55 protein-coding genes and 3 tRNA genes (2 of these 58 only partly in view) are annotated in these 54800 nt (G+C 69.7%); 19 read left to right on the top strand and 39 right to left on the bottom strand.

Features of this window, described 5'->3' with window-relative positions:
* The 6 genes from F9B98_RS13095 to F9B98_RS13070 form a co-directional block, all read right to left on the bottom strand.
* Positions 1-1073: the 5' portion of an MFS transporter gene (locus tag F9B98_RS13095; protein ID WP_150958174.1), read on the bottom strand. 181 nt of this gene lie to the left of the window's left edge; only the first 1073 of its 1254 coding nucleotides appear in the window; it begins with the start codon at positions 1071-1073; the stop codon falls past the left edge of the window.
* Positions 1074-1134: 61 nt separating this feature from the next.
* Positions 1135-1521, bottom strand: a complete 387-nt coding sequence (locus F9B98_RS13090; protein ID WP_150958171.1) for a DUF6379 domain-containing protein — start codon at positions 1519-1521, stop codon at positions 1135-1137.
* Positions 1521-2531 (bottom strand): sugar phosphate isomerase/epimerase family protein, encoded by a 1011-nt coding sequence (locus tag F9B98_RS13085; protein WP_150958169.1) that lies wholly within the window; start codon positions 2529-2531, stop codon positions 1521-1523. The genes F9B98_RS13090 and F9B98_RS13085 overlap by 1 nt, the downstream gene beginning before the upstream one ends.
* Positions 2532-2566: 35 nt before the next feature.
* Positions 2567-3406: a carbohydrate ABC transporter permease gene (locus F9B98_RS13080; protein WP_150958167.1), complete on the bottom strand. Its 840-nt coding sequence runs from the start codon at positions 3404-3406 to the stop codon at positions 2567-2569.
* Complete coding sequence (locus F9B98_RS13075) at positions 3406-4389, bottom strand: carbohydrate ABC transporter permease (protein WP_225310343.1); 984 nt, start codon at positions 4387-4389, stop codon at positions 3406-3408. Before F9B98_RS13075 ends, F9B98_RS13080 begins: the two co-directional genes overlap by 1 nt.
* 22 nt (positions 4390-4411) lie before the next feature.
* On the bottom strand, positions 4412-5587 hold the full coding sequence (locus tag F9B98_RS13070) for an extracellular solute-binding protein (RefSeq protein WP_191966842.1): 1176 nt from the start codon (positions 5585-5587) through the stop codon (positions 4412-4414).
* A 645-nt stretch (positions 5588-6232) separates the two neighbouring features.
* Between F9B98_RS13070 and F9B98_RS13060 the strand changes: the two genes are divergently transcribed.
* Positions 6233-7234, top strand: coding sequence for a hypothetical protein (locus F9B98_RS13060; RefSeq protein ID WP_150958162.1), 1002 nt, complete (start codon positions 6233-6235; stop codon positions 7232-7234).
* 577 nt (positions 7235-7811) lie between these two features.
* Entirely contained in the window at positions 7812-8165 is a 354-nt protein-coding gene (locus F9B98_RS13055; RefSeq protein WP_150958160.1) for a hypothetical protein, read from the top strand.
* 363 nt (positions 8166-8528) lie between these two features.
* Here F9B98_RS13055 and F9B98_RS13050 read toward each other — a convergent pair.
* The 4 genes from F9B98_RS13050 to F9B98_RS13035 form a co-directional block, all read right to left on the bottom strand.
* A tRNA-Met gene (locus tag F9B98_RS13050) sits at positions 8529-8602 on the bottom strand.
* A gap of 31 nt (positions 8603-8633) precedes the next feature.
* Positions 8634-8708 (bottom strand) — tRNA-Thr (locus F9B98_RS13045).
* A 67-nt stretch (positions 8709-8775) separates the two neighbouring features.
* A complete protein-coding gene (locus F9B98_RS15985; RefSeq protein WP_191966840.1) occupies positions 8776-10248 on the bottom strand; it encodes a M23 family metallopeptidase in 1473 nt (490 codons plus the stop codon).
* Positions 10249-10501: 253 nt separating this feature from the next.
* Entirely contained in the window at positions 10502-11299 is a 798-nt protein-coding gene (locus F9B98_RS13035) for an inositol monophosphatase family protein (protein ID WP_150958158.1), read from the bottom strand.
* Between the two features lie 62 nt (positions 11300-11361).
* On the opposite strand from F9B98_RS13035, the gene F9B98_RS13030 reads away from it, so the two are divergent.
* Positions 11362-12945 (top strand): phytoene desaturase family protein, encoded by a 1584-nt coding sequence (locus tag F9B98_RS13030; RefSeq protein WP_150958156.1) that lies wholly within the window; start codon positions 11362-11364, stop codon positions 12943-12945.
* 48 nt (positions 12946-12993) lie between these two features.
* Here the strand turns inward: F9B98_RS13030 and F9B98_RS13025 are convergent, their stop codons facing one another.
* Both F9B98_RS13025 and F9B98_RS13020 read right to left on the bottom strand, forming a co-directional pair.
* A complete protein-coding gene (locus F9B98_RS13025) occupies positions 12994-13797 on the bottom strand; it encodes a MerR family transcriptional regulator (protein ID WP_150958154.1) in 804 nt (267 codons plus the stop codon).
* A 17-nt stretch (positions 13798-13814) separates the two neighbouring features.
* A complete protein-coding gene (locus tag F9B98_RS13020; protein WP_150958152.1) occupies positions 13815-15254 on the bottom strand; it encodes a PLP-dependent aminotransferase family protein in 1440 nt (479 codons plus the stop codon).
* A gap of 82 nt (positions 15255-15336) precedes the next feature.
* Between F9B98_RS13020 and F9B98_RS13015 the strand changes: the two genes are divergently transcribed.
* Positions 15337-16011, top strand: coding sequence for a pyridoxamine 5'-phosphate oxidase family protein (locus F9B98_RS13015; protein ID WP_150958150.1), 675 nt, complete (start codon positions 15337-15339; stop codon positions 16009-16011).
* A 284-nt stretch (positions 16012-16295) separates the two neighbouring features.
* On the opposite strand, the gene F9B98_RS13010 is transcribed toward F9B98_RS13015, so the two are convergent.
* Positions 16296-19751 (bottom strand): bifunctional proline dehydrogenase/L-glutamate gamma-semialdehyde dehydrogenase, encoded by a 3456-nt coding sequence (locus tag F9B98_RS13010; RefSeq protein ID WP_150958148.1) that lies wholly within the window; start codon positions 19749-19751, stop codon positions 16296-16298.
* A gap of 99 nt (positions 19752-19850) precedes the next feature.
* Here F9B98_RS13010 and F9B98_RS13005 point away from each other — a divergent pair, with 99 nt between their 5' ends.
* On the top strand, positions 19851-20738 hold the full coding sequence (locus F9B98_RS13005; protein WP_150958146.1) for a LysR family transcriptional regulator: 888 nt from the start codon (positions 19851-19853) through the stop codon (positions 20736-20738).
* Between the two features lie 73 nt (positions 20739-20811).
* Here the strand turns inward: F9B98_RS13005 and aztD are convergent, their stop codons facing one another.
* The 4 genes from aztD to aztB are packed head-to-tail and all read right to left on the bottom strand — an operon-like array spanning position 20812 to position 25091.
* On the bottom strand, positions 20812-22014 hold the full coding sequence (gene aztD, locus F9B98_RS13000) for a zinc metallochaperone AztD (RefSeq protein ID WP_150958144.1): 1203 nt from the start codon (positions 22012-22014) through the stop codon (positions 20812-20814).
* Positions 22015-22046: 32 nt separating this feature from the next.
* Positions 22047-22946, bottom strand: coding sequence for a zinc ABC transporter substrate-binding protein AztC (aztC, locus tag F9B98_RS12995; protein WP_150958141.1), 900 nt, complete (start codon positions 22944-22946; stop codon positions 22047-22049).
* A gap of 1 nt (position 22947) precedes the next feature.
* Positions 22948-24204: an ABC transporter gene (locus F9B98_RS12990; RefSeq protein WP_150958139.1), complete on the bottom strand. Its 1257-nt coding sequence runs from the start codon at positions 24202-24204 to the stop codon at positions 22948-22950.
* A 32-nt stretch (positions 24205-24236) separates the two neighbouring features.
* Complete coding sequence (aztB, locus tag F9B98_RS12985; RefSeq protein WP_150958137.1) at positions 24237-25091, bottom strand: zinc ABC transporter permease AztB; 855 nt, start codon at positions 25089-25091, stop codon at positions 24237-24239.
* A gap of 47 nt (positions 25092-25138) precedes the next feature.
* Here aztB and aztA point away from each other — a divergent pair, with 47 nt between their 5' ends.
* Positions 25139-25813: a zinc ABC transporter ATP-binding protein AztA gene (gene aztA, locus F9B98_RS12980; RefSeq protein ID WP_191966838.1), complete on the top strand. Its 675-nt coding sequence runs from the start codon at positions 25139-25141 to the stop codon at positions 25811-25813.
* On the opposite strand, the gene F9B98_RS12975 is transcribed toward aztA, so the two are convergent.
* Positions 25785-26213, bottom strand: coding sequence for a MarR family winged helix-turn-helix transcriptional regulator (locus F9B98_RS12975; protein WP_191966836.1), 429 nt, complete (start codon positions 26211-26213; stop codon positions 25785-25787). The genes aztA and F9B98_RS12975 overlap by 29 nt on opposite strands.
* A gap of 141 nt (positions 26214-26354) precedes the next feature.
* On the opposite strand from F9B98_RS12975, the gene F9B98_RS12970 reads away from it, so the two are divergent.
* On the top strand, positions 26355-26723 hold the full coding sequence (locus F9B98_RS12970) for a hypothetical protein (protein ID WP_150958131.1): 369 nt from the start codon (positions 26355-26357) through the stop codon (positions 26721-26723).
* A gap of 88 nt (positions 26724-26811) precedes the next feature.
* Positions 26812-27159 carry a hypothetical protein gene (locus tag F9B98_RS12965; protein WP_150958129.1) on the top strand — a complete coding sequence of 116 codons (348 nt, stop codon included), beginning with the start codon at positions 26812-26814 and terminating at the stop codon, positions 27157-27159.
* 56 nt (positions 27160-27215) lie between these two features.
* On the opposite strand, the gene F9B98_RS12960 is transcribed toward F9B98_RS12965, so the two are convergent.
* The 3 genes from F9B98_RS12960 to F9B98_RS12950 form a co-directional block, all read right to left on the bottom strand.
* Positions 27216-27300, bottom strand: a tRNA-Tyr gene (locus tag F9B98_RS12960).
* An 88-nt stretch (positions 27301-27388) separates the two neighbouring features.
* Positions 27389-28270 carry a PfkB family carbohydrate kinase gene (locus F9B98_RS12955; protein WP_150958127.1) on the bottom strand — a complete coding sequence of 294 codons (882 nt, stop codon included), beginning with the start codon at positions 28268-28270 and terminating at the stop codon, positions 27389-27391.
* Positions 28267-28767 (bottom strand): FBP domain-containing protein, encoded by a 501-nt coding sequence (locus F9B98_RS12950; RefSeq protein WP_150958125.1) that lies wholly within the window; start codon positions 28765-28767, stop codon positions 28267-28269. The genes F9B98_RS12955 and F9B98_RS12950 overlap by 4 nt, the downstream gene beginning before the upstream one ends.
* A gap of 88 nt (positions 28768-28855) precedes the next feature.
* Between F9B98_RS12950 and F9B98_RS12945 the strand changes: the two genes are divergently transcribed.
* The 3 genes from F9B98_RS12945 to F9B98_RS15980 are packed head-to-tail and all read left to right on the top strand — an operon-like array spanning position 28856 to position 30151.
* Positions 28856-29344 (top strand): YajQ family cyclic di-GMP-binding protein, encoded by a 489-nt coding sequence (locus F9B98_RS12945; RefSeq protein WP_150958123.1) that lies wholly within the window; start codon positions 28856-28858, stop codon positions 29342-29344.
* Between the two features lie 22 nt (positions 29345-29366).
* The gene (locus tag F9B98_RS12940; RefSeq protein ID WP_150958121.1) at positions 29367-30008 is read left to right on the top strand and encodes a dihydrofolate reductase family protein; all 642 of its coding nucleotides are present in this window, start codon (positions 29367-29369) and stop codon (positions 30006-30008) included.
* Positions 30005-30151, top strand: coding sequence for a hypothetical protein (locus tag F9B98_RS15980; protein ID WP_191966898.1), 147 nt, complete (start codon positions 30005-30007; stop codon positions 30149-30151). Before F9B98_RS12940 ends, F9B98_RS15980 begins: the two co-directional genes overlap by 4 nt.
* A 15-nt stretch (positions 30152-30166) precedes the next feature.
* On the opposite strand, the gene F9B98_RS15975 is transcribed toward F9B98_RS15980, so the two are convergent.
* Both F9B98_RS15975 and F9B98_RS12935 read right to left on the bottom strand, forming a co-directional pair.
* On the bottom strand, positions 30167-30307 hold the full coding sequence (locus tag F9B98_RS15975) for a hypothetical protein (protein ID WP_191966835.1): 141 nt from the start codon (positions 30305-30307) through the stop codon (positions 30167-30169).
* Positions 30308-30354: 47 nt separating this feature from the next.
* The gene (locus F9B98_RS12935; protein WP_150958119.1) at positions 30355-32058 is read right to left on the bottom strand and encodes an AMP-binding protein; all 1704 of its coding nucleotides are present in this window, start codon (positions 32056-32058) and stop codon (positions 30355-30357) included.
* A gap of 130 nt (positions 32059-32188) precedes the next feature.
* Here F9B98_RS12935 and F9B98_RS12930 point away from each other — a divergent pair, with 130 nt between their 5' ends.
* Positions 32189-32812 (top strand): DUF6518 family protein, encoded by a 624-nt coding sequence (locus F9B98_RS12930; RefSeq protein WP_150958117.1) that lies wholly within the window; start codon positions 32189-32191, stop codon positions 32810-32812.
* A gap of 32 nt (positions 32813-32844) precedes the next feature.
* Here F9B98_RS12930 and F9B98_RS12925 read toward each other — a convergent pair whose 3' ends face one another.
* The 8 genes from F9B98_RS12925 to F9B98_RS12890 all read right to left on the bottom strand — a co-directional run bounded on the left by F9B98_RS12925 (position 32845) and on the right by F9B98_RS12890 (position 41224).
* Entirely contained in the window at positions 32845-34113 is a 1269-nt protein-coding gene (locus F9B98_RS12925) for an ABC transporter ATP-binding protein (RefSeq protein ID WP_150958115.1), read from the bottom strand.
* Between the two features lie 12 nt (positions 34114-34125).
* Complete coding sequence (locus F9B98_RS12920) at positions 34126-34974, bottom strand: carbohydrate ABC transporter permease (RefSeq protein ID WP_150958113.1); 849 nt, start codon at positions 34972-34974, stop codon at positions 34126-34128.
* On the bottom strand, positions 34974-35942 hold the full coding sequence (locus tag F9B98_RS12915; RefSeq protein ID WP_150959062.1) for a carbohydrate ABC transporter permease: 969 nt from the start codon (positions 35940-35942) through the stop codon (positions 34974-34976). Before F9B98_RS12915 ends, F9B98_RS12920 begins: the two co-directional genes overlap by 1 nt.
* A gap of 8 nt (positions 35943-35950) precedes the next feature.
* On the bottom strand, positions 35951-37216 hold the full coding sequence (locus F9B98_RS12910) for an extracellular solute-binding protein (protein WP_150958111.1): 1266 nt from the start codon (positions 37214-37216) through the stop codon (positions 35951-35953).
* A gap of 175 nt (positions 37217-37391) precedes the next feature.
* Positions 37392-38765 (bottom strand): FAD-dependent oxidoreductase, encoded by a 1374-nt coding sequence (locus F9B98_RS12905; protein WP_150958109.1) that lies wholly within the window; start codon positions 38763-38765, stop codon positions 37392-37394.
* Positions 38766-38808: 43 nt separating this feature from the next.
* On the bottom strand, positions 38809-39825 hold the full coding sequence (locus F9B98_RS12900; protein WP_150959060.1) for a polyprenyl synthetase family protein: 1017 nt from the start codon (positions 39823-39825) through the stop codon (positions 38809-38811).
* A 106-nt stretch (positions 39826-39931) separates the two neighbouring features.
* Positions 39932-40651 carry a demethylmenaquinone methyltransferase gene (locus F9B98_RS12895; RefSeq protein ID WP_150958107.1) on the bottom strand — a complete coding sequence of 240 codons (720 nt, stop codon included), beginning with the start codon at positions 40649-40651 and terminating at the stop codon, positions 39932-39934.
* 9 nt (positions 40652-40660) lie between these two features.
* Positions 40661-41224, bottom strand: coding sequence for a DUF402 domain-containing protein (locus tag F9B98_RS12890; RefSeq protein WP_150958105.1), 564 nt, complete (start codon positions 41222-41224; stop codon positions 40661-40663).
* A 273-nt stretch (positions 41225-41497) separates the two neighbouring features.
* Here F9B98_RS12890 and F9B98_RS12885 point away from each other — a divergent pair, with 273 nt between their 5' ends.
* Positions 41498-42712 (top strand): isochorismate synthase MenF, encoded by a 1215-nt coding sequence (locus F9B98_RS12885; protein ID WP_150959057.1) that lies wholly within the window; start codon positions 41498-41500, stop codon positions 42710-42712.
* Between the two features lies 1 nt (position 42713).
* On the opposite strand, the gene F9B98_RS12880 is transcribed toward F9B98_RS12885, so the two are convergent.
* Genes F9B98_RS12880 through F9B98_RS12870 form a run of 3 tightly spaced genes read right to left on the bottom strand, consistent with a single transcriptional unit; the run spans position 42714 to position 45820 of the window.
* Positions 42714-43571, bottom strand: a complete 858-nt coding sequence (locus F9B98_RS12880) for a polyphosphate kinase 2 family protein (RefSeq protein WP_150958103.1) — start codon at positions 43569-43571, stop codon at positions 42714-42716.
* 54 nt (positions 43572-43625) lie between these two features.
* Positions 43626-45401 (bottom strand): 2-succinyl-5-enolpyruvyl-6-hydroxy-3-cyclohexene-1-carboxylic-acid synthase, encoded by a 1776-nt coding sequence (gene menD / locus F9B98_RS12875; RefSeq protein ID WP_150958101.1) that lies wholly within the window; start codon positions 45399-45401, stop codon positions 43626-43628.
* A 2-nt stretch (positions 45402-45403) separates the two neighbouring features.
* Positions 45404-45820 (bottom strand): PLD nuclease N-terminal domain-containing protein, encoded by a 417-nt coding sequence (locus F9B98_RS12870; RefSeq protein ID WP_150958099.1) that lies wholly within the window; start codon positions 45818-45820, stop codon positions 45404-45406.
* A 109-nt stretch (positions 45821-45929) separates the two neighbouring features.
* Between F9B98_RS12870 and F9B98_RS12865 the strand changes: the two genes are divergently transcribed.
* The gene (locus F9B98_RS12865; RefSeq protein ID WP_150958096.1) at positions 45930-46265 is read left to right on the top strand and encodes a DUF4229 domain-containing protein; all 336 of its coding nucleotides are present in this window, start codon (positions 45930-45932) and stop codon (positions 46263-46265) included.
* A gap of 187 nt (positions 46266-46452) precedes the next feature.
* Complete coding sequence (locus F9B98_RS12860) at positions 46453-47976, top strand: Ig-like domain-containing protein (protein ID WP_150958094.1); 1524 nt, start codon at positions 46453-46455, stop codon at positions 47974-47976.
* A gap of 23 nt (positions 47977-47999) precedes the next feature.
* On the opposite strand, the gene F9B98_RS12855 is transcribed toward F9B98_RS12860, so the two are convergent.
* From F9B98_RS12855 to F9B98_RS12845, 3 genes are read right to left on the bottom strand one after another with little or no spacing between them, the layout of a single operon-like run.
* Positions 48000-48971, bottom strand: coding sequence for a 1,4-dihydroxy-2-naphthoate polyprenyltransferase (locus F9B98_RS12855; protein WP_150958092.1), 972 nt, complete (start codon positions 48969-48971; stop codon positions 48000-48002).
* Positions 48972-48982: 11 nt separating this feature from the next.
* The gene (locus F9B98_RS12850) at positions 48983-50140 is read right to left on the bottom strand and encodes an AMP-binding protein (RefSeq protein ID WP_150958089.1); all 1158 of its coding nucleotides are present in this window, start codon (positions 50138-50140) and stop codon (positions 48983-48985) included.
* Between the two features lie 16 nt (positions 50141-50156).
* Positions 50157-51059: a 1,4-dihydroxy-2-naphthoyl-CoA synthase gene (locus F9B98_RS12845; RefSeq protein WP_150958087.1), complete on the bottom strand. Its 903-nt coding sequence runs from the start codon at positions 51057-51059 to the stop codon at positions 50157-50159.
* A gap of 34 nt (positions 51060-51093) precedes the next feature.
* Here F9B98_RS12845 and F9B98_RS12840 point away from each other — a divergent pair, with 34 nt between their 5' ends.
* Complete coding sequence (locus F9B98_RS12840) at positions 51094-51342, top strand: hypothetical protein (protein ID WP_150958085.1); 249 nt, start codon at positions 51094-51096, stop codon at positions 51340-51342.
* Between the two features lie 40 nt (positions 51343-51382).
* Here F9B98_RS12840 and F9B98_RS12835 read toward each other — a convergent pair whose 3' ends face one another.
* Positions 51383-52180, bottom strand: a complete 798-nt coding sequence (locus F9B98_RS12835) for an LLM class F420-dependent oxidoreductase (protein WP_150958083.1) — start codon at positions 52178-52180, stop codon at positions 51383-51385.
* A gap of 95 nt (positions 52181-52275) precedes the next feature.
* Between F9B98_RS12835 and F9B98_RS12830 the strand changes: the two genes are divergently transcribed.
* Positions 52276-52458, top strand: coding sequence for a hypothetical protein (locus F9B98_RS12830; RefSeq protein ID WP_150958080.1), 183 nt, complete (start codon positions 52276-52278; stop codon positions 52456-52458).
* 16 nt (positions 52459-52474) lie between these two features.
* On the top strand, positions 52475-53470 hold the full coding sequence (locus F9B98_RS12825; RefSeq protein WP_150958078.1) for an o-succinylbenzoate synthase: 996 nt from the start codon (positions 52475-52477) through the stop codon (positions 53468-53470).
* Here F9B98_RS12825 and F9B98_RS12820 read toward each other — a convergent pair.
* Positions 53457-54083, bottom strand: coding sequence for a TetR/AcrR family transcriptional regulator (locus F9B98_RS12820; RefSeq protein ID WP_150958076.1), 627 nt, complete (start codon positions 54081-54083; stop codon positions 53457-53459). The two genes, F9B98_RS12825 and F9B98_RS12820, sit on opposite strands and share 14 nt — an antisense overlap.
* Before the next feature lie 116 nt (positions 54084-54199).
* On the opposite strand from F9B98_RS12820, the gene F9B98_RS12815 reads away from it, so the two are divergent.
* Positions 54200-54800, top strand: partial view of an MMPL family transporter gene (locus F9B98_RS12815; RefSeq protein ID WP_150958074.1) — the start only. Its footprint extends 2300 nt past the window's final position; only the first 601 of its 2901 coding nucleotides appear in the window; its start codon is at positions 54200-54202; its stop codon lies beyond the right edge, outside the window.

Here is a 54800-nt window from a genome sequence, read left to right as displayed (position 1 = left end):
GCACCGCCCATCCACGCGAGCATGTAGACGCCGATGACCCGGCCACGCATGCCGGGCGGGGTCCACGTCTGCACCAGCGCATTGACCGTGGCCATCGCTGCCATCAGAAAGAATCCGACGAGGGGCATCGAGATCGCGAACGCCTCCGCCGTCGGCATGACGGCGGCGAGCAGGAGCGCGACACCGAACCCGAGAGCGGCAGCGAGCAGCACGCGCGGACGCGGTGATCGGCGAGCCGCCGCGAACAGTGCACCGACGATCGACCCCGCCGCGATGCACGACGTCAGCAGGCCGAAGCCGGCCGCTCCGAGATCGAACTCCTTCGTCGCCGCCGTGATGATGAGAAGGGTGATGGAGTTGCCCACGAAGCCCACGACGAGGAACACCATCACGATCAGCGCGAGCACGCGACGATCGCGCAAGACGTATCGGATCCCACCCAGCCACCGCCCGGATCGCCCATCGTCGCGCTGCACCGGGTGGAACTCGTGCGCACGCATGAGACCGAGACCGGCGAGCATCGCCACGAAGGTCACCGCGTTGGCGATGAAGATCCAGCCCGGACCCACCACACCGATCAGAAGACCAGCGATGGCCGGGCCGACGAGGCGGGCGAGATTGAACGTCGCACCGCCGAGCGCGATCGCGTTGGGGAGCACCCCGGGATGGACCAACTCGTTGCCGAAGGTGTTGCGCGCCGGAGAGTCGAAGGCCTGAACCGCGCCGGTGACGGCGGCGAGGACGCACACGTGCCAGTACTCGGCGACGCCGCCGAGGAGAAGGCATCCGAGCGTGACGGCGAGCAGTCCCATCGCGATCTGCGTCCCGATGAGGAGTCGCCTCCGGGGAATCCGGTCGGACACGTATCCCGAGATCGGCAGCAGGATCAGCTGGGGAGCCGTCTGCAACGCGATCACGACCGACAGTGCTCCGGCATCCTGATCGGTGAGCACCGTCAGAACCGTCCAGTCCTGCGCGGTCATCTGCATCCACGTGCCGATGCCGGAGATGAACAGTCCGGCGATCCACAGCCGGTAGTTCCGGTGCGCGAGCGCGCGGAACATCACTCTCATGCCCCCGTCCCCCTGACCGCTCCCGGGTCCGGAGGTCGAGGCCCGGACCGGGAGCGGCAGCTCATGCCAGCGCCAGTCGCCGCGAGACCCGGTTCACACTGGGCACGGCGAGGTACGAGATGCGCAGACTCTGCTCGAAGGCGATCTCATGTTCCCCCGGCGCCAACCCCCCGTGCTGCTCAACGAAGAGAATGACGGTTTCGGAGAATCCCCAGCGATCGTCGAGGACGTCCTCGATCTCGGTGAGGCGGTAGTCGGCGCCGTGGAGCTGTAGGCGGATGCTCTCCGGCGGGACCGGCGAACCGTCGACGGCGAGCGAGAGCTCGATCATCGATAGGCCCAGCCCTCGGTAGTAGCCGATCCGGGCGCCGATCTTCCAGCCGACGACCTGGCCGTCGACCTCGACATTGGCGAAGGTGTCGTCCTCCAGCAGGTATCTGTCGAACATCAGCGGCTCCCTCCGGTGGTGGTTTCCTCGCCGAGCAGACGTGCGAGCATGCGCTGCTGGTGGGCGACTTCCTGCACGCTGTCGACCGGCCGTACATCCTGGATGTGGCGATTGCCCTCGTACTCGCTCGACAGGTATCCGTCGTATCCGCCGGCGATGAGCACCGGCACGATCTCGTCGTAAGGGATGGAGTACTCGCGCTCGTCCCCGACCATCTCGTAGAACTTCGCATGGATGTGGACGATGTAGGGCACGTGCGGGGCCATGGTCTCGGGCGCCACGTAGTTGTAGCCGACGACGTTGTTCGCGAACGCCACGTCGATCGCCGTGCCCCCGCGCCACGCGAGCTCGCGGGTCAGAGTCTCCATGTCATCCGGGTGGTCGTTGTACACCTTCACCGCGTGGTCGACGAGGTCGGGGCGAGCGCCATCGCGCTTGAAGCGTTCGGCGACCACCCGCGGGAACTCCCGAACGAAGATGCCCATGTCGGGCACGATGCCGAGGTAGTGACTGTCGACGCGATGCACGATGTCGAGGAACTGCTGGATCCACCGGTGGTCGAAGCGCATCGGCGCGTGAATCTCGACTCCGAGCCGGACGTCGTACTCCTCGGCGTAGGGTGCCGCCGCCTCGAACACCTCGGGCGGGGTGTTCACGATGACGCGCATCGAGGTGCAGCCGAGCTTGTTGGCCAGCTTGATGTCGCGGACGATCGATTCCACGCCTTCCTCGAACGTCATGACCCGGTCTTTCCGACGCTTCAAGTCGATGAACATGTCGTACGCGGTGGGCGTCGTGCCGTACTTCGCGTGCAGCTCGTGCCACCCAGCGATCTCGGCGTCGGTGAGGTTCGGGAAGCTGTCGAACGACTGCTCCGGAATCACCTCGATCCCGCGGGCCCCCATCTCGGCGCACACGCGGACCGCGTCGTCGAGGGTCAGCTTTCGCAGGAAGACCTCTTCCTGAAAGCTGTAGAGGCTCACGCCCCGCTTGATGTCGTGGACCGCCATGCGGTCTCCTTTCGTGAGAGGTGCCGGAGCGGCGTTCAGCCCTTCATGCCCCCGGCAAAGCCCTGGATGAACTTTTTCTGGGCGAAGAGATAGAAGGTGAGAATCGGAATCATCGAGAGGATCACGACGGCGAAGATGACGTTCCACTGCGTCGCGTTCTCGCCGACGAAGCTGTACATCATGACCGGCAGAGTGGTTGCCTTCGAGCCGCTCAAGAAGATGAGCGGAGTGAAGAAGTCGTTCCAGACAATGAGCCCGGTCATGATGGCCACCGTGCCCGTCGCGGGTGCGAGGAGAGGGAAGACGATGTTCACGAAGATGCGGAACTTGCTCGCCCCGTCTATGGACGCTGCTTCCTCATAGTCAGCAGGGACCACGCGGGCGAATCCCGTGTAGAGGAAGACGGCGAGGGGCATGAGCAGTCCGGTATAGAGAAGGATCATGCCGACGTGGGAGCCCAACAGACCGATCGAGCGCAGGGCCACGTAGGTCGGCAACATCGCGAGTTGGAAGGGCAGGATGATGCCCACGACGAAACCGATGTAGGCCGCATTGCCCAAGCGACCGGGACGCCGCGCGATCGTGTAGGCGGCGATAGAACCGATGAGGATGAGGAGGATGACGCTTCCGGCCGTGATGACGGTGCTATTGAGCATTGCCACGAGCACATTACGGTTGCCGGAACCGGAGACGGCCTGGACGAATCCGCTCGCGTCAAAAACCATCGGAGGTGCGACAGCCGACGACGAGGCGGCCTCCAGGGGGCTTTTGAAGGCTGTCACGAGCAGGATCCAGAACGGGATCAGGACGGCGATGCCGATCAGGACGAGGATGATCTCGCGGATCAGCGTGGACAGACGGTACTTGGTCAGCATCAGCGAGCCTCTCCCCGGCCTCGGACGAGCGCGAGCTGTACGAGTGAGATCACCAGAATCAGAACGGTCAGGACAAGGGACAGGGCGGCTCCATAGCCGAACTGCCCATAAGCGAAGGTCTGCTTGTAGACCTGAGTGGCGAGCGTCTCCGTCGCGTTGAAAGGTCCTCCGCCTGTGAGCGCCATCACCTGATCGAAAACGCGCAGCCCCTGGATGACCATGAGCGTCGACGCGATCACGACCGACGGACGGATGCTGGGGAGGGTGACGTACCGGAAGCGCTGCCACACACTCGCCCCGTCGATGAGCGACGCTTCCTCGATCTCCTGGGGGACGCCCGCCAGACCTGCCAGATAGATGACCATGACCATTCCGGTGCTCTGCCAGACCATTACGACGAGGATGGTCCACACGGCCGCCTGGGGATCCGCCAGCCACGTGCGCTGGAGGGATTCCAAGCCTAGATTTCCGAGGAAGCCATTCAGCGCCCCGTCGGGCTGATAGATGAAGCGCCATATGTAGCTGACGGCGAGAGGACTCAGCACCGTCGGCATGAAGATGACGACCCGCAACACATACCGGAGCTTCACGCCGCGATTCAGTCCGAGCGCAAGCAGCAGTCCGAATATGTTCGTCCCGACGACGAACCCGAAGGCCAGCAGAAGCGTGTTCCACACCGACCTCTGCCCGAGTTCTCCGGAGAAGATCTGGATGAAGTTCTCCAGGCCGACCCAGTTCCAGGCGCCGATCCCCCTCCAGTCGGTGAAGGCGTAGAGCCCACCGACGGCGACGGCCAGGTAGTGGACGACGAACGCGACGACCAGGGCGGGTATCGCCCACCACCACGACGCGAAGAGCGCGCGGCGCACGCGTCGCGGCCGAGGTGGTTCGTCCACCTCGGTGGGAACGGGCGTTGGCACAGGGGCAACAGTGACCATGACCTTCTCTTCCGGTTTGGGGGTGCCGACGAGATCGACGATCAACGCCGGCACCCTCCGTCTCACGTCAGCTCGCGGCGTCCCAGGCGGCGTCCATAGACGCAAGGACGTCATCGATCGTCGTCTGCCCGGTCAGCAGACCCTGAACACCCGTGCCGAGCGTGTTGTACACCTCGGGCGACGGCCAGCCCAGGTTGGCGAGCGGCTGGTAGTTGTTCTGCTCGAAGTAGGTCGCAATGGACGAGTACTGCTCGGGCAACGCAGACCCGGCGCCAGCGCGAATGCTGAGGTTTCCGCTCGTCTCGGCCAGCGCATCGGCGTTTTCCGGTTCCGCGAGCCAAGCGAGGAACCCCTTGGCGGCAGCTTTCTCGTTCGCCCCCGATTTCGCATTGATGCCCAGCATGTTGCTCGGGGAAGCGAACATGTACTCCTCGCCGGCGTCCCCGGGGAACGCCGTCGAGATGAAAGAGGCGTCCGGATTGATCCGTCGCATGTCGCCCACGGCGCCGCCGGGCGCGAATGCACCGATCGCGTTGCCGGCCGCCACATTCGGCACGTTGTCGGCGATAACACCCGCCTCCACACCGTTCTGGAAGCACCCGGCGTCTCGGAGGTCGAGGATCAGTTGGAGCGACTCCTTCCACCCCGCGGTGTCAGCGAAGGTCACCTCTCCGTTCGTACGCTTGGCGTTCCAATCCGGCTCGTCTGCGAAGACACGTGTGGCGGCGAACTGCAGAGTTGTCAAACCGTTGTTCGGAACCGTCGACCCGGCGAGCCGCAGCAGCGTCTTACCGCCAGCCTGCGCTGTCTTGCAGGCCGCTTTCACCTCCGCCACCGTTCGGAAGGGGGGCTTGATGCCCAATTCTTCCGCCGCCGTAATGTTGTAGTTGTTGGTAATGGGCACGAAGTCAACAGGCTGCGTCCAGAGCTGGTCGTTCCACTCGCTGAGGTAACGCGTTTGATCGTTGTAGAGCTCCGCGGCACTGGTGTCGGTGAGCGGCTCAAGATATCCCGCTTCCGCTAGGGGAAGTGCCGAGTGCGGGTTGCCGTTACCGCCAGTGACATAGAAGACGTCCGAGGCGTTGCCGCCCTGCAGCTGCGTGCGCAGCACCTCTCCGTACTGCTCATTAGGCACCTCCTCCACGTCGAAGGTGACATTGGGGTTTTCTTCGGAGTACTTATCCGCCATCACGGCAATCGGCGCCCGTACCGCACCAGCTTCGACGGACAGGCGCAGAGTCACTGGAGCGTTCGGATCTGCCTCTCCCCCGCCGTTCGACGCGCATGACGCGAGGGAGAGGACGGAGGCACCGAGCAGCGCCAGCGGCACGACGACAGAGCGCCGAGATACGAGGTGATTCTTGGGCATCATTGACCTTTCATCGGGTTGTGCTGTGGGTGTGAAGTAGTACGGAAAGCCGATCAACCCCGCTTAAGGGAGTCGATGGACGAGGCGACATTGACAAGCCGTTCGGCCGCGAACTCGACAGGGAGAGGGCTGCCGTCAGCCTGAAGCGGGCCGGGAATGCGCAGACTCATCCGCGCGCGAACAACTGCGGGAGTTCCCACTTGCAGCCAGGGAGCGGGCGCAAATACGAGCTGCGCCCATCTCTGAATCGACCAGTAGTCACCCCTGAGGCTTAAACGAGACGCGTCGCGTCCATCAATCTGGTGAACCGGACCGAGGTCACGCCCATCCACTTCGATAGCCAACGCCGCGACACCCGCCCACGGAATCGCTCGATACCAAGGCAGGCCGATCGTGACCCGGACGGAGGCGTCATCTATTGACACCGCGTCCCTATGCAGCAGCTTCGTCGCCATCGTCACGGTGAAACAGTAAGAGTATTACCTACCCAAGTCAAGAGCATGTGCCTATGCTGCCAGCATGCGAATTTCCGACGCTGGCACCTCACCCGACATGACGTGGGCGGTCACGATGTTCTCTTTCACTAACGAACTGCAGGAGCGCGAGCGAACCGCCGATGAGCTCCTCCGAGGCGTGGCCGAGGCCGCGGTTGCTGACGCCGTTGAGATCGATGCCGCACAGCATTTCGACTCTTTCCCCGCTTTCGCGCGCACCGAGATCGACGCGTTCCGGCGCAGCATCGACGCTACCGGCCTGACGCCGACGATGATGGGTGTCTACCTCGATCAGCGCATCGACGCGCGGGGCCCGCGCTCCATGACCGACGACCTCGAGATACTTGCCCGGCAAGCCCATGCAGCATCGGCCATGGGATTCTTTGGTATCCGGATTGGGCTCGGAAGCGTCGACGCAGACCTCCGCAAGCGAATTCTGCCTGACCTCGAGAAATGGGGGGTGAAGCTCTTGTTCGAGGTTCAAGCCGGCGCTCGACCTGACTCCCCCGCAATCGACGAAATCCGTCGACAGCGGGACGAGCTTGATACCGATCACTTGGGGTTCGTCTTTGACACCAGCCTCGTCATGCCCGACTTCCCCCCAACCTGGCGAGACGCTCTCCTCGCCGACGGAGTTCCTGACACACTCATCGCCGAGGTTGAGGGCCTCTGGCGGAGCCGCGCTAGTGACGGATGGCATCGGACGCAGGCCGCGATCAGAAAAATCGGCCTCCCCCCGGCAGCGGTCCGGCGCCTAGAGATGCCGTTTCGCCGATTCGGGTGCTCGGCCATGACCGACTGGGAAGATTTCCTCGACGACGTCACGGCAGTACACATGAAGTACTGGGATCTCGACGAACGTGGAGGTGCAGTCGATCAGACCCGAGATGTCAAGGACGCCCTTCGGCGACACGGATATAGCGGCTCTGTCTGCAGCGAGTGGGGCGGGCATGATTGGCTGGATTCTCAATCGCACTCCGCTGTCGAAATGACCCGGCGTCATCGCAAAATCTTCGACCAGGCGTGAGGTAGCTGTCTCCTGTCTCAATGTTGCGCCGCACATCGGCGAACCAGCTCGGAGTGACCGGCTCGTCGGGGCGTCTTGCGCGTCGCCAGTTCGCCACGACGCAGGCGACTGAGGTGACCAAATTGAGCCCTGTGGGTGAATCTCTTCCAGTCCGCATCGTTGGGGGCTTGCGTGTCCGAAGCTTCAATCATGCTCGCGAAGTGCTGCTCAAGTGGCTGCTGAGTCAGTCGGACGAGATGGCATCGGTGGCGGGCTCTATGAACGGAGCTAGCCGGACGTTCTTCACGTCGGCCGCACGCTCCAGAAGCACCATGCCCCACACCATCGCTCCCAGACGTCGTCGTGCCGAACGTCACTCTGACGCCACCGGGCATCAGATTCGGTTAGGTACTCGACGCGCCAGCGCCGCGCGGGTGTTGTCAACTCAATGATTGCCTCCGGCACGTCTGTGCTGTCGCCCCGTCGATCCGGTATCCCGACGATCACCGCGTCACCAGCGTCAGCCGCGCCATCGTGACCACGAGCAAGGGCAAGATCCGAACATTCTGGGTTCGTGAAGCCCGGCACGGTCGGATCTATGCTCACCAACCCGGCGATGCTCGCCGGAGCCGCAGGCATCATGGTCCAGCTCGCCATGCAGCATACGATGCAGGAGATCACGAATTACCTCGCCGTCATCGACGAGAGGGTCGACGACGTCCTTCGGGCAAAGAAGGACAGTGCGCTCGCCCGCATGATCGGGGTCGGCCTGGTCATCGACGACGCCATGCTCAAGCGCGAGCACGTCGGCCGCGTCTCCGAGGTGACGTGGTCGAGCCTGCACGGCGCAGCGCAGACTATCGCCGAGACGAAGTCCTATGCGCTCCGCCGTCTCGATGGCCTCGCCGAGAAGCTGGGAAGAAGTCGCGGGTCGGCGGCCTGGCGAAGATAGCGAAGGACGCGGAAGCGGAGGTAGATGTGTTGCTGGCGGTGGTTGCTCGCTGCTTTCAGCTCCAGGACGGCCCAGCGGTCTTGGAGCTCGGCCGCGTTCTCGACTCCTCCGCCGGGGACTTGGATCGACACCGCGAAGCCACCCAGGCCGGGCGCGCAAAGCGCCGCGTCCGACGCACCCATGACTCGTTTATCGGTTCCAGCCCGCGGCAATCGGGAACACCCGCGCCAATATCTTCTGGCCACCGCTCGTACAGGCATAAATGGCCAATAAGTGGCCACAGCGATGAGCACAAATGCAATCGGTTATACGGCGTCCGCAACGTTTTGCCGCGTAATCTCGCTGTGTACCGTCAGGAATCGGTAGCGGGAGCGGGGCTTGAACCCGCGACCTCACGATTATGAGTCGTGCGCTCTCACCAACTGAGCTACCCCGCCGCACAGCATCCTGAATTCGAATGAGGATGCCTGGAGCCCCGAGTCAGGATTGAACTGACGACCCCTTCCTTACCATGGAAGTGCTCTGCCACTGAGCTATCGGGGCGTACCCGGATCGCTCCGGGCAACTAGAAGAGAATATCAGAAAGCGACACTCTCACACGAATCGAGGGTCACCCTCCGGCGTGCTGACGCAGCCACGCGATCGGATCGATCGGGGTGGTGCCGTTCTGGAGGATCTCGACGTGGGTGTGCGCGCCGAAGGAACGGCCGGTGTTACCGGTGCGTCCGAGGAACTGACCCACGTGCACCTTCTCGCCGGGGGTCACCTGGAGCGAGCCGTACTGCATGTGGCCGTACCGGCTCGAGACGAGCTGACCGTCGATGACGTGGTCGATGAGCACGGTCACGCCGAAGGCGCCACCCTGCTCGGTCGCGATGCGCACGGTTCCGTCGGCGATCGCCTGCACGGGTGCACCCTCGCCGGGCACGAAGTCGGCACCCTCGTGGAACCCGCCGTCACGCATGCCGAAACCGTACGAGATCGACACACCGACGGCGAAGGGCCACTGGATGGCCGCGGTCGGGTCGTTCACGTAGAAGTTCGAGGGGTACTTGATGCCCGAGTCGACGGCCATCTTGGCGTAGGTGGTGGCGCTGTAGCCGTCGGCGCGGTCGACGATCGCCGACTGCGACTGGGCCGGCGAAACGTAGGCCTGGATCGCCCCGTCGGCCGAGGCGACGTCGCCGCCGACGGCGAGACGCGTGGTCGCGGTGTCGGACGCGGGGGCGGTGATGCTGTCGGTGCCGCTCGCCGAGGCGATCGCGCTGACGGGCATCGTCATGCCGACGGTGAGGAGTCCGACGACTCCCATGACGCCGATCGAGAACGAGGTCGCGGCGACCCGACGGACGTTGCGGCGCGCGCGGGGAGCGGCCGCCGAGGGGAGACCCTCGGAGACGGGCTCGGGAGCGGGCTCGACGGGTGCCGCCTGCTGCGTCGGCGTCTCGCCGGTGAAGGCGAACAGGCGGGCAGCGGTCTCGAACTCGTCAGCAGCGGTGTCGGTCGCGGAGGCTTCGATGGCGGGCTGCTCCGTGGCGGCCTGCTCGCTGACGGGCTTCGAGGCTCGCCCAGCGGACGACTTCGCTCGACGCTCGGCCCCGGGAGAGACGGCGGGCGCGATGGTCTCGGCGACCGGCTCGACCGAGGTCGAGGTCTCGTCCACCGTCGAGTCGAGGATGACCGAGGCCGGGGGGCGGCGGCGCGAACGACGGCTCGCGGGAAGAGTGATGGGCGAGGTCGGCAGCGACACCGGAGTGGTCGCGACGGTGCTGTCCGCGCTCTGCAGGATGACGGCGACGTCGTCGGACCGACGCTGCTCGTCGACGACGGTGACCTCGAGGGTGCCGGAGGCCGTGGCATCCGGAGCCTTCTCGACGGGGGCCGTGTCGCGCGGCGGCAGCGTGGGCTCGATGGTCGCGGCGATGACCGTCTCGACGACGGCGGCGGCGACGGCCTCGATCAGCTCGGGCTGAGAGGCGGCGTCGGCGTCGACCGGGGCGGGGTCGGCGGCCTTCTGGGGGGCGTCGATCGCGGGGGCGTCGATCGTGGCGACGGGGGTCTCGCTCGCGGAACGACGGCGCATCTCGGCTCGGGTCAGCCGGGGCGTGGTCTCGGGAGCGGGCGTGGGGAGGGGGCGACGAGACCGTCGGGTGACGGCGGGCTCAGTCTCAGAGGCTTCTGACGGCAACGCGGAAGGGCTCTCGTGTCGTGTCGCAGGCGCGACGGCTTCGGGCTGTGGGGGCTTGGCCATCTCCGCAGGTTCGGGTTGCGGAAGATAACGAACTGGTAAACACCCTACCCCGGCTGGTCTGGGAATGCCATGACAGCGTTCCCGCTCACCGCTCGTAGTCGAGCAGCGGCTCGAGGCGCTCGAAGAACTCCCGCCCCGACGCGATGACCATTCCGTTGCCCGGGCGTCCACCCGGGGCTCCCCCGACGACCCCGCCGGCCTCTTCGACCAGCAGCGCCCCGGCGGCGTGATCCCACGGGTGCGTCCCGCGCTCGTAGTAGGCGTCGACGCGGCCGGCGGCGACGGATGCCAGATCGAGAGACGCCGCACCGATCCGGCGCACATCGCGCGCGATGGGCATGACGCGCGAGAGCTGCGCCAGAGCGGGACCGTGCGTCTCGGGGTTGTAGCCGAAACCGGTGGCGACGAGTCCGCCGGCCGGGCCCACCTCGCTGACGGAGAGGCGCTGGTCACCGAGCCAGGCTCCCCCGCCACGCGAGGCGCGGAAGAGCTCGTCGGTCACGGGGTTGAACACGGCCCCGGCCAGCGCGGTCCACGACGCGGTCTGCGCGGTGCCCTCGACGGCGGCGATGCTCACGGCCCACGCCGGAATGCCGTAGGCGTAGTTGACGGTGCCGTCGATCGGGTCGACCACCCAGGTAATGCCGCTGGTGCCCTCTTCGGCGCCCGACTCCTCGCCGAAGAACCCGTCGTCGGGACGCTCGCGCGCCAGCTCCGCACGGATGAAGGCTTCGACCTCGCGGTCGGCGGCGGTGACGATGTCGGCCGCGGCCGACTTGGTCGCGGCGACCGTCACGCCCTCGCGGCGACGGCGGTGGGCGAGTTCACCGGCCTCCCGGGCGATGCGCGTGGCGATCTCGAGCAGGTCGGCTGCGGAAGTCATGGCATCCAGGCTACGTGCGCCACCCCCTGCGACGAATTCGTCGCCGTCGTTAGCGTGGGGTCATGACCGCTTCGGATTCTCGCCGGTACGACGTCGTCATCGTGGGGGGCGGGCACAACGCCCTCGTCTCCGCGGCCTATCTCGCCCGGGCAGGGCGACGCGTGGTGGTGATCGAGAGATCGGATGCCGTGGGCGGCGCCGCCGTGTCGGAGCGCCCCTGGGCGGGGGTCGATGCGCGCCTGTCGCGCTACTCCTACCTCGTGAGCCTGCTCCCGCAGCAGATCATCGACGACCTCGGTCTGCGCCTCGAGCTGCGCCGCCGCCGGCACTCCTCGTACACGCCCGACCCGACCGACCCCACGCGCGGCATCCTCGTGGACACCCACGATGCCGAGGCGACCGCCGGCTCATTCGCGCGCACCCTCGGCGACACCGACGAGGCCGCGCGGTTCGCGGCCTTCGGCGAGCGCCTCGCTCCGGTGGCGAAAGCCGTCTTCCCCACGATGACCGAGCCGCTCCCCACCGCTGACGAGCTGCGCGAGCGCGTCGGCGACGACGAGCTGTGGGACGCCCTCACGACGCGCCCGCTGGGCGATCTGCTGCGCGCATCGTTCGAGAGCGACCTGGTGCGCGGCATCGCCCTCACCGACGGGCTGATCGGCACCTTCGCGTCGTCGGACGACCCCTCCCTCGCCCAGAACCGCTGCTACCTGTACCACGTGATCGGTGACGGGACCGGGGACTGGGACGTCCCGGTGGGCGGCATGGGGGCCGTCACGGCCGAGCTCGAGCGGGCGGCCCGCGAGGCGGGGGCCGAGATCGTCACGGGCGTCGAGGTGATTTCGGTCTCACCCGACGGCGACGTGCACACCATGACCGACCGCTCCGAGGTGTTCCACGGCGACCTCGTGCTCAGCGGGGTCGGTCGCGCCGTTCTCGATCGGCTGCTGTCCGCGGGCGGCGCCGCGACCACCGGGGCCGACGAGCCCGAGGGCGCGCAGGTCAAGGTCAACATGCTCCTCTCTCGCCTCCCCCGCCTCCGCGACGAATCGGTCACCCCCGAGGCCGCCTTCTCGGGCACCTTCCACGTCAACGAGACGATGACCCAGTTGGATGCCGCTCATGTGGCGGCATCCGGAGGGCTCATCCCCCAACCGCTCCCTGTCGAGATCTACTGCCATTCGCTGACCGACCCCTCGATCCTCGGCGAGGATCTGCGGGCATCGGGCGCGCAGACGCTCACGATGTTCGGCCTGCAGGTCCCGCACCGCCTGATCGACGACACGGATGCCGTGGCCGCCGGGGCCCGCCTGCTCGCCGCGGCGCAGGCCTCGCTCGATTCCGTCCTCGCGGAGCCGTTGCGCGACTGCATCCTGCGGGCACCCGACGGCCGGCTGTGCATCGAGGCGCGGACCACACGCGACCTCGAGGAGTCGTTGAACATGATCGGCGGCGACATCTTCCACGGCGCGCTGTCGTGGCCGTGGCTGTCGGCGCCGGCGGACTCCCCCGCCGAACGCTGGGGCGTGGCGACTCCGCACGCCCGCGTCCTGCTGTGCGGCTCGAGCGCTCAGCGCGGCGGGGCGGTCAGCGGGATCGGCGGCCAGAACGCGGCGATGGCGGCGCTGGAGATCCTCGGGCAGTGAGAGCCGGCGAGCGCCCGGAAGTCAGCGCGAATCAGTCGACTCGTCGCGTCAGACCGCGACGACCGGCTGTTGCAATTCGGTCACCCAGTCGGACTGATGGTCGGACTCGGCCCGCACGTACAACTCGCGGCAGGGGCCGGACGGGACGAATCCTCCCTCCAGGATCCGTGCGTGGACGGACTGCCAGCTCTCGGCGATCCGGTCCATCGATCCCAGATGGATCCCGCACACGGCCACCTCGACCGCGGGGAGGTCGACGATCTCGACGCCATCACGCTCGCCACCGGAGTACAGATACCCGGCGATCACCTCGGTTCCGTCTTCACGAGCGGCGTACTGAGCGATCGGGGTGTCCAGCGCACCCTTCTGGGCGCCGATGACCGCGGCGACGGCGTCGAAGGCAGGTCCGACGACGTCCGCCATCTCGGCGCCGTCGGCGACCAGGCGACGACGGGCGGCAAGGCGGACGGCGGGCAGCGACTTCTGAACGATCTCGATCTCTCGCATGTGCTTCTCTCTCTCGATGAGGTGGAGGCGTCGCTCCACGTCGACGAGCCGCGCGGCGGCGATCCGATGCTCATGCTCCACCTCGACGCGCCGCTCACGAAGGAGAAGTGCGATGCGATCGGCATCCACTCCCTGCTTCAAGATCGACGCGACGTCCTCGAGACCGAAACCGAGCTGTCGCAACGCCACGATCCGGTGCAGCCGCTCGAGCTGCGACGGATCGTACGAACGGTAACCGCTGCGCTCGTCCACGTGCGCGGGGACGAGCAGGCCGGTGGTGTCCCAATGCCGGAGCATCCTGTGGGTCACCTGGCCGATCTGCGCGAACGCTCCGATGGACAACATGCTTCTGTTCTCCTTCCTCACACCGTGTCAGGGTCAAGCCGCGACGCCCGAACGACGGCGCGCACGCTCGCGATCAGTTCCGCCACCGCGCGCAGAAGAAGCGGCGTCGACGGCTCGGCGTAACCGAAGACGACTCCCGCGGGCACATCGACGGCGGTCTCCGGTACCGCGTACCCCGAGAGAGGGGATACCAGGATTCCCCGCGCCGCGAGCTCGGCGACCACCGCCCGCTCGACCTCCGGCCCGGCCCCGGGCAGCAGCACGACGGCGTGCAGCCCGCCGTCCATCGCGGTCAGCTCGACCCCCTCGACCTGCGCGAAGGCCTCGAGAAGCAGGCGGCGACGATGGCGGTAGTCGCGACGGCGACGGGCGGTGTGCCGCGCGAGCGCGCCCTCCCGGAGGTAGAGCGCCAGGGCGCGCTGCTGCACCTGCGCGACCGGCGGGTCGAGGTCGGTCCGCGTCGCGACGAGGCGATCGCGCAGCTCGCCGGAGGCGACGATCCACCCTGTCCGCAGAGCCGGGCTCAACACCTTCGACAGCGTGCCCATCATGACGACCCGCGCGGGATCGAGCAGGTGAAGCGGGGGCAGCGGAGCCCGCCCGTGGGGGAACTCGCTGTCGTAGTCGTCTTCCACGATCACCGCGCCGGTGTGCGCGGCCCAGGCGAGCAGTCTCGCGCGGGCGACGGCGTCCAGCCGCGTTCCGAGGGGGTAGTGATGGTGGGGCGTGACGACGAGGGCGTCCAGATCGGCGCGGGCCTCCAGGGCGTCGAGGTCGAGGCCGTCGCCCAGCCGCACCGGGATCGGCACCGCCTCGACCCCCAGCCGGTGCAGGATGCGGCGGGCCCGCGGGTACCCCGGGTTCTCGATGCCCACCCGTAGCGGGCGGCCGACGTTCCGGGGCGTCAGCGCGAGCAGTGTCACGATCATCGCGTCGCTCGTCCCCGCCGTCACGATGACCTCGTCGGGGGCGATGTCGAGCCCTCGGGTGCGACCGAGATGCCGGGCGATCTGCTCGCGTAGGAGAGGATCGCCGCGCACGTCGTCGAGGTCGGGTGCCGGATCGACGGCGGCCGCGCGGCGCCAGGCCGAGCGCCAGGCGGCGTCGGCGATGCCGAGGGTGTGGGGCCGCCCGGGGCGCAGGTCGACGAGGGTGGGGGCCTGCGTCGGTGGGGCCTCGCGCTCCCTCTCGACGGCGCGGGACGCGGAGCCGACGACCTCGGCCACCACGGTCGCGCCGCCGGGGCGCGTCACCAGGTATCCCTCGCCCGCGAGGATCTCGTAGGCGGCCACGGCCGTGCCCCGCGCGATCCCGAGGTCGGCGGCGAGCGCGCGCGTCGAAGGGACCGGCTCTCCCCCGCTCGTCCGCCCGGCCAGGATCGCCGCACGGAGGTTGTGGGCGAGTTGCTCGTGCAGGGGCACGGGCGATTCGCGATCCAGGATGCCGGCGGAGATCATGCCTCGGATTCTCTCACTGGTCCACGAGAAGACGAGAAAAGCGGACTATGACATGGACCACGATCTCGCGTGGACTGAACCCATGACCGACCTGTCCCTGACCACCCTGACCCGGGTCCGCCGCGGCGCCCACCACCAGCGCACCGACCGCGCGGCCCTGTACGACGTGATCGACACCGCCCTGTTCGCCACCCTCGCGATCGTCCGTGACGGCCGCCCGGTGGCTCTTCCCGTCGGGATCGGTCGCGACGGCGATGACCTGCTCGTGCACGGTTCGACCGGCAGCGACTTCTTCCGCCGCATCGCCGCGGGAGCCCCGGTAAGCCTCACGGTCACGCACCTGATGGGCCTGAAGTACGCCCGCTCGCTGTTCGACAGCTCGATGCGCTATCGCTGCGCGGTCGTGCACGCCGTGGCATCCGTCGTCCCTGCCGAGGAGAAGGAACGGGCCCTGCTCACGCTGTCGGAGCACCTCATGCCGGGGCGGAGCGAAGACGTGCGGCCCATGACCGCGAGAGAGATCGCGGCGACGATGGTGCTGCGCATCCCGCTGGCTGAGGCGAGCGTCAAGGACAACGCCGGCTCGCTCGTCGAGGTCGACGGCGACGGGGAGGATCGCACCGTCTGGGCCGGGATGCTGCCGCTGCGAGTCATCGCCGAAGACCCGGTCACCTCGGCCCAGACGGTGGCGGGCACGCCGGTGCCGGAGTCGGTCCGGCGGGCCGCGCGCCGTGTCGCGGCCTCGGGCACGGCCTGAAGCTCGACACAACTCCTGCACTTCGCTCCCACGTGCCGGAATGAGCGCGTCACCCCTGCCCGTATGCAGGAGTTGTGCGCACCCGCGAACGTGCCGACCCGCCGTTTCCTCGGAAGACCCGCCGGCCGGCGGCAGAACTCCTGCGTTGCGTCCCGCGCGGCACCGCGACGCGCGCCGGTCCGCGGCCCGCGGGCGGTGTGCTCAGCGGGGTGCCGCGAATCCCACACATCGGCGGGACGACGAAGGGCGGGGCCGCCACACGACGGCCCCGCCCTTCCACGATCTCAGCCGACCAGCGACGGCACCTCGTACCGGCGAGGCGTTCCGAACCGGTGGGCCGTGATGGACACGGCCTGCTCGCGCAGGAACGGCAGCAGTTCGACGTGCCCGGCGCGGGTGACCTCGCCGGCGTACACGGCCACCGAGGGCGAGCCGTTCGTCGCCTCGGCCACCGTCACGGGCGATCCGCCGAGCAGGCGGATGCGGCCGCCGGAACGGGCGAGGCGCGCCGCGCGGCGGCCCCAGTCGGCGGAGTCCTCGACCGATGCCCGGACACCCACGCCCTCGAGCCACGCGCGCACCGCGGGCGACAGCTCGCGCGTCGAGCTCACCGTCACCGACGAACGGGCGCGCACACCCGCGGCCACCACCCGCACGAGCGCGGCCTCCGATGCGTCCTCGAACCGCACGGTCACCGGCACCGCAGCGTAGCGCAGCACGTTCTGCTCCGACTCCAGGCCGGTCACATCGCGCGCCTGCGAGAACTCCTCGGCCCACGCGGCGGCGTCGCTCGCCAACGCCCCGGCCACCCACTCGCGGTCGGCGGCGGGCACGGCGGCCAGCGCCGGTGCGGCGAGGGCGTCGGGCGTGCGGGGCGCCGAGGTCTCGGCATCCGTCCACGATCCGAACCCGAACAGGTAGTGCGGTCCACCGGCCTTCGTGCCCGCGCCGACGGCCGACTTCTTCCATCCGCCGAACGGCTGGCGCTGCACGATCGCGCCGGTGGTGCCGCGGTTGACGTAGACGTTGCCCGCCTCGATGCGCGAGAGCCAGGTGTCGATCTCCGACGAATCCAGCGCGTGCAGGCCCGAGGTGAGGCCGTACTCGATGGCGTTGACGATCTCGATCGCCTCTTCGAGCGTCTCGGCGGTCATGATGCCGAGCACGGGACCGAAGTACTCGGTGCGGTGGAACTCGCTGCCGGGCTGCACGCCCTCGCGGATGCCGGGGCGCCACAGCGAGCCCTCATCGTCGAGCTTCTTCGGCTCAACCACCCAACGCTGGCCGGGCTCGAGGGTGGTCAGGGCCTTCAGCAGCTTGCCGTTCGCGGGCTCGATGAGGGGTCCGACGCGCGAGGCCTCGTCCCATGGCAGGCCGACCTCGAGCGAGGTGACGGCGTCGACGAGCTGGTCGCGGAAGCGGCGCGAGCGCGCGACGGATCCGACGAGCACGACGAGGGATGCCGCGGAGCACTTCTGGCCCGCGTGGCCGAAAGCCGACATCGCGACGTCCTTGGCCGCGAGGTCGAGGTCGGCGCTGGGGGTGACGATCACGGCGTTCTTGCCGCTCGTCTCGGCCAGCAGCGGCAGGTCGGGGCGGAACGAGCGGAACAGCTCGGCCGTCTCGTAGGCGCCGGTGAGCACGACGCGCTCGACCGCGGGGTGGGTGAGCAGCTGTCGGCCGAGGTCGCTCTCGGACACCTGCACGAGCTTGAGCACCTCGCGCGGAACACCGGCCTCCCACAGCGCCTCGACCATGACGGCGCCCGAGCGCTCGGCCAGGCCCGCGGGCTTGATGACCACGGCCGAGCCCGCGGCGAGCGCGGCGAGGGTCGAGCCCGCGGGGATCGCGACCGGGAAGTTCCACGGCGGGGTGACCACGGTCACGCCGACGGGGGTGAAGGTCGCGCCGTCGACGATCTCGAGGGTCCGCGCCTGCTCGGCGTAGTAGTGGGCGAAGTCGATCGCCTCCGACACCTCGGGGTCGCTCTGCTCGATGACCTTGCCGCACTCCGCTCCCATGACCTCGAGCAGATCGGCGCGGCGCTTCTCGAGGGCGTCGCCCGCGCGGTGCAGGATCTCGGCCCGACCGGCGGCCCCGAGGGCACGCCACGACGCGGCGGCATCCGCGGCGTCCTGGATCAGCGCGTTCAGCGCGATCTCGTCGGTGACCGTGTGGTCGGCGATGGCCTGCGCACCGAGGGTCGACTCCTCCATGCGCGCGACGATGGCGCGCGACCAGTCGCGGTTGGCCTCGATCGCCGGGTCGGAGTCGGGGGTGTTGCGGAAGCCGTGCGTCGGCGCGGGCGCCGCGGGGGCGGTGCGGTCTTGCACGCGGTTCGAGGCGGGCACACCCTCGGGCATGTCGGCGAGGGATGCCAGGAAGCGGTCGCGCTCGCGGGCGAACAGCGCCTCGTGGGTGTCGAGGTCGAACACCGCCGACATGAAGTTCTCGCTCGACGCTCCCTCTTCGAGCCGGCGGATGAGGTAGGCGATCGCGACGTCGAACTCCTGCGGGTGCACCACGGGGGTGTAGAGCAGGATCGAGCCGACCGTGCGACGCACGACCGCCTGCTGCGCGGTCGCCATGCCGAGGAGCATCTCGACGTCGATGCCGCCGGTCACCCCGCGGCGCTCGGCGAGCAGCCACGCGAGGGCGACGTCGAAGAGGTTGTGTCCGGCGACGCCGATGCGCACGTGGGCCGTGTGCTCGGGACGCAGCGCATAGTCGAGCACGGCCTTGTACGAGGCGTCGGTCGCCTGCTTCGAGGGCCAGGTGGCGAGCGGCCAGTCGTGCACATCGGCATCCACCCGCTCCATCGGCAGGTTCGCGCCCTTCACGACGCGCACCTTGATGTGGGCTCCCCCTGCTGCCACCCGCGCGGCGGTCCACTCCTGCAGGCGGATCATCGCGGCGAGTGCGTCGGGCAGGTAGGCCTGCAGCACGATGCCGGCCTCGACGCCGTGGAACTCGGGCTCGCTCAGCAGCGTCTCGAAGACGGCGAGGGTGAGGTCGAGGTCCTTGAACTCCTCCATGTCGAGGTTGAGGAACGTGCCGGTCTCCTTCGCCACCCGGTACAGGGGGCGAAGCGCGGCGACCGCGTCGGCGACGGCGGCGTCGAAGGCCCACGGCGTGTGCGGGGCGACGGTGGACGACACCTTGATCGAGACGTAGTCGACGTCGTCGCGCGAGAGCAGCTTGCGCGTGCCGGCCAGGCGACGCGCCGCCTCTTTCTTGCCGAGGATCGCCTCGCCGAGCAAGTTCACGTTGAGGCGGATGCCATCGCCCCGGCCCCGGATCGAGGTGATCGCCTCGCCGAGCTTGCGGTCGGTGGCGTCGACGATGAGGTGGCGCACCATCGAGCGCAGCGCCGTGCGGGCGGCGGGCACGACGACGTGCGGCAGGATCGGAGCCGCGAACGCGCCGAGGCGGATCGCGGCCTTGAGGTGCAGCGGCAGGAAGCCCGGAATCAGCGGGGTGAGGGCGGCGAGGTTGCGCGCGGCGACGCGAACGTCTTCGGGGCGCACGACGCCGTCGACGAAGCCGACGGTGAAGTCGAGGCCGTGCGGGTCGCGAAGGACGCCCGCGAGTCGCTGGGCGGCGGCATCGACCGGCTCGTTCCGGCTCTCGGCGAGCCACTGGCGCACGAGGGCGATCGCCTCATCGGCGAGCTCGTGGGGAGAGACGAGTGCGGCGGGGGTGGTGCCGGACGTGGTGTCGGGGACGTCGGTGAGCGACATGGCGATCCTTCCTCGGATGCTCTCAGCTTGAGGCTCGCATCCGTTCGAGAAAAGCGATGATTCCTGACGCATACTGTTCGATAGAGCCGAAGGGATGCCATGTTCGATCTGCGCCGCCTCCGCCTGCTGCACGAGCTGTCGGTGCGGGGCACGCTCGCCGCCGTCGCCGACGCTCTCGCGTACAGTCCCTCGACCATCTCGCAGCAGCTCGCCCTGCTCGAGAAGGAGGCGGGAGTCCCCCTGCTCGAGCCCGATGGTCGCCGCGTGCGCCTCACCGCCCAAGGTGCCGCGCTGGCCGCCCACGCGGCCCGCATGCTCGCCGCCGATGAGGCCGCGCGCGCCGAGCTCGAGCGCATGCGCCCCTCCCTCGCCCCGGTGCGCCTGGCCGTGATGCAGTCCGCCGCGCACGGCCTGCTCCCCCGCGCCCTCGACGCCCTCGCCGAGAGCGAGCCGCAGCTGCGTGTCGAGGTCGCCGAGCTGGCCCCCGAGGAGGGACTGTTCGAGGTCGCGGCGCGCGGCTTCGACCTTGCTGTGGCCGAGCAGTACCCCGGCCACACGCGCGAGCACCGCGAGGGCCTCGAGCGCGGGCTCCTGGGGCGGGATGCCATCCGTCTCGCCGTCGCGCGCGACGACCACGCGCAGCATCTCGAAGACCTCCGCGAGCGCGCCTGGGTGATGGAACCGGTGGGCACAGCCGCCCGCCAGTGGGCCACGCAGCAGTGCCGCGCCGCGGGGTTCGAGCCCGACGTGCGTTTCGAGATGGCCGACCTCACCGCGCACGCCCGGCTCGTGGCATCCGGTCATGCCGTGGGGATGATCCCCGACCTCGTCTTCGCGGGCGAAACCCCGCCCGTCCGGCTCGTGGGCCTGCCCGACGAACCGCGGCGCGAAGTGTTCACGGCCGTGCGCCGCGGAACGGCCGACCGCCCCGGCGTACGCGCCGTGCGCGGGGCACTGCAGGTGGCGTACGACCGGGGCGGTCGGTAGATCGCAGCTCGTCCCTCTCCTCGCAGATTCCGCGGCGGATTCTGCGAGGAGAGTGCGCACCTGCGAGCGCGCGTCAGTTCGTCAGCGCGATCTCGTTCGGCGTCTGCTCGAGCGTCACGCTCCTCACGACCTCACCGGTGGTGAGGTCGACCGCGTGCACGGCGTTCTTCGCGGGCTCGGTCACGTAGGCGATATCGCCCGAGACCTTGATCGCGGGGTGGGCATCCTGCCACTCGGCCGGGCCCTCCCACGCGTCGATCACGGGGAAGGCATCGGTGAAGACACCCTTCTCGAGGTCGAAGACATGGATGGACCCGTCCGAGGCGAGGATGTACCCGAGGTCTCCGGGGCCCCGCGCGAGGTCGCGGAAGGTGTACTCGGCACCCGCGGGCATGTCGACGATCGTCTGCGTCTTGGCGGCGGTGTCGACCACCGAGACGCGGTGCAGCAGGTAGCCCTCGGCGTCGCGGTCGTCCTTGTAGTCACCGAGCACCAGGGGGCTCGTCTCGCTCACGAACATGTTGCCCGAGCGCCCGTACGGCTGGTCAGGAGCGTCGATCTTGGTGATCTCGCCCTTGTCGTAGACGAGGGCGCCGTTCTCGCAGCCGAAGACGACGACCTCGTTCTGCGCCGTTCCCTCTCCGTGCACGCCGGGGCACGTCGCGTTCTCGGCGACGGTCGCGCCCGAGGGGTCCTTCACGACGATGCCGGTGCGGCCGTTGGCGTTGCCCACGGTGGTGACGAACGACCCGTCCTCGAGCACGATCGAGACGCCGTGGTGCGCCTCGACACCGGGGATCGTCTGCGCCTCGGGAAGGGAATCGGTGGATGCCAGGAGGGCATCGGTGTCGAAGATGGTCGAGTCGCTCGTACCGTCGGCGTAGAGCACCGTCTTCCCGCCGTGCGTGACGACGTGGCCGGGCTTGGACGCCGGGAACACGAGGTCGGTGAGCTCGGGCTCGGACGCCGAGGTCCCGGCATCCAGCACCTGGAATCCCTTGCTCGTGGTCACCATGACGTGCTGGCCGTCGCCGGCGGAGTTGAGGCGGGTGAACTCCTCGGACGAGAAGTCGCCGAGGGTTTCGAGGCTGTCGCCGTCGAGCACCAGGATGCCGCCGGCGTACGACACCGCGACGCGCGTGGCCGCATCGGCCGGGGCACTCGAGGCCGGAGCGGCCGACCCGGGTCCGGTTCCGCCGGCACAGGCCGACAGGGTGACGGTGGCGCCGATCGCGAGGGCGACCAGTCCCGCGCGGGGCAGGGAGAAGCTGCGCATTCGTATCTCTTTCTGGGGTGGGGTGGGTCTCGTCAGGGAGAGAGCCCGGTGGCGATGCGCTGCGTGTTGACGCGCATCATGGTCAGGTAGTCGGGGGCGTCGCCCGAGGCGTCGGTGAGCGACTCGGTGAACAGCTCGGTCACCTCGACGTGCCGGTCGGCCTCTTCGGCGAGAGCGCGCACGAGCCGGTCGGGCGACGACGACTCCGTGAAGATCGTCGGCACCTTCGCCTCGTCGATCGCCGACACGAGGTCGGCGAGATCGCTCGTGCTGGGGGCCGCGAGGGTCGTGCCGCCGGGGATCACGGCACCGATCAGGCGGAAATCGAACCGCTCGGCGAGGTAGCCGAACACGTGGTGGTTGGTGACGAGGGCGCGGCGTTCGGCGGGGATCGCGGCGAAGGCCGCGGTCATGTCGGCGTCGAGCTGCTCGAGTTGCGCGCGATAGGCGGCCGATCGCTCGCCGACCGCGGCGCCGCCGAGCTTCTCGAGCTCCGGGGTGAGCCGGTCGACGACGGCGATCATCTGCGCGGGGTCGGTCCAGAAATGCGGATCGTCCGCCCCGTCGGCGTCGGTCGAGGTGTACGGCAGCACGGTGACGGCATCACCGGCGACGATCGTGCTCACGCCGTCGCCGGCCGCCGCGTCGAGGTGCTGCTGCAGGCCCTCTTCCAGCCCGAGCCCGTTGGCGACCAGCAGGTCGGCCGAGCGCATGCGCGCGGCCTCCGCTGCGGAGATCTCGAACGAGTGCGGGTCGGCCCCGGGTCGCATGAGGGTCAGGATCTCGAGGTCGTCGCCGGCGAGGTTCGACACGACGTCGCCGAGGATGTTCGTGGTCACCACGACCAGGGGGCGATCGGACGCCGCGGTCCCGGCGCAGCCGGTGAGAGCCAACAGGGCGGCCGCGGCGAGGGCGGCGAGGGTGCGGCGCATGTCAGCGTCCCGTCTCTGCGAAGAAGAGCGGAGTGCGCTCGGGGGTGAACTCCCGCGCGACCCGCGCGTCGTCGGCGAAGTCGATCTCCCACATCCGGTTCTCGGCGGGTCCGTTGAGGTACGCGCGCTGCTGGTCGGCCACGAGGTGCGCGGGCCGTCCCGCGGCGAGACTCTCCGAAACCAGAGGAGCGGATGCCGCGCGCACCGCGCCGGTGTCCGCGTCCAGCACCAGCACGCGGCCACGGGCGGTGAGGGCGAGGAGGTTCGCGTTCTTGTCGTCGACGGCCGTGACCTGCACCAGCGGCTCGGGGGCGGGCAGGAGCGTCCACGCGCGCTCGCGGGTGTCGAGGATCCAGATGCCCGCGTCTCCGGCGAGAGCCGCGACGCTCGGCCGCCCCTCGCGATTGGCGAACGCCGTGGCGGGCGGGGCGGTGGTTCCCGACGGGTACGGGATGACTTCGACGACCGGTTGCTCGCCCTCGACGCTCACCAGGACGGCGCCGTCTCGGCATCCGATCACCGCTCCGACGCGGGTGGTGATCGTGCCCGCGGGGTCGGCGCACGGGGTCGCCTCCCCGGTCGTCGTGCCGTCGACCGCGTGCAGGGACACCTGCCCCGCCGCAGCGATCGCCGCGAACGAGCCCGCCGGGACGACGAGCCCCGGGCCCGGCTCCGTGGTCAGGCGGAAGTTCTCGGCCACCTCTCCCTTCGACAGCGCTTCGGTGTCGAGCAGCACCGCCTCGCCGGAGTCGGGGAAGAACACCCCCGTGCCCCCGGTCGTCGACGAGTTCGAGGTCGCCACGGTGGCGACACCGCGGCCCGCGACCTCGCCGATCACCCGCGCGGGGGCCCGGTAGTAGTGGAAGTGGTCGACGTGATCCCACGTCCACACGCCGCTGTCGACGATGGAGACGCCGTCGGCGTCGGCCGAAAAGAGGTACCGGCCGTCGGAGTGGACGGCCGCGGGCGCCCGCACGGTTCCGAGATCGGCGGTGGTCTCCTTGAGCAGGTCGAGGTGCGAGACCCGGCCGTCGGCGTCGATCGAGGTGAGGCCGAGGGCGGGCTCGGCGAGCTCCGCGGCTCCGTCGATCTGACCGTGGTCGTCGGATGAGGCGCTGGCGATCGAGGCCGACGGTGCGGACGGAGCGGCGCAGCCGGCCAGGGCGAGAAGCACCAGCGCGCCGAGGGGCGCGAGGCGTCGCGGAGTCGGGAGGCGTCGAGGGGTGGAGAGTCGTCGGGGGGTCGCGAGGTGGGGCATAGGGGGCTTTCCGGATGGAGCGGGAACGAGGGTCAGACGGGGACGACGAGCGCGGCAGGAGTACGACGGCGCACGGTGGTGGCGGCCAGCCGCAGGAGCCATGAGATGCCTGCGGCGGCGATGGCGGTGGCGGCGATGGTCGCCCCGGCCGCGGTGGCCGCGTGCCACGACACCAGCAGCCCGACCGCGACGGCGACCGCGCCGATGGCGGCGGCGAGGACCATCGTCGAGGGGATGCGCTCGGTCCACTGGCGCGCCGCCACGGCCGGAGCGACGAGTAGACCGACGACCAGGAGCGAGCCGACCGCCTGGTACGACACGACGACCGCCAGGGTCACCAGGCCCACGAGCACGGTCTGCGCCACGCGCGGGCCGAGACCCAGCACCCGCGCGACGCGCTCGTCGATCGCGAGGGCGACGAGGCTGCGGTGCGTCAGGCCCGCGGCGGCGATCCCGACCGCGACCGCCACCGACAGCACGATCAGATCGGCGCTCGTGACGGCGAGGATGTCGCCGAACAGGATCGCCGTGGCATCCGTCGCGAAGCTCCCCGCGTGCGAGATCACGATCACACCGAGGGCGAGCATCCCCACGAAGAGCAGGCCGATGCTGGTGTCGTAGGAGAGCTTCGCGCGCCGCTGCACGATGCCGATGCCGAGGCTCATGACGACGGCGCTCGCCGCCGCCCCGAGAAGCACGGGAACACCCAGCACGGTGGCCAGCGCGACGCCCGGGAGCATGCCGTGCGCGAGCGCCTCACCGAGGAAGGCCATGCCGCGCACGATCACCCAGGTGCCCGCCACCGCGCACAGGACCGCGACGAGCACGCCGCCGAGGAGGGCGCGCTGGACGAATTCGAGAGAGAAGGGATCGGTGAGCCAGGACACGATGTCCGACCGTAGCGTTAATTGAGAACGGTTATCAAACTCATATGATGGTGATCGTGATTCCCCGCGACCCGCACCCCCCGGCCCTCCGCGCCCGCGGCCTTCGCGTCGAATTCCCCGGGACGGTCGCGCTCCACGACGTCGACCTCGACGTGTCCGGTGCGGCTCTCACCGTGGTCGTCGGCCCCAACGGCGCGGGCAAATCGACGCTGCTCGAGGTGCTCGCGGGCGCACGCCGCCCCACCGCCGGAACCCTCGACGTCGGCGATCGATCACGCGCCTTCGTCCCTCAGCGCGCAGCCGTCGGGGAACACCTCCCCCTCACCGCCCGCGACGTCGCGACCGTCGGGGCGTGGGGCAGCGTCGGACCCTTCGGCCGCCTGACCCGCGCGCATCGCGACGCGATCGATCTCGCGATGCGGCGACTGGATGTGGCGCACCTGGCCCGGCACCCGTTCTCCTCCCTCTCGGGCGGGCAGCGTCAGCGCACTCTTCTGGCCCAGGGACTCGCCCGACGGGCCGACATCCTGCTCCTCGACGAGCCGACCACCGGACTCGACGCGGCGAGCGCCGACCTGAACCACGCGGCGATCGACGACGAGATCCGGCGCGGCGCGACGGTGGTGTGCGTCAGTCACGACGATCGGCTGATCGCCCGAGCGGATCGAGTCGTCCGACTCGAGGCGGGAGGCGTCAGGCCCGCGTACGAACCCGCTCCGTGATGCGGCGCAACAGCGCCGCAGCGGCCTCGGCGGTCTCGCGCGGCTCCGCGCGAACCGCTGCCTCGATCTCGGACGGGAAGCGACGGAGGGCATTCCACGGCTCGGCGCGGAGGTCGACCTCGAGGTAGATGTGGTTGACGCGGCGATCGTCGGCGTCGAGCTCGCGTCGCAGCAACCCGCGCCCGATCAGGCGGTCGACGAGAGTGGTGACCCCGGCGGGCGTCACTCCGAGACGCGCGCGGAGGTGCGAGGGACGGATGCCGGGTTCGTCGCAGATGCAACACAGAGCAGCGGATTCCAGCTCACTCACACCGAGGTCGGCGCGCGCTCTCGCAGCCGCCTCGTCGCGCGCTCCGACGTACTCGTCGAGCGCCAGCGTCAACGCAGAGGACTGTGTCATTCCGCCACCTCCTCCTTCTGGCCCGGCCGGCCACACCTCCACCATAGTGAACATCTCAAATATTTCGCGTTATTAATTAATTTTGTGAACTACGTGCTACGTTAGTGATCAGCCCGTCGTCCCCAACCGAAGGAGATCGCCATGGCCACGTTGTTCTACGGATCCGACAAAGACCCGATCGTTCTGCCCGATCGCCTGATGGGATACATCAAGGTGATCGCCTCGACCAAGCTCCGCCGCGGTGAATCGTTCACCCTGACGTGGACCGGCACCGAAGAGGAAGCCGGCCGCTCCACGATCTGGCTGCAGCCGTCCATTCCGCTGCGCTTCGTCTTCGATGCGACCGAGCCCGAGAAGCTCGTCGGCGAATACCTCCGTTCCCTCGCCGATCAGGCGAACGCCGCCTCGGGCCTCGTCATCGACACCCGTACGTGGGAGGCCGCCGAGCAGGCGACTCACGTACCCGCGCGTACGACGCGCCCCGCCGGTCGCCCGGTCAGCGCGGCCTGATACCACCTCGGGCCGCATCGCTCAACCCCCGCTCCGATCCCTGCATAATGTGGGGGCGCGCATTCGCGCGAATGGATCGGAGAGACCTGTGCCGGTACGCAAGCTGCTCGACAAGTCCCTCCTCGAGGCGTGGCTGACGGAATTCCGCGAGCTCGGATATCTCACCGGCAGCGACATCCGCGTCCTCGATCAAGAGGATGAAACCGATCCCGACTCCGGGCTCATCGTCGTCGACCTCAGCGAGGCGAAGACGATCACCTACCTCCAGCCCATCCCCGACGGCGGCGGCGGCTGGAAAGCCACGATGGAGGCGCGTGACGCCGCCATCGAGCTGGGGGCCGTCGCCCTGGTCAACCTCGGCAACGAGGTGAACGTGCTCGGCGCGCTCGTGGCCTTCCTCGAGACGAAGTCGCGGGCGCTGCTGGCGGCGGGCTGAAATCAGGCCCCGGGGGCAACGAAAAAGGGCACCCTATCGTGTGCCCTTTTCTGTGATGGTGGCGAGTGAGGGATTCGAACCCCCGAATGCAATGCAGTCTGATTTACAGTCAGATCCCTTTGGCCGCTTGGGTAACTCGCCAGGTGCGCACCCGTCCGGCTTTTTCAGTCGACCGGAGGCGCGATAGACCACTCTACTATCCCGGAAGGGATGCTCGAAACCATGGCGGTCACTCGGGCGTGCGCAGCAGGGCCCCCTCGTGCCGGCAGGTCGCGGCGGCGACGTCCATGGCGCGCGAGAGCACGGCATCCCACTCCTCCGCATCCGCGGGCAACCGGTCGCGAACGAGGGCGGCCGTGGTGGCGAGCACCGCGTCTCCCCCGCCCATCGTGTCGATGATGCGTCCGGGGAGATCCGAGGTCGGGCGCGACACCGACGTCCCGGCGGCGTCGATCGTCGCCCCGCCCGCGCCGTAGGTGGCGAGCACCGCGCCCACGCCCAGGTCGACGAGTCGAGCGCGAAGCTCGTCCAGGGGCGTGCCGTAGAGCAGCTGCGCGTCGTCCTCGCCGACTTTCACGAGAAGGGCACCGGATGCCGCCCGCTCGAAGCCGCGGACGAACTCGGCGCGGTCGTGCAACATGCCGCTGCGCGGGTTGGGGTCGATCGCCAGGGGCGTCGACGGTGCCGCCGTCGCCTCCACCAGGAGCGACGCTTGCTCGGGGTCGTCGAAGGGGAAGCAGCTCACGACGACCATGGGGGCCGCCGCGATCGCGGCACGCTCGGCCTCGCCGTACGTCACGCGACGGTTCTGCGCCGCGTCGTTGAAGACGTACTCGGGCTCACCGCCCGGAGAGCGCGTGCTGACCGCGCGCGACGACCCGTGTTCGGCGGGGCTCGCGAGCAGGTCGACGTCGTACTCGTCGAGGAACGCCCGGATCTGCTCTCCCGCCGCGTCGTCTCCGACCATGGCGATGAGGGATGCCGGCACTCCGAGCCGCGACAGGCCCACGGCCACGTTGAGCCCCGCCCCGCCGACGAACTCGCGGGTTCCGGTCTCGTCGCGGATCTCGTCGATCAGCGCGTCGCCGATGACGACGACCCGCCCGGTCACCGCGAGACCTCGGCGGAGTCGAGCACGCGCGCGACGAACTCCTCGGTGCGGCGCTTGGTGCCGTCGATCTTGCGGTCCACGCTCGCGCGGATCTCGCTGGGGGCGAGCGGGGCGGCGAGGCGCACGGTCTCGTGGCACGACATGTCGGCGCAGATGTAGGTGCCGACGGTGTCGCCGTGCTCACCGGCCGCTCCCGCCTTACGCGCCGTGAACAGCGACACCTGGTCGCCCGGCTGCATCGTGTGGCAGAGGTTGCACATCGCCGATCGCGCCCGCGACTGGCCCTCGGCTGCGCGCAGCACGATCGCGGTGGGCTCGCCGTCGGTCTCGGTGAGGACGTACCCCCGCCCGCGCGTGCGCGGGTCGCGCCAGGCCAGGAAGTCGAGGTGGTCCCAGTCGGTCAGCAGGAAGTCGTGCGGAAGCTCGACGACCCGCAGCTCCTCCGGGGCGGCATTGACGAACGCCGCCCGCACCTCTTCTTCGGTGAGTGCTCGCATGGCATCCGAGTCTACGAGCGCCTCTACCGGTGTGGGTCGGACGATGTCGAGGGGGTGTGGACGAGGGGGGCGCGAATAGAATCGGATCATGGCTGATTCTTCGTTCGACATCGTCTCCAAGATCGACCGGCAGGAAGCTGACAATGCGCTCAACCAGGCGCACAAAGAGGTGGAGCAGCGGTACGACTTCAAGGGCACCGACGCCTCCATCGCCTGGAGCGGCGACTCGATCGTCATCAAGGCGAACTCCGAGGAGCGCGCGAACGCCGTCCTCGACGTCTTCCAGACCAAGCTCATCAAGCGCGGCATCTCGCTGAAGAGCCTCGAGACCGGCGAGCCCGTGCAGAGCGGTAAGGAATACCGCATCACCTCGACCCTCAAAGAGGGCATCTCGCAAGAGAATGCGAAGAAAGTCAATAAGATCATCCGCGACGAGGGCCCCAAGGGCGTCAAGTCGCAGATCCAGGGCGACGAGCTGCGCGTGCAGTCGAAGTCGCGCGACGACTTGCAAGAGGTGCAGCGCATCCTCAAGGCCGCCGACCTCGACGTCGACCTGCAATTCACGAACTACCGCTGAGCCTCATCTCCGGAGTAATGCCATGGCCGTCCGCGTCGATCTGAACATCTCGCTGGACGGGGTGGCGATGCCCGCCGACCCCACGCCCGAGAACCCGATGGGTGAGGACTGGGGTCGGATCGTCGCCGACTACATGGCGACGAGGACATTCCGCGAGCGCGTCTTCGGTGACATCTCGGGCTCCGGCACGACCGGTGTCGACGACCGTTACGCGGCGGAATATTTCGAGGGCATCGGCGCCGAGGTGATGGGCGCGGGGATGTTCGGGTTGCACTCCTTCCCCGACGACCCCGAGTGGCGCGGCTGGTGGGGCGACGAACCGCCGTTCCGCGTCCCCGTGATCGTGCTCACGCACCGCCGGCGCGAACCCCTCGCCTTCGCCAACGGCACGCGCTTCGAGTTCTCGTCGGAGAGCATCACGGATGCCGTGGCCCGGGCAACCGATCTCGCGGCCGGCGCCGACGTGCGGGTGGGCGGCGGCCTGTCGACGGTGCGCTCCGCGCTGGCGGCGGGTCTCGTCGACCGGCTTCACGTCGCCGTCCGCCCCGTGATCCTCGGACGCGGTGGGCGCCTCTGGGATGACTTGCGCAACCTCGACCAGGACTACGCCGTCACCTCGGAGGTCGCCGAGAGCGGCGTCGTGCACGTCACCTTCGCGCGGTGAGCGAGATGGGCCAGCCGATCAGCCCGCTCACGTGCCCGACGTGCGGCGACCCCCTGCGGTTCGAGATCCTCGACGACGAGCGCTTCCTCGTCGCGTGGTCCTGTGTGAACTGCGGCCTGATCCGGACGACCGAGCCGGTCTGAGCGTCGAAGACGCGTTCAGCCCTCGATGCCGTTGATCATCTGCGTGATCTCACGCTCCGTCTCGCGACCGATGTTGCGCTCCTCCGTGCGCGAGGGCATGTCGCTGTCGTCGTCGACGGAAGGGTTCTCGAACGGCTGCTTCTGATCCTTGTCCATGACCCGATGCTCACACGCCGGCCCGGTGGATGCGAGGGGGTTGCGCGTCAGCGGTCGCCCCGCAGGGCGGCATCCGTCCACTCGACGCAGTCGACCTCGCCACGGAACGCCGCCTCTTCGCGCTGACGCAGTTCGACCCGGCGGATCTTGCCCGAGATCGTCTTGGGCAGATCGAAGAACTCGACGCGGCGCACGCGCTGGAACGGAGCGAGCCGCTCGCGCGCGAAGCGCAGGATGTCGAGGGCCACCTCCTCGCCGGGCTCGTGACCCCCGGCGAGCACGATGTAGGCCTTGGGAACCGCGAGACGCAGCTCGTCGGGCGCGGGCACGACCGCGGCCTCGACCACCGCGGGGTGCTCGATCAGCACGCTCTCGAGCTCGAAGGGGCTGATCTTGTAGTCCGACGCCTTGAAGACGTCATCGGTGCGTCCGATGTAGGTGATGCTCCCGGTCTCGTCGCGCCGCGCGACGTCACCGGTGTGGAAGAGCCCGTCGGCGAACGCCTCGGCGTTGCGCTCGGGGTCGCCCACGTACCCGGTCATGAGGTTCACGGGCCGCTCGGCGAGGTCGATGCAGATCTCGCCCTCGTCGCTGCGCACGCCCGTCACCGGGTCGACGAGCACGACCGGGCACCCGGGCAGCGGGCGCCCCATCGACCCCGGTACGAGCTCACCGCCCGGGGTGTTCGCGACGACCGCGGTCATCTCGGTCTGCCCGTAGCCGTCGCGGATGTCGAGGCCCCACGCGCGCTGAACCGAGGCGATCACCTCGGGGTTGAGCGGCTCCCCCGCCGACACGACCTCGCGCAGTGATCCGCGGCGCCCGGTCAGATCGGCCTGGATGAGCATGCGCCACACCGTCGGCGGCGCGCAGAAGGTGGTGACGCGGTCGTTCTCGAGCTCGGTGAGCAGGCGCTCCGCCGAGAAGCGCGAGTAGTTCAGGGCGAGCACCGTCGCTCCGGCGATCCACGGCGCGAAGAACAGGCTCCACGCGTGCTTGGCCCACCCCGGCGAGCTGATCGCGAGGTGCACGTCGCCGGGCTGCAGCCCGAGCCAGTACATGGTGCTCAGGTGCCCGACCGGGTACGACGCATGAGTGTGCTCGACGAGCTTGGGCTTCGAGGTGGTTCCCGAGGTGAAGTACAGCAGCAGACGCTCATCGGCGGTGGTTCCCGGATGCCGTGCAGGCTCCGCCGCGATCGCGAAGGCGTCCGAGTAGGTCGCCCATCCCGCGTGCGAACCACCCACGACGATGCGGCCGAGACCCTCGGGCAGGTCGTCGAACTTCTCGGCGTCCCCCGCTCCGACGACGACGTGGCGGATCTCGGCGCGCTCGATGCGGTCGGCGAGGTCGACCGACCCGAGGGCCGTGGTGGTCGGGGCGATCACGCCGCCGAGCTTCATGATGCCGAGCATCGCTTCCCACAGCTCCACCTGGTTGTCGAGCATGAGCAGCACGGTCTCGCCACGGCGGACGCCCCGCGTCTCGAGCCACGCGGCGACCTGGTCGGAGCGCCGCGCGAGCTCGTCGAAGGTGCGCTCATGGTGCGTGCCGTCGTCGTCGACGACGATGAGCGCCGTGCCGTCGTTGCCGCGCGCCATCGGGTCGAACCAGTCGATCGCCCAGTTGAACGGACCCTCCAAGCTCGGCCACGAGAAATCGGCGGCCGCGGCCGGATCGGATCGGACGGCGAGAAGGTGGTCGCGAGCGGCGCGGTACTGCTCGGTCGCGGACGCGGCGGTGGGGGTCATGGGGCTCCTTCGAACGCGTCCTACGCTAGCCCCCTCACCCCTTCCCCGGCCCTTGCTCACCCTCGAGGATGACACGCGAGCCATCCCGAGACGGACGCGCGAGCGTCGAGGCGCGCCTACCGTGAGGGGCATGCACCCTCGGCAGTGGCTCCTCCCCGCCCTTCTCGTCATCGCGGCCTCGCTCGTCCTGGGCGGGCTGACGAGCTACGGACAGACGTACCTTCCGTTCGAACTGACGTCGTTCGCGAACTCCGCCGGAGGCTGGACGATCCTCACGTTCGGTCTGATCGGGGGGGCGCGGCTCAGGCCCCTCCCCGCGGCGGTGCTGGGGGCGGTGTCGTTCGTGCTGCTGGTCGAGGGGTACCGCATCGTCTCGGGTCTGCGCGGGTACTCCTACGCTGAACCGTTCCAGGACACATGGACGATCGTCGGCCTGGTCGCGGGTCCCGTCGTCGGCCTGTCGGCGGCACTGCTGCGCGGCACGTGGACGGCGTGGAAGCCGCTCGCCGCGTCGCCCATCGTGGCCGTGCTGGTGGGAGAGGGGATCTACGGCCTGACCGTCGTGGCCCAGACCACGAGCCCGGTCTACTGGGTCATCGAGATCGTGCTCGGGGTCGCGCTCCTGGTCGCCGCGATCGTCTCCGCTCGGCCGCGCGTCGTTCCGAGCCTGCTCGGTGCCCTGGTCGCGGCGGCGGGAGCCGCGCTGTACAGCGGAGCGATGCTGTGGCTCGCCGCCGCGTCCGCCGGCGGGTGAAGTCCGACCGACCCGGGATCGCCCAGCCGGGCTCAGCGCGAGGCTGACGCTCCCTCGCGCTCCTGGCGCTCCTTCGCCCGCTCGAGCGCGCGCGTGCGCGCCGCCCGCGCGTCCTCCTCGAGCTTCTCGGCCTTCGCCTCGTCGCGCGTGAGGTTCACGCCCGTCTCGGGGTCGAACAGGTGCAGGGAATCGGGCGAGAACCACAGCCGCGCGGCGTCTCCCGCGCGGACCGAGCTCATGGCATCCAGCGCCACGACCAGTTCGGTGCGCAGGCCCTCGCCGTCGAGGTCGCGGTCGAGCTCCGACAGCTTGTCCTTCACCGTGGCGTCGGTCTCGTACGGCACGTAGGCGTAGAGCACCTCGCCGAGCCACTCGGTCATCTCGATGTCGAGCTCGGCGGTGACCCCTCCGGTGAGGTCGCGCTCGGTGGCATCCGCGTCTTCGAAGGCGTCGGGACGCACGCCCACGATCACCAGGTCGCGCCCCTCGACGGCCTTTCGCAGCCGGTCGTCGAGCGGGACGTCGGCGATGGGCAGGCGCAGGGTGTCGCCGTCGACGGTTCCGCTGAGGAAGTTCATCGGCGGCGAACCGATGAAGCCCGCCACGAACAGGTTCACCGGCTGGTCGTACAGCCCGCGGGGGCTCGCGACCTGCTGCAGCTCTCCGCGGCGCAGCACGGCGACGCGGTCGCCGAGGGTCATCGCCTCGGTCTGATCGTGCGTGACGTAGACGGTGGTGATGCCGAGCGAACGCTGCAGGCGCGCGATCTCGGTGCGCATCTGCCCGCGCAGCTTCGCGTCGAGGTTCGACAGCGGCTCGTCGAAGAGGAACGCGCTGGCGTTGCGCACGATCGCGCGACCCATGGCCACGCGCTGGCGCTGCCCACCGGAGAGGTTGGCGGGCTTGCGCTCCAGATGCTCGTCGAGCTCGAGCAGCTTCGAAGCCCGGCGCACCCGCTCGTCGATCTCTTCATCGCTGAGGTCGCTCGACTTCAGCCGCATCGGGAACGCGATGTTCTCGTACACCGTGAGGTGCGGGTACAGCGCGTAGTTCTGGAACACCATCGCGAGATTGCGGTCCTTGGGCGCCTTGTCGTTGACCACCTCGTCGGCGATCTTGAGTTCGCCATCCGAGATGTCCTCGAGCCCGACGATCATGCGCAGCAGGGTCGACTTGCCGCACCCCGAGGGCCCGACGAGGATCACGAACTCCCCGTCGGCGATGTCGAGATCGACGCCTTTGACCGCGGTGAAACCGTCGTCATAGGTTTTCACGATCCTGTTCAGGGTGATGGATGCCACGAGCTCTCTCCTTTATCCCTTGACGGCGCCCTGCGTCAGACCGGACACGATCCGACGCTGGAAGATGACGACGACGATCACGATGGGGATCGTCACCACGATGGCGGCGGCCGAGATGGCGCCGGTGGGTTCTTCGAACTGCGAGGCCCCGGTGAAGAACGACAGGGCCGCGGGCACCGGGCGGGCGGCATCCGTCGATGTCAGGGAAATGCCGTAGACGAAGTCGTTCCACGCGATGAAGAACGCGATGATCGCGGTCGTGAAGACCCCCGGGGCGGCGAGCGGCACGACGGTCTTGCGGAAGGCCTCGAACGGCGTCGCGCCATCGACCTGGGCGGCCTGCTCGAGCTCCCACGGGATCTGGCGGAAGAACGCCGCGAGCGTCCAGATCGAGATCGGCAGCGTCAGCGACAGGTACGGGATGATCAGCCCGAGCCAGGTGTCGTAGAGCCCGACGACGCGCCACAGGTTGAACAGCGGCGTGACGATCGACACGATCGGGAAGACCGACACGGCGAGCGCGGTGGTGAGGATGATCCGCTTGCCGGGGAAGTCGAGCCGGGCGATCGCGTACGCGCACAGGGTCGCGAGCACCACGGCGATGAACGTCGCGATGAGCGAGATGCCGATCGAGTTGCGCAGCGCCGGAAGGAAGAGGGCCTGCGCGCTCCCGCCGGGGGCGAGGATCGTGGCGTAGTTGTCGAGCGTCCACTCCTGCGGCAGGAGGGTGCCCGAGAACAGGCCGGCGGGCGTCTTGAACGAGGTCATCAGGATCGAGAAGACCGGGAACAGCGACCACACCAGCACGGCCGCGATGATCACGAGCCACATGATCCGCTGGGGCCAGGTCATTGCGCGCATCAGCCGTTCCTCCCCGCCGACAGGTCGACTTTGAATCCCTTGATGAAGATGCCCGCGATGACCAGGACACTCAGGAACAGCAGCACCGAGATGGCCGAACCGAGACCGATCTCGAGGCGTCCGATCGAGGTGTTGTAGGCCAGGAGCGACAGAGCCTCGGTGTCGTTCGCGCCGGCGGTCATGATGAAGATGTTGTCGAAGATGCGGAACGCCTCGAGGGTGCGGAACAGCACGGCGACCATGATCGCGGCCTTCATGTTCGGCAGGATCACGCGGCGGAGCACCTCCCAGCCGGTGGCGCCGTCGACCTTGGCGGCCTCTTCGAGGTCGCCCGGCACCTGGGCCAGGCCCGACAGCAGCAGCAGCGAGATGAAGGGCGTCGTCTTCCAGACCTCGCTGAGGATGATGACGGTGAGCGACGTGCTCTGCGAGGCGAACCAGTTGAGGTTCTCGTCGAACCCCGGGATCCACGACAACCAGTTGTTGACGTACCCGCCGGAGTTGATGTCGAAGGCGTAGAAGAAGGCGAACGCCGAGACGACGGTGATGATGCCGTAGGGCACGAGGATCGCGGTCCGCGCGAAGCCGCGGAGCTTCTTGATCGCGCGGTGCATGACGAGTGCGAACCCGAAGCCGATGATCAACTCCAGCAGCACCGTGACGACCGTGATGAACAGCGTCACGCCCATCGACTGCCAGAACGCCGGATCGCCGAGGATCACCTGGTAGTTGCGGAACCAGATGAACTCCCGGTCGTCGGGGGCGGTCAGACGCAGGCTGAACAGCGAATCCCACAGCGCCTGCACGATCGGGTACAGGGTGACCAGCAGCATGATGCCGAAGGCCGGCCCCGCGAGCATCCACCCGAGGCGGGCCTCGGCCCGTGCCCGGTCGGACTTCCGCGCCTTCGGCTTGGTCGCGGCATCCGGACTCTTCCGCTCGGCCCGGACCTTCCCGGTGGCGGCGATCTCAGCAGTCACAGCAGTCGCTCCCCTCTGAGCACCGCGAGGATGAAGTCGGTCGAGGACTGCGGCGTCGAATCCAGGTTGACGGCGTTCGGCGGATGCCACGTGCGCTGCAGTCCGATGGAGATCTCGTTGTAGTACGGGGTCTGGGGCCGCGGCGCGCCGAGCTGCAGCGACTCCGCGATCGTGGGCGCCATCGGGAACTTCTCGTTGACCTCGGCGTCGTCGTAGGCCGCGAGGTTCGAGGGCGGGTTGCCGTTGGTGACGAAGTACTGCGCCTGGTTCTCGGGGGTCACGATGCACGCCACCGCCTGCCAGGCGAGGTCGGTGTGCTCGCTGTAGGCGCCGACGCCGAGGTTGATGCCTCCGACGGGCGGGGCGGCCGGGGTCCCGGCATCCACCCGGGGATAGACGGCCCAGCCGAGATCGTCGATCACCTCGGGCGCCGCGCCCTGCATCGCGGGGTAGACGAAGGGCCAGTTGACCATGAACGAGCCGTTGTCGCCCTGGAACAGGTTCATGCTGGCGTTCTCATCGGCGGTGGGAAGACCCGGTCCCCCCAGGCCCGACGAGCCGATGCGTCCGATGATGTCGGCGGCCTTCTTGCCGGCATCCGACTCCAGGCCCAGCTGCATGTCGTCGGGCTTCGCTTCGGGGTCTTCGAGGATCTGCCCGCCGCCCGAGGCGACGAGGGCGTTGATCCAGACCGTGAGCGACTCGGCCAGCGCGCCCTGGACGCCCAGCTGCTTGTTCTGGTCTTGCGCCGCCTGCATGATCTGGTCCCACGTGACCGGCTGCGTCATGTCGAGGCCCGCGGCCTCGGCGACGGACTTCCGGTACCAGAGCAGCTGCGTGTTGGCCCAGAACGGCACCGTGACCAGCTCGCCGTTCCAGCTCGCCGACTGCACCGCGCCCTGCACGACCCCGTCGGTGTTCTTCAGGTCGTCGGGTACCGGCGCGAGGAAGCCGGGCTCGGCGAGCTCGGGGATGAACGGCGGGTCAAGGCTCATGATGTCGAGGGAGCGGTCGCTCGCGGCGAGACGACGAGCGAGCTGCTCGCGCTGCGAGGCTGCATCCCGCGGGAGCAGGGAGGTCTCGATGCGGTAGGCCCCGTCGGCCTGTTCGTTACAGGATGCCGCGATCTCGGCCTGGCCGCCGTCGTCGGGGTTGATGTACCAGGTCAGGGTCGGCACGCCATCGCCCGCGGAGCACGCACCCAGTGTGCCCGCGAGAGCGAGGGCGGAGGCCCCGGCCACGATCCGTCTCACCGCTCGCATCCGGCCCCCTCGCCTCGGTCGGGAGCTGTACGGCCCCCTCGTCGTGGCCCCATCCTGCCGAAACCCTATGGACGGGGGCACGAGGCTTGCCCCGGGTGAGGACGGGGTGGTACTCGCGCGGGGAGGAACGCAGAACCGCCCCGTCCGAAGACGGGGCGGTTCGACGAAACGGGCTCTACTCGCCGCGCGAGATCGCGATCATCTCTTCGCGCGGGACCACCTTGATGCGCGCGCGCTCGTGCGGAGCGCCGAGGGCGACCTCGTGTTCGTCGAGGCGGTGCCAGCCGTCGAGATCGGTCCAGCGCACGCCGCGCTCCTCGAGGAGGGCCGGGATGGCCTCCTCCTCGGGGTGGGCGGGGCGCCACCACTCGCCCTGGTCGTTGATGACGTGGCGCACGGTCTCCATGGCATCCGACTTCGTGTGTCCGATGAGGCCGACGGGGCCGCGCTTGATCCACCCGGTGGCGTAGACGCCCGGCAGGCGCGAGTTCGAGTCGGCCGCGAGCACCTGACCCTCGTGGTTGGGGATGACACCGTGCTGCTCGTCGAAGGGGACGTCCTTCAGGGGCGAACCGAAGTAGCCGACCGCGCGGTAGAGGGCCTGGATCGGCACCTCGCGGATCTCGCCGGTGCCGACGACCCCGCCCTCGGCGTCGGGCTTGGTGCGCTCGTACTTCAGCGCGGCGACGCGTCCCTCGGCGTCCGCGACGACCTCGACGGGCTTGGCCCAGAAGTGCAGGTGCAGGCGACGCGACGCCTCTCCGCCGGCGTTGTTGACGCCGGGGCGGGTGCGCCACTGCTGCAGCACGCGGTCGATGACCTTGACCTGCTTGTTTGTCTGGATCGCGGCGAGGGAGGCCTCGTCGTAGTCGAAGTCCTCGTCGTACACGACCATGTCGACGTCGCGCAGCTCGCCGAGCTCGCGCAGCTCGAGGGGCGTGAACTTGACCTGCGCGGGACCGCGACGGCCGAAGACGTGCACGTCGGTGACGGGCGAGGCCCTGAGCCCCTGGTACACGTTGTCGGGCACCTCGGTGGGCAGCAGGTCGTCGGCGTGCTTCGCGAGCATGCGGGTGACGTCGAGGGCGACGTTGCCGTTGCCGATCACCGCGACCGACTCGGCCTCGAGCGGCCACTCGCGCGGCACGTCGGGGTGACCGTCGAACCAGCTGACGAAGTCGGCGGCGCCGTACGAGCCCTCCGCGTCGATGCCGGGGATGTCGAGGTCGGCGTCGCGGATCGCGCCGGTCGAGAAGATCACGGCGTTGTAGTGCTGCTTGAGGTCGTCGAGGGTGATGTCCTCGCCGAAGCGCACGTTGCCGAAGATGCGGATGTCACCACGGTCGAGCACCTCGCGCAGCGCCGTGACGACGCCCTTGATGCGCGGGTGATCGGGGGCGACGCCGTAGCGCACCAGACCGTAGGGCGCGGGCAGCTGCTCGAACAGGTCGATCGAGACGTCGAACTGACGCTCGGACTTCAGCAGGATGTCGGCGGCGTAGATGCCGGCGGGGCCGGCTCCGACGATGGCGAGGCGCAGCTTCGTCATGGGTTCCTCTCGATCGCGATCGGGGGGTGGGGCGGAAAAGGGTTCAGGCCGAGCGGTCGGCGACCGCGCGGGCGAAGCGCGTCAGCGCCTCGCGCACGGCACCGTCGGGCAGCGGCGCGAGGGCGTCGATCGCCTCTTGCGACCACTGGTGCGCGAGGCGCAGGGTCTCGTGCGTCGTGTCGTGTTCGCGCAGCTCGGCCAGGGGGCCGTCGAGCACCGAGGGGTCGGCGCCGGCGGCGATGCGCTGCTGGCCCTCGTCGATGCGCGCACGAAGATCGGCGGAGGCGGCGTCGGAGCGGTGCCCGAGCAGCAGATACGGCATGGTCGGCACACCCGCGCGCAGGTCGGTGCCGGGCACCTTGCCCGTCTCGGACGGGTCGGGCGACAGGTCGATCACGTCGTCGAGCAGCTGGAAGGCGACACCGGCCTTCTCACCGAAGACGACCATGGGTTGCTCGAACTCCTCCGGCGCGCCGGAGTAGATGACGCCCGACTGGGCGGCAGCCGCGATCAGCGACCCCGTCTTGTCGGCGAGTACCTGCAGATAGAAGTCGACGGGCTCGTCGCCCTCTTGCGGGCCCACGGTCTCGTGCATCTGTCCGAGGACGAGGCGCTCGAACGTGTCGGCCTGCAGCTGGATCGCGCGCTCCCCGCGGCGGGCCATGAGCTGGCTCGCCCGGGCGAAGAGCAGGTCGCCGGTGAGGATGGCGATGTTGTTGCCCCACACGGTCTGTGCGCTGGGGACCCCGCGCCGCTTGTCGGCGCCGTCCATGACGTCGTCGTGGTAGAGCGAGCCGAGGTGGGTCAGCTCGAGGGCCGTGGCGACCTCGACGACCTCTCTCGTCGTGCCCTTGCCGAGCTGCGCGGTGAGGATCGCGAGCATCGGACGAACGCGTTTGCCGCCGGCCTCGTAGAGGTAGCGCGCCGTGACGTCGGCGAGCCGGTCGGCGCTGCGCACCTCGCCCTCGAGCTCGGTCTCGACCTGGGTGAGCCCGGCCTCGACGGTGGAGAGGAGGGTGCGCGAACGCAGGCCTGCGAAGATGCGGTCGCTCAGGCCCATCTTGCCGGACAGGCGGGAGCCGGCCGTGTTCGGTCTCGGGGTCACGGTTTCAGCCTATCCTGGCGCGCTGAGGGGCCGCCGACGGTATCTCGACGGTTGACAGGGGTTAAGAAGCGGGACGGATGCCGCGGTGCAGCGCGACGATGCCGAAGGTGAGGTTGCGGTAGGCGACGTCCTCCCACCCGGAGTCCCTCATCCACCCGGCGAGGGTCGGCTGATCGGGCCAGTCGCGGATCGACTCGTTCAGGTAGTCGTAGGCCTCGGCGTTGGAGCTCACGGCCTTCGCGACGATCGGCAGCACCCGGTCGTTGTAGAAGCGGTAGAGCCCGTTGAACGCGCGGGACGGCGGGTGCGAGAACTCGCACACGACGATGCGCCCGCCGGGGCGGGTGACGCGGCGCAGCTCGCGCAGGGCGCGACGCGGGTCGTTCACGTTGCGCAGGCCGAACGACATGGTCACGGCGTCGAACTCGCCGTCGGCGAAGGGGAGGTCGGTGGCGTCGGCCTGCACGAACTCGAGGTTCGGCACGGTGCCGTGACGACGGCGGCCCTCCTCGATCATGCCGCGCGAGAAGTCGGCGGCCACGACGTGCGCACCGCTGGGCACGAACGCCATCGACGAGGTTCCCGTGCCCGCGGCGAGATCGAGGATGCGCTCCCCGCGCTGCGGCGCGACCGCGCGAAGCGTCGCGACACGCCAGAAGCGGTCGTTGCCGAGGCTCAGGACCGCGTTCGTGCGGTCGTAGGCCGCGGCGACCTGGTCGAACATCCCGCTGACGCGCTGCGGGTCTTTGCCGAGATCGGCGCGGTTGGGGTCGCTGCTCACCCGTCGAGTCTAGGCGCGCGACGCCGAGCGGTCTTCGGGGGTTGCCAGGGCCGCGAGGCGTTCGAGCCAGGGGCGGGTGACGTCGTCCGAGAAGGGCGCCTCCCGGGCGAGGACCCGCCGTTCGAGATCGAGCGCTGTCGCCTCGAGGTGCGCGACGATCTCGGCCGGGTAGCCGTATCGCACGCGGTGCTCGTCCCACTCGTCGCGGTCGTCGATCCACGTCCCGCGCTCGTCGGTGCGGCGCACGACGTCGAGGTCCATGTCGATGCCGCGCGGCACCCCGTCGTCGTGCCACCGGATGTCCCACGCCAGATCGATGTACACCGCGACCGGGTGCGGATCGGCGTTGTGGGTGAAGGCCCAGTCCCCCGTCGCGGGAACCAGGGTGACGTTGGGTTGACGGCACACGAACTCCGCCCCCGGCCGCGCGCTGCGCCATCCCACCTGCTGACCGAACCACTCCCCCCACTCGTCGGAGCCGAGGTACAGGCTGTCCTGCACCCAGTGCGGCGAGCCGTCCCACTTGCGCCACTCGAACATCAGCCGGGTGCCGGGCGCGGGTCGAGGATCCATGCTCGGAGTCTAAGTCGCGCTCCGACCGGGGTCGGCGCATCCTCCGCCGACACAACGCAGGACTTTCGCAGCCCTCGCCCCGTCTGCGAGCGGTGGGCGGCCCGCCGACGGGGCGATCTCCTGCGTCGTGCAACGGCGTCTCGCTCGACGCCGAAGCATCCGGATGCCGCGCACCGCCGGGTGGTCAGGCTCGGGTCTACGCTGAAAGACGTGCTCGAACCCGCGGAAGACGTCGTGCCGCGCCTGCGCGTGATCACGCGCGAGCTGCCCCCCATGGACGACGTCCTGGCCTACACGACCCCCTACGACCCCCTGTTCTGGAGTCGCCGCGGCGAGTCGCTCGCGGCCTTCGGCGACCTCCTCACCCTCCGCTACGCCGGCGCGCAGCCGGGCGACGCGACCATCTCCGAGCGCTGGCGAGCGATCGCGGATGCAGCCGACATCGACGACCCCGTGCAGCTGCCCGGCACCGGCCTCGTGGCCTTCGGATCGTTCGTCTTCGACCCGCAGTCCGAGCGCGAGAACGTGCTCCGGGTGCCCGGAATGATCGTCGGTCGCCACAGCGGTCGCGCGTGGGTCACCCGCCTCGCCTTCGACGACACCCCCGACGAGCCCGAGCCCGAGCTCCCCCCGCGCTCCCCCTTCGGTCCGCACTGGTCCGCGACGCTCGGCCCCGGCCGGCAGACGGCGGAGAAGTATCAGGATGCCGTCCGCCAGGCCATCGAGGCCATCGGTCGCCGCGAGGTGGGCAAGGTCGTCCTGGCGCGTGACATCGCCGGTACGGTTCCGGCGGGCTCCGACCTGCGCCGCCTCGTCCGCTCGCTCCTCGAGGGCTACCCCGACTGCTGGGTCTTCGCCGTCGACGGTCTGATCGGGGCGAGCCCCGAGACGCTCGTCACCGTCTCGCACGGAACCGTCACCGCCCGCGTGCTCGCCGGCACGGTGGCCCGGGGCGGGGACGCCGACGCCGATGTCGCGGCATCCATCGCCCTCACCCGGAGCACGAAGGACCAGGACGAGCACCGATTCGCCGTGCAGAGCGTGCTCAAGGCGCTGTCTCCCCACACCTCGGCCCTGGCCGCCGCCGACGAACCCTTCACCCTCAAGCTCCCCAATGTCTGGCACCTCGCCACCGACGTCGAGGGCGAGCTGAGCGAGGACGCCTCGTCGCTCGACCTGCTCTCGGTCCTGCACCCGACCGCCGCGGTGGCGGGAACTCCCACCGCTGCCGCCATGGACGTCATCCGACGCCTCGAGCCCTTCGACCGCGGGCGCTACGCCGGTGCGGTGGGCTGGACGGCGGCCTCGGGCGACGGCGAATGGGCCATCGCGCTGCGCTGCGCGCAGATCGACCGCGCGGCGCCCTCTTCGCCCACAGCCCCGATCACGGCCTACGCCGGGGCGGGGATCGTGGCCGACAGCGTGCCGGAGTCGGAACTGCTCGAGACACGCGTGAAGTTCCGTCCGATCGTCGAGGCGCTGGCCTGACTCAGGAGTCCGCCAACCGCTGCTTCTCCACCTCGACGTCGTAGTCGGCCGCGGGCCACTGCGGGTCGATGTCCTCGAGAGCGTCGATGAGCAGCTGCTGCACGGCGAGGCGGGCGTACCACTTGCGATCGGCCGGAACGACGTGCCACGGCGCGACGGGCGTCGAGGTGCGCTCGATCGCGATCTGGTACGCGTCCATGTAGGCGTCCCAGAGGGCGCGCTCATCGACGTCGGACGGGTTGTACTTCCAGTGCTTGTCGGGGCGTTCGAGACGCTCACCGAGGCGCTCGCGCTGCTCGTCCTTCGAGATGTGCAGCATGACCTTGACCACGCGGATGCCCATCTCCGCGGCCTGGGCTTCGAACGACACGATGGCGCCGTATCGGCGCTCGATCTCCTCGTGCGGGGCGAGTTCGCGGACCCGGCCGATCAGCACGTCCTCGTAGTGGGACCGGTCGAAGACGCCGAGGCGACCGGCATCCGGCAACCGCTTCCCGATACGCCAGAGGAAGTCGTGGTCGAGCTCCTCGGCGGTGGGCTTCTTGAACGAGGCGAGCTCCACACCCTGCGGGTCGACCGCACCGACGACGTGCCGCACGATCCCGCCCTTGCCCGCGGTGTCCATGGCCTGCAGCACGAGCAGGACCGAACCGGTGGCGGTGCCGGCGACGCTCTGGGCGAAGAGGCGTTCCTGCAGGTCCTCCAGCGGCGCGCGCCCGGCGTCGAGATCGGCTCGGCCGTCGTTCTTGTCGCCGTCGTAGCCGGGCGTCGAACGAGGGTCGATGTCGGCGAGGCGGAACCCGGGCTCGACGCGCAGGGCATCGGCGGCGGACGTGGACCAGCGGTTCTTCGTGCTCATGGGGTCATGGTGCCGTGGCATCCGGAATCTCGGCCACCCGTTGACGGACGAGGATCACCGCGGAAGGGGGACCTCGATGAGCTGGCGGCCCCCGGACGGGGCGGTGAGCACCTGGTCGAGCGCGACGCGCGTGGTGCAGCGGTGGTACTCCCAACCGAAGGCGAGCGCGAGCTGTTCGAGGCGGGCCGTGTGCGGGGTGTACTGCACGCGCGCCATCGCGTCGTCGCCCGCGACCGCGGCCACCTCGAGACCGTCGAAGATCGTGCCCCCGCCGTCGTTGCCGACGACGACCTGCAGCCGCGGCTCGGTCTCACCGGGGGGCAGCATCAGAGCACCCATATCGTGGAGGAAGGCCAGGTCGCCGAGCAGCAGGCGCGTCACGCCGGGGCGTTCCTCGCTCTGGCTGGCCAGCGCGATGCCCGTGGCGGTGGCGATCGTTCCGTCGATGCCCGCGAGACCCCGGTTCGAGTGCACGGCGACCTTCTTGCCGCCGAGCAGCTCGTCGGCGACGCGCACGATGCGCGACGAACCGAAGACGAGACGGTCGTGCGGCCAGGTCGCCCGCCAGAGCGCATCGACGAGCGCGGCGCGATCGAGCGGCGCGCGCATGACCTCGACCTCGGCGTTGATGGCCCCGAGTCGCTCGTGCGGCACGGCGGAGGCCAGGCCGTCGGCGTCGGGCGCGGGCGGAGAGAGGTCGACGACCCGGGCACGCGAGGCGCGCATCCACTCCCCCAGCCACGCGCGGTCGCCCTCGCCCGAGCCCACCCTCACGGCGTCGACGGCGAGCGTCGTGCCGTTGAGGTTGACGGGCTCACCGGGGCCGCGCACCGCGATCGCCTCGACGTCGTCGCGCAGGAGCAGTCGGGTGACCTCGCGGCTGAGCGTGGGGCGCCCGAACACCACGACGCGTTCGATGCGCCCACCGAGCTCGGGGTCGCTCAACAGCGCCCGGTAGCCATGCACGATCTGCCGCCCGAAGCGGGCGCCGCTGACGATCTCGGCGATCAGGGGGAAGCCGCCGTCATGGGCGAACTGCTCGGCCTGCGCGCCCGCGTCGGCTCCCGCGACGACGACCGTCCGCGGACCGGGCTCGATTACGTGCTCCGCCTCGGCCTCGGGCGCGACGTCGGCTTCACCGATGCCCCCGCCCCCTTGGTACAGCGCTCCCGAGCCCTCGGCGTTCTCTTCGGAGGGAAGGGCTCCGGATGCCGCCCGCTCCGCCAACCACGACGGGGCGGCGCCCGCGAGCGGCTCGCGGAAGGCGACGTTCAGGTGGACGGGCCCCGCCGCGCGCGCACCCTGCCCGAGCGCCGCGGCCAGTGCCGACGCGGCGACCGCGTCGAGCTCGGACGTCTGCTCGGAGGTCGCGTCGTCGTCGGTGAACTCGGGCACCGCGAGGTCGGCCTCGAGGCGGACGGCCGAGCGGAACATCCCCGGCTGGCGCGTGGTCTGGTTGGCCCCGACCCCGCGCAGCTCGGGCGGCCGGTCGGCGGTGAGCAGGAGCAGAGGCACTCCGGCGTGGTGCGCCTCGAGAGCGGCCGGCACGAGATTCGCCACGGCCGTGCCGGAGGTGCAGACGATGACTGCCGGCATCCCGGTCTCCCGCCCGATGCCGAGCGCGGTGAAGCCCGCGACGCGCTCGTCGATGCGCACGTGCAGGTGGACGAGCCCGGCGCGCTCGAGGGCGGCGGCGACCAGCGCCAGGGCCTGGGATCGCGAGCCGGGGCTCACGACGATGTGGCGGACGCCGCGCGAGACGAGTCCGGTCAGGAGAGCGGCAGCCGCGTCGGTGGCCGGCGCGCTGATGCGCGCGGAGTCGGGGGCCACGCTCAGCTGACGGCGCCGCGCTGACCGCGGGTGTCGTCATCGCCGTTGCCGGGGGTGTCGCCCGGGTCGGTCGTCTTCTTCGGCGGCTGCGGGTCGTCGGCCTCGGAGTCGAGCTGCGCCAGCTCCTCTTCGAGACGGCGGATCCGCTCGTCCTGTTCGGCGCGCGCCGAGGCGGTCATGCGGCCGAGGAACTCCGGGTCGTCGTCGGGAGCGCGCCGCACGACCGTCTGCGTCGCGCGACCCCGACCGATGGCGAACCACAGGATGCCGCCGAGGACGGGAAGGAGGATGACGATCGCCAACCACGCGGGCTTGCTGACGCCGCGGTGGCGAGAGGGGCTCTGCACGGCGCAGTCCACGATCGTGTAGACCCAGAAGACGGTCGCCACGAGCGCCAGGATGAGAAGCAACCGTGCCATGAGCTGATTCTACGTGCGTCGGCTGGACAGCGGCCCGGAGCCGGCGAGCGGTCCTCCGCCGTCGAACGACCGGGGGTGGGGCCCGAGGCACCCGCCGTAGAATGGGGTCATGCGTGCTCGTTCGGCCCTCGTCTACACGGTGCTGCGATTGCTCGCCTTCCTCGTGCCCCTCGGCATCCTGCTGCTGTTCCCCGTGTTCCAGGAGCTGCCGTGGGTCGCGGCGATCTTCGCCGCCCTGATCGGCCTGAGCCTGTCGCTGCTGTTCCTGCGTCGCCCGCTCGACAAGGTCACCGGGGGTCTCGCCGAACGGCGCGCCGAGCGCACCGCGACGGGTCGCCGCACCGGCGCCGAGACCGACGCCGACGCCGAGGACGCGGTGGTGGATGCCACGCGGGGCGACGTCGCCGACGGTCCGAGCGCGGCGGGCGAGGCTCCGCGCGCCTGAGCGTCCTTTCGCGCCGAGGTGAGATGAGCGCCGCTCCCGGGTGATTCTCGCGCGTGAGGTCGCCGGAGGCGTCGCGTCATTCCGCCGCGGGTTCCGCTCGGACGGCGCGCGCCCCGATAGCGACGCGCGTACCCTGCTGCGGCCGCGACGCTCGTCCGGCACCCGCCGTCATCCTGAGGGACCTCGAATGAGCACCAGGCCCCACCCTCCGCCCTCGTCCGATTCCACGATCTCGCGACGCGCGATGATCGCCGCGGGGGCGTGGTCGGTGCCCGCGGTCGCCCTCGTCGCGGCGACGCCGGCGTTCGCGGCATCCGGTGCCCGCGTCTCGAGCGTGTCAGCCCCGAACGGGAGCCTGCCGGGCTCGGGCACCGTCGCCGTATCCGCCACCGTGCTCGACGGCTCCGGGGCTGCCGTCGCCGGCGAGAGCGTGAGCTTCTCGGGGCCGAGCGGCGCCACCTTCAGCCCCGTGACAGCGACGACGAACGCGTCCGGGGTCGCGACGACCTCGTTCGATCTCCACGATCCATGGGCCGTTCCCGGCTCGACGACGACGGTGACGGCGTCGATCCCGGGCTCGTCCGTCTCCGGCGCGTTCACGGTCCTCGGCTCGAATGTCGTCATCTTCGGACAGGGCTACACCGCGACCCCGACGCAGACGGGGACCGCGTTCCCCTCCCCCGTCCGTCAGGTCGCAACGAGTGGGGACCCGGAGGGCGACTCGGGTTCGCTGTTCTCGGTCGCCCTGCTCGAGGACGGCACGGTCTGGGCCGCCGGAACGAACGAGGCGGGGCAGCTGGGCGACGGCACGACGACCAGCAGGTCGAGCTGGGCGCAGGTCGCGGGCATCGCCGACGTGACGCACATCCTCACCGGGCTCGGCCGCGTCGTCGTCCTCAGGAGCGACGGAACGGTCTGGAACTGGGGCAGGAGCAGCGGGACGATGGGCGCGGTGATCGCGACCTCTCCGGTCCAGGTTCCCCAGCTCACGTCGGTGACGCAGATCGCCCACTCCTACGGCACCGCGCGCGCAGAGCCGGGTACCAGCTTCGCTCTGCGATCCGACGGCACTCTCTGGGCCTGGGGCGTGAACACCACCGGCAATGCCGGAGTGGGCCTGGGCGCCCCGGATCTATGGAACACGCCCGTCCGGGTGAGCGCGCTGGGGTCGGCGGTGGTGCAGGTCGGTGCGGGACGGAGCCACGCCGGAGCCGTGCTGTCGGACGGGACCGTGCGGACCTGGGGATCCAACGCATACGGTCAACTCGCCGACGGGACGACGACCGATCGCGGCACCCCGGTCGCGGCGACGGGGCTGACCGACGCCGCCGTGGAGTTCGCCGCCAACTGGGCGAACTCCTTCGTCCGGCAAGCGGACGGATCGGTGCGCGGCTGCGGCTACAACGACAGCGACGGAGAACTGGGCAACGGCCTGTCGACGCCGACGCTGACGTCGTCCTTCGTCGCGCTCGCGGGCCTGAGCTCGGGCGTGACGCAGATCTCGGGGACGGTCAATTCGGGCACCGTGCTCCTATCCGACGGCACGGTGCGGTCGTGGGGGTGGAACCTCTACGGGCAGCTCGGCGATGGCACCACGACCAGCCGCCTCTCACCCGCGACTCTCGAGACCCTGCCGAGCGGGAGACGGGTGCGCCGCCTGGGCGAAGGCCCGACGGGGGCGAACACCCTGGCCCTCGTGCTCGAGGCCTGACGACCGCGGCTCGCGGCGAGGCGTCAGAGCGCGAACGCCGCGAACATGATCGCGCCGTAGGCCACCGACGTGAAGCTCGTCACCTGCAGGGCGGTGATGAGTTCGCGGGGAGCGCGGTAGGTCCAGACGATCAGGATCGCGGCGAGCCCGCCGAGCAGGGCGATCCCCTCGATCCACGCCACCGGGTAGACCTGCGCCAGGAACGCCGCGATGGCGAACGGCGCGAGCACGAAGACCGTGAACACCACCTGCGTGGCCCGACGCCCGATGAGCACCGAGAGGGTGCGCTTGCCGGCGAGGCGATCCTGGTCGATGTCGCGCAGGTTGTTGGCCAGCAGGACCGCGCAGGCGAGGAGACCCGCGGCGACCGCGCCGAACCACGCCTCCTGCGGGAGGGAGATGACCTGGAGCCACGTCGTCCCGAGAGTTGCGACCAGGCCGAAGAAGACGAAGACGAAGATCTCGCCCATCGCGTTGTAGCCGTACGGGCGCTTGCCGCCGGTGTAGAACCACGCGGCGACGATGCAGACGGCGCCCACGAGCAGGAGCCACCACTGCCCCGTGCGGATCACCAGCGCGAGGCCGATGACCGCGGCGAGAGCGAAGAACGACAGCGCGACGATCAGAACAGTGCGGGGCTTGGCCTTCCTGCCCCCGGTGAGGCGGCCAGGGCCCACGCGCACGTCATCGGTGCCGCGGATGCCGTCGGAGTAGTCGTTCGCGTAGTTCACGCCGATCTGCAGGGCGAAGGCCACCGCCAGGCACGCGAGCGCGATGACCCAGTGCAGGTGGTCGTCGACGAGAGTGGCCGCTCCGGTACCGATGAGAACCGGGGTGATGGCCAGGGGCAGCGTGCGCAGGCGCGCCGCCGAGATCCAGTCGCGCGCGGTCGCCGGGGCGACGGCCTGCGGAGCACCGCTGTTCGTCTTCTGCGGGTTGCCGCCGGGACGACGCTTCTTGGCGGTGTTCGGACGCTTGCGAGACTGTGCTGCCACGAGGGCTCAGTCTAATCCCGCGGGTCCGGCGCCCCCGGGCCGAGCAGCCGCCGCAGCGCCGCGCGGTCGGGCTTCCCCGAGCTCAGCGCGGGCAGCTCGTCGACCGCGACCACGCGCGCCGGACGCGCCGGCGCTCCCACGGCCCGGCCGACGACCTCCCGCACGGTGGCCAGCAGATCCGATTCGCGAGACGCCTCGATCCCGGGCATGACCACCGCGGAGCCCTGCCCCCAGTCGGCATCCGGGATCGGCACGACGACGGCGGATTCCAAACCCGGGATGCCGCGCACAGCGGCTTCGACGCGATCGAGGGAGACGTTCACGCCTCCCGAGACGATGACGTTGTCGAGGCGACCGGTGACGTGCAGGACGCCGTCGACGATCTCGCCGCCATCGCCCGTGCGATACCACCGCGTGCCCTCGACACGGGGGAACACCGCGGCCGTGCGCTCGGGATCGCCGAGGTAGCCGTCGGCGAGGGTCGGCCCCGACAGGCGCACCTCCCCATCGACGATGGCCATACCGACGCCGTCGAGCGGCACGCCGTCGTAGACGCACCCCCCGCTGGTCTCACTCGAGCCGTAGGTGCGGACAATACGCGCCCCGGCGGCCTCCGCGCGCTCGCGCACCGCGGGGGCGAGGGCCTGCCCCCCGATGAGAATGGCCTCGAACGAGCGCAGCGCCTGCGCGACGGTGGCGTCGTGCACGGCGGCATCCAGCAGTCTCTGCAATTGCGCGGGGACGAGCGAGGTGAAGCTGGGGACGCGGACGCCGTCGAGGTGCGAGGCCATTCCCAGGGCTGCGGCGGCGAACGGTTCGGGCCGGAAGGGGCCGGCGACGACCGCGGGCTCGCGATCGGCCAGGAGCGCGCGCACGATCACCTGGACCCCGGCGACGTAGGTCGCCGGTACCGCGAGCAGCCACGCACCCTCGCCGATGCGTGCGGCGGTGGCGTAGGCGCTGCTGATGAGGGCGTTGCGGCTGATCACGACCGATTTGGGTACCCCCGTCGAGCCCGAGGTCGTCACGACGGCGGCGGTTCCCGAGGGGACCTCGCGGGGAAGATCGGCCCCGCCGAGTGCGACGGCAGGACCCGCCCCGAGGACGGCCGCTCGCAGAGCGCGCAGCACGTCACGCGGATCACCGGATGCCGGCGGCTCGAGCCTCACGAGAAGAGCCCGCCGATCAGTAGTGCCACGGCACGTCGGACCAGTCGGGGTCGCGCTTCTCGAGGAACGAGTCGCGGCCCTCGGCGGCCTCGTCGGTGCCGTAGGCGAGGCGCGTCGCCTCACCTGCGAAGAGCTGCTGACCGACCAGACCGTCGTCGACCGCGTTGAAGGCGTATTTCAGCATGCGGATCGCGGTGGGCGACTTGGTCAGGATCGTCCGCGCCATCGCCAGGGCCTCGCGTTCGAGCTCGGCGTGCGGCACGACACGGTTGACCGCGCCCATCTCGTACGCGCGCTCGGCCGAGTACTCCTCGGCGAGGAAGAAGATCTCCCGGGCGAACTTCTGCCCGATCTGGCGCGCGAAGTACGCGGACCCGTAGCCGGCGTCGAACGAGCCGACATCGGCATCCGTTTGCTTGAAACGACCGTGCTCGGCGCTCGCGATCGACAGGTCGCAGACGACGTTGAGCGAGTGCCCTCCGCCGGCGGCCCAACCGGGGACGACGGCGATGACGACCTTCGGCATGAACCGGATGAGCCGCTGCACCTCGAGGATGTGCAGGCGCCCGGCGCGACCCGGATCGTGCACCGTGGTCTCGTCGGTGGAGTACTTGTAGCCGTCGCGGCCGCGGATGCGCTGGTCGCCGCCGGAGCAGAACGCCCAGCCTCCGTCCTTCGGGCTCGGGCCGTTACCGGTGAGCAGCACGACTCCGATGCGGTGGTCCTGACGCGCGAGGTCGAGAGCGCGGTACAGCTCGTCGACCGTGTGCGGGCGGAAAGCGTTGCGCACCTCGGGCCGGTCGAAGGCGATGCGCGCGATACGGCCGTCGTGGCTGACGTGGGCGGTGATGTCGGTGTAGTCCGCGGCGCCGGGGGCCAGGGTCCATTCCGCGGGATCGAAGAGCTCGGAGACGGTCACCCGTCCAGCCTACGCGCGGGGGTCGGGCCGGGCGGTGGCCCAGGAACAGTGGACGCCCGTCGGCATCCGTCGTAGCCTGGACGACCCGACGATCGGAGTCAGCATGACGAAGAAGGTGTCGATCCTTGGCCGCATCCGCGAGTACTTCCTCGGTGCGCCCTCGCATGACCAGTCCGAAGACGCGCGTCGCTCTATGAACCACCAGAGCGAGACCGCGTACTACGCGGGCGAAGCCGCGAAGACCTGGACGGGCACGTCCGGCGGCGCGCAGTTCAAGCCGTGAGAGCGGGCGGCGCCCCGAGTGGATCGGGACGCCGCTCGACTCACGCGTTCTTGCCGTCGCGCCACCGCAGCCAGCGCTCGACGAGCGAGTAGTCCCAGTCCGGACCGCCGAAGCCGAGCGTGAACAGACGCGTCCCGGCGTCGTACAGGGCGTCGGCCACGCCTTCGTCGCGGTCCTTGAGCTCGTTCGAGACGACGAGGCCCGACAGGTCGCGCCCCTCGGTCTCGGCCCATTTCTCGATGACCTCGAACTTGTGCGGCAGCTCGTCGGGGGTGACGAAGCTGTGCCAGATGTCGGCGTGACGCGCGACCATGCGCAGGGTCTTCTGCTCGCCCTTGCCGCCGATCATGACGGGGATCTCGCGGGTAGGCGCGGGATTCAGCTTGCCCCAGCGGTCGACGATGCGGTCGAGGTCGGCGGCGAGCGCGTTCAGGCGCGAGCCCGCGGTGCCGAACTCGTAGCCGTACTCGTCGTAGTCCCGCTGGAACCAGCCCGATCCGGTGCCGAAGATGAAACGGCCCGTGTCGCCGCCCTTTTTGCTGATGTGGTCGACGGTGCGGGCCATGTCGGCCTGCAGGTCGGCGTTGCGGTAGCTGTTGCAGTTGACGAGGGCGCCGAACTCGACGCGCTCGGTCTGCTCGGCCCACGCCGCCAGCATCGTCCAGGCCTCGAAGTGCTCGCCGTCGGGGTTCCCGTAGAGCGGGAAGAAGTGGTCCCAGTTGAACAGGACGTCGACGCCCATCTCTTCCAAGCGGAGGACGGCATCGCGGATGTCGGAGTACTGCACGTGCTGCGGCTGGATCTGCACGCCGAGCCGGACGGGGGTATCGAAGAGCATGGCGTCAGCCTATGCCCGGCCTTCGACACCGGGGTGGGTGGACTCCTTGCGCCGAGCCACGTACCGTGGAAAAGCCAGACGATCGGAGTCACACCATGACGAAGAAGATGTCGAAGCTCGCGCGACTGCGCGATTACCTGTTCGGGACCAATCGGACCCGCGCGGGGTACTCGGCGGCGATGGATTCGCTCGACCACCAGCGCAACCTCTCGCCCTCCTACAGCGACGAGCGCCAGAAGTTCCTCCCCGGCGGGCCACCCGCGCCGAACCACCGCTGAGCGCCAGGATGAGGGCATGAGCACCGCGCCCCTCCCCTCGCTCGCCGACATCCTCGAGACGGCCCGTGTCGTCGCCCTCCCCCTGACCGCGCGCTTCCGCGGGGTCGACACGCGCGAGGCGGTCGTCTTCGAGGGGCCCGAGGGGTGGACGGAGTTCTCGCCCTTCGCCGAATACTCCGAATCCGAGGCGGCCACCTGGCTCGCGGGCGCCATCGACTTCGGGTGGAATCCGGCGCCGGCGCCCGTGCGCGACAGGGTCCGTGTCAACGCCACGATGCCCGCGGTCGCGGCATCCGAGGTGCCGAGGATCCTCGCCCGGTACGACGGATGCCGGACGGTCAAGGTGAAGGTCGCCGAGGCGGGACAGACCCTCGCCGACGACGTCGCCCGGGTGCGAGCCGTCCGCGACGCGATGGGTCCCGAAGGGCGCGTGCGCGTGGACGCCAACGCGGCCTGGAACGTCGACGAGGCCGAGCGCGCCGTCCACGCCCTCGCGGAATTCGACCTCGAGTACGTCGAGCAGCCGTGCGCAGAGGTCGACGAACTCGCCCAGCTGCGCGAGCGGATCGCGTACCTCGACATCCCGATCGCCGCCGACGAGAGCGTGCGCAAGGCCGCCGATCCCCTGCGGGTCGCACGGGCCGGCGCCGCCGATCTGCTGGTCATCAAGGCGCAACCGCTCGGGGGTGTGCACGCGGCGCGCCGGATCGTCGCCGAAGCGGGGCTTCCTGCAGTCGTGTCCAGTGCGCTCGACACCTCAATCGGCCTGTCGATGGGGGCCGCCCTCGCGGCATCCCTCCCCGACCTCGACTACGACTGCGGTCTCGGCACCGCCTCGCTCTTCACGGCCGACGTCGTGGCATCCCCCCTCGTGGCCCGCGACGGAGCGCTCGCGCTCGAGCGGCCCCGGCCCACCTCGGCCGACCTCGACCGGGTGGCCGCGACCGACGAGCGACGGCAGTGGTGGATCCAGCGCGTGAGCCGGTGCCACGACCTGCTCACTCGAGGATGAGCCCGACCACCTGCGAGAGCCTCTCGGCCAGTTGGGTGCGGGCGACCGTCTGGTCCTGACCGACGAGCAAGGCGGTCTCGGACGTGGAGATCCAGACCGACAGCAGCAGTTCGGTGGCCGAGTCGGCCGGCACGCGCAGAGACAGCGACCGGGCGTCGGCGATGTCGCGCACGAGCTGGGTGACGCTGTCGACCAGGCCCTGATTGAGGGCGAGATACGCCTCGGCGAACTCGGGGTTGCGCAGCGCCTGCAACCGCGTTTCAGCGCCGAGGAGCACGTCGAGCCGGTCCTCCCCGGTCGCCTCGAGCACCTCCTGCACGAGATGGCGGACGTCTCCCGCCGTGTCGAGACCGCGGTCCTCGATCGAGGTGACGCGGTCGCGGACCGCGGCGATCGTCGTCTCGGCGGAGCGCGCGCACAGCGCGAGGAAGAGCTCTTCTTTCGAGGCGAAGTTCGAGTAGAAGGCGCCCCGGGTGAAGCCGGCGCACTCGCAGATCGCCTCGACCGAGGCGGCGTCGATGCCGACCTCGGCGAACATCTCCGCGGCGGCATCCATGAGGCGCGTGCGGGTGTTCTCGCGCCGCCGCGACGGGGCGGGTGCGGTGTCCATCATCCGCGTCTCCTGTTCTGAGCGGACCCCCAGCTTCGGTACGCCCCTCGCGATCTACGATACATTGATGTATCCGATACGGTGATGTATCGACTCGTTCACCGATCGTGGGAGCCGCCGTGTCGACATTCCTGTACACCCTGGGTCGCTGGTCGTTCCGCCACCCCTGGCGCGTGCTGACCGGGTGGCTGCTGATCCTGGTGATCGCCGGTGGCGGCGTCGCCGTCTTCGCCAAGGGCACCGACAACTCCTTCACCATCCCCGGCACCGAGTCGCAGGCCGGTCTCGAGATGCTCGGTCGCACCTTCCCCCAGGTGAGCGGGGCGAGCGCCGAGATCGTGGTCGTCTCCGCCGACGGGGCGAGCGTGCGCGATCAGGATTATCAGGACGCCATACAGAAGGCCTCCACCGACATCGGCACGCTCGACTTCGTCGAAGCCGTGACCGACCCCTACGACACGCGCATCTCGGGCGGCATCTCCGACGACGGGCGCGCGGCCATCGTCCGCATCCAGTTCGCGGGCGAGTCCACCGCCGTCCCGGCCGCGACCAAGGACGCCCTCCGCGACGCCACCACCGCCCTCGGTTCCGCCCTGCCCTCGGGGTCGCAGGCGGTCCTGGGCGGTCAGCTCTTCGCCACCGAGATCCCCGGCGTCTCCCTGACCGAGGCCCTCGGCGTGGTGATCGCCGCCCTCGTGCTGATGGTCACGTTCCGCTCGT

This window comes from Microbacterium testaceum StLB037 (assembly GCF_008763945.1).
GTDB classification, from domain to species: domain Bacteria; phylum Actinomycetota; class Actinomycetes; order Actinomycetales; family Microbacteriaceae; genus Microbacterium; species Microbacterium testaceum_G.
This window is presented reverse-complemented; position numbering and strand designations above follow the sequence as displayed.

Excerpts from the sequence above, each read along its gene's own strand:
- F9B98_RS12865 (WP_150958096.1), top strand. The coding sequence starts at position 45,930 with ATGCGTGCTCGTTCGGCCCTCGTCTACACGGTGCTGCGATTGCTCGCC.
- F9B98_RS13090 (WP_150958171.1), bottom strand. The coding sequence starts at position 1,521 with ATGTTCGACAGATACCTGCTGGAGGACGACACCTTCGCCAATGTCGAG.
- F9B98_RS12970 (WP_150958131.1), top strand. The coding sequence starts at position 26,355 with ATGGCCACGTTGTTCTACGGATCCGACAAAGACCCGATCGTTCTGCCC.
- F9B98_RS12930 (WP_150958117.1), top strand. The coding sequence starts at position 32,189 with ATGCACCCTCGGCAGTGGCTCCTCCCCGCCCTTCTCGTCATCGCGGCC.
- F9B98_RS12950 (WP_150958125.1), bottom strand. The coding sequence starts at position 28,767 with ATGCGAGCACTCACCGAAGAAGAGGTGCGGGCGGCGTTCGTCAATGCC.
- F9B98_RS13035 (WP_150958158.1), bottom strand. The coding sequence starts at position 11,299 with ATGACTTCCGCAGCCGACCTGCTCGAGATCGCCACGCGCATCGCCCGG.
- aztC (WP_150958141.1), bottom strand. The coding sequence starts at position 22,946 with ATGCGCCGCACCCTCGCCGCCCTCGCCGCGGCCGCCCTGTTGGCTCTC.
- F9B98_RS13060 (WP_150958162.1), top strand. The coding sequence starts at position 6,233 with ATGCGAATTTCCGACGCTGGCACCTCACCCGACATGACGTGGGCGGTC.
- F9B98_RS13085 (WP_150958169.1), bottom strand. The coding sequence starts at position 2,531 with ATGGCGGTCCACGACATCAAGCGGGGCGTGAGCCTCTACAGCTTTCAG.
- F9B98_RS13005 (WP_150958146.1), top strand. The coding sequence starts at position 19,851 with ATGTTCGATCTGCGCCGCCTCCGCCTGCTGCACGAGCTGTCGGTGCGG.
- F9B98_RS12940 (WP_150958121.1), top strand. The coding sequence starts at position 29,367 with ATGGCCGTCCGCGTCGATCTGAACATCTCGCTGGACGGGGTGGCGATG.
- F9B98_RS13055 (WP_150958160.1), top strand. The coding sequence starts at position 7,812 with ATGCTCACCAACCCGGCGATGCTCGCCGGAGCCGCAGGCATCATGGTC.
- F9B98_RS13010 (WP_150958148.1), bottom strand. The coding sequence starts at position 19,751 with ATGTCGCTCACCGACGTCCCCGACACCACGTCCGGCACCACCCCCGCC.
- F9B98_RS12900 (WP_150959060.1), bottom strand. The coding sequence starts at position 39,825 with ATGGGCCTGAGCGACCGCATCTTCGCAGGCCTGCGTTCGCGCACCCTC.
- F9B98_RS13015 (WP_150958150.1), top strand. The coding sequence starts at position 15,337 with ATGACCGACCTGTCCCTGACCACCCTGACCCGGGTCCGCCGCGGCGCC.
- F9B98_RS12890 (WP_150958105.1), bottom strand. The coding sequence starts at position 41,224 with ATGGATCCTCGACCCGCGCCCGGCACCCGGCTGATGTTCGAGTGGCGC.
- F9B98_RS15985 (WP_191966840.1), bottom strand. The coding sequence starts at position 10,248 with ATGCGCCGTCGTTCCGCGAGCGAGACCCCCGTCGCCACGATCGACGCC.
- F9B98_RS15975 (WP_191966835.1), bottom strand. The coding sequence starts at position 30,307 with ATGGACAAGGATCAGAAGCAGCCGTTCGAGAACCCTTCCGTCGACGAC.
- F9B98_RS12830 (WP_150958080.1), top strand. The coding sequence starts at position 52,276 with ATGACGAAGAAGATGTCGAAGCTCGCGCGACTGCGCGATTACCTGTTC.
- F9B98_RS13080 (WP_150958167.1), bottom strand. The coding sequence starts at position 3,406 with ATGCTGACCAAGTACCGTCTGTCCACGCTGATCCGCGAGATCATCCTC.
- F9B98_RS12880 (WP_150958103.1), bottom strand. The coding sequence starts at position 43,571 with ATGAGCACGAAGAACCGCTGGTCCACGTCCGCCGCCGATGCCCTGCGC.
- F9B98_RS12935 (WP_150958119.1), bottom strand. The coding sequence starts at position 32,058 with ATGACCCCCACCGCCGCGTCCGCGACCGAGCAGTACCGCGCCGCTCGC.
- aztA (WP_191966838.1), top strand. The coding sequence starts at position 25,139 with ATGGTGATCGTGATTCCCCGCGACCCGCACCCCCCGGCCCTCCGCGCC.
- F9B98_RS12910 (WP_150958111.1), bottom strand. The coding sequence starts at position 37,216 with ATGCGAGCGGTGAGACGGATCGTGGCCGGGGCCTCCGCCCTCGCTCTC.
- F9B98_RS13030 (WP_150958156.1), top strand. The coding sequence starts at position 11,362 with ATGACCGCTTCGGATTCTCGCCGGTACGACGTCGTCATCGTGGGGGGC.
- F9B98_RS12860 (WP_150958094.1), top strand. The coding sequence starts at position 46,453 with ATGAGCACCAGGCCCCACCCTCCGCCCTCGTCCGATTCCACGATCTCG.
- F9B98_RS12975 (WP_191966836.1), bottom strand. The coding sequence starts at position 26,213 with ATGACACAGTCCTCTGCGTTGACGCTGGCGCTCGACGAGTACGTCGGA.
- F9B98_RS12835 (WP_150958083.1), bottom strand. The coding sequence starts at position 52,180 with ATGCTCTTCGATACCCCCGTCCGGCTCGGCGTGCAGATCCAGCCGCAG.
- F9B98_RS12825 (WP_150958078.1), top strand. The coding sequence starts at position 52,475 with ATGAGCACCGCGCCCCTCCCCTCGCTCGCCGACATCCTCGAGACGGCC.
- aztD (WP_150958144.1), bottom strand. The coding sequence starts at position 22,014 with ATGCGCAGCTTCTCCCTGCCCCGCGCGGGACTGGTCGCCCTCGCGATC.
- F9B98_RS12820 (WP_150958076.1), bottom strand. The coding sequence starts at position 54,083 with ATGATGGACACCGCACCCGCCCCGTCGCGGCGGCGCGAGAACACCCGC.
- F9B98_RS13020 (WP_150958152.1), bottom strand. The coding sequence starts at position 15,254 with ATGATCTCCGCCGGCATCCTGGATCGCGAATCGCCCGTGCCCCTGCAC.
- F9B98_RS12920 (WP_150958113.1), bottom strand. The coding sequence starts at position 34,974 with ATGCGCGCAATGACCTGGCCCCAGCGGATCATGTGGCTCGTGATCATC.
- F9B98_RS12905 (WP_150958109.1), bottom strand. The coding sequence starts at position 38,765 with ATGACGAAGCTGCGCCTCGCCATCGTCGGAGCCGGCCCCGCCGGCATC.
- F9B98_RS12990 (WP_150958139.1), bottom strand. The coding sequence starts at position 24,204 with ATGCCCCACCTCGCGACCCCCCGACGACTCTCCACCCCTCGACGCCTC.
- F9B98_RS12945 (WP_150958123.1), top strand. The coding sequence starts at position 28,856 with ATGGCTGATTCTTCGTTCGACATCGTCTCCAAGATCGACCGGCAGGAA.
- F9B98_RS12870 (WP_150958099.1), bottom strand. The coding sequence starts at position 45,820 with ATGGCACGGTTGCTTCTCATCCTGGCGCTCGTGGCGACCGTCTTCTGG.
- F9B98_RS13025 (WP_150958154.1), bottom strand. The coding sequence starts at position 13,797 with ATGTTGTCCATCGGAGCGTTCGCGCAGATCGGCCAGGTGACCCACAGG.
- F9B98_RS12885 (WP_150959057.1), top strand. The coding sequence starts at position 41,498 with ATGGACGACGTCCTGGCCTACACGACCCCCTACGACCCCCTGTTCTGG.